The organism is Streptomyces sp. NPDC015139 (assembly GCF_043079785.1).
Classification (GTDB): domain Bacteria; phylum Actinomycetota; class Actinomycetes; order Streptomycetales; family Streptomycetaceae; genus Streptomyces; species Streptomyces albidocamelliae.
On the sequence record NZ_JBIBUW010000004.1, the window covers coordinates 114740 to 172410 of the forward strand.

The window sequence follows — 57671 nt, forward strand, 5'->3', positions numbered from 1 at the left end:
CACCACGATGCGCTCGTAGTCGGCGCGGGCCGCGTCGGAGGGGAGCTCGGCGTCGAGCTCCGCCGTGCGGTCCGTGCCGATCACGGCGAAGTCTCCGTTCTGCAGTTCGAAGATGTCCGGGCAGGTCTGCCCGGACACGCTCCCTCTTTCACGAGGTGACGCACCGATACGGCGCACGATCTTCACGCGGATCCCGGTCCTTGCTTGGGTCGGTCAGTGGCGGTCTGCGTGCCGGCCGCCGGCGACAGGGGTGGGTTCCGGGGGTGGCAACGACGTGTAGCCCGCCGGGTCGTCGGGGTACGCGCCACGGCAGGCGGGGGCCAACCTACCCGCGATGATCGTCGCTGGGGCGCGGAGCACGGTGTCCGAGTGAGTGAATCCGTCGCGCACGGCTCCCACGCGCACCGTGCGTGCCGTCCCGTGGCGTATCGCGCGCGGACGTGGTCCCCGTGGTGCGACGGCGTTCGGGGCACTGCTCGGGTCCTGTCGTCGTCCCTTCGACGGCCCGTCAGTCCCCGGGCCCTCCGTCGCCCACGACCCACCACTCGTCCGTGTCCGCATCGTCCAATTCGGCGAGCAGGTCATCCGTCATACGGCCGAGCTCCGCCTCCTCGGAGTCGTAGGGAAGACTCGCCCTGTGGTGCCGTGTGGCCTCCCAGTAGGCCCGCACGGTCGCGCTCTGGAACAGCACACGCACATGGCCGAGGAGCTCGCTGCGGTTCAGCAGGCCCACTCGGTAGCCGTGCAGCGCATGGACGTACAGGGTGTTGGCGAACAGGTACTGCTTCTGCTCCTGCGCCGGCAGGCTGCGTTCGAAGGCGTCCAGCACCGGCAGGAGATCCGGGTCGGCCACGGCGGTCAGCAGCAGATTGCGGTGATCGCGCTGGTACTCGACCCGGGCCGCGCGCCGGTCGGCTTCACGGCGCTGCTCCTCGGCGAGATCCAGTCGCCGCAGAAGTTCGGCATTGGCCCGCAGAAGCGTCTCCACGGTGCGGCGATACGCGAGGAGCGACGCCGTGGTGCCGGTGACCGACAGGACGAGAGCCGCCGTGACGGCGCTCAGCCCCCGGTTCCCCGTCCTCTGTGTGACCATGTCAACCCCCGATTCGGGCAGCCGTCCGTCGGTCGTCGGCACGCGGGTCGACGGGTGTGCGCAGTGGGTCGACAGCAGGGGACCGGCGAGCGGAGGGCGGCGCTTGCCGTCTCCCAGAGTGCCGAGCGGCTCTGATCGGCGGGAAGGCGGCCAGGAGGCGCACAGAGGGAAGCAGGGTCGCACACCTCGGTGCCCTGTCCAACGTCTGCCCCGCAAAGCGTGCTAACAATCGTTCACTTCGCCGCGTTTCTTCCCGCTCGTATCCTGGTCGCGCAGTCGATCCTCAGCCGTGCGCCGGACCGTGCGCCGGTGTGCGCGGCCGGGTGGGATCCGAGTGGAACCGTTGGAAAGAGGTCGCCCGTTGGGGAACAGTCAGGGCAACGCCCCCCGCCCGCAGCAGATTCCGGTCGTCGTACTCGCCGGCTTTCTCGGCTCCGGGAAGACCACCCTCCTCAACCATCTGCTGCACCGCAGCGGAGGCAGCCGTATCGGGGCGATCGTCAACGACTTCGGTGCCATCGAGATCGACGCCATGGCCGTCGCCGGAGCCCTCGGCGACTCCACCGTCTCACTCGGCAACGGCTGTCTGTGCTGCGCCGTCGACGCCGGTGAACTCGACGTCTACCTGGACCGGCTCGCCGCGCCCGGCGCCGGCATCGACGTCATCGTCGTCGAGGCCAGCGGGCTCGCCGAGCCGCAGGAACTGGTCCGGATGGTGCTCGCCAGCGAACACCCCGGGATCGTCTACGGCGGTCTCGTCGAGGTCGTCGACGCGGCCGAGTTCGACGGCACCCGCGCCGCACATCCCGAGATCGACCGGCACCTCGCCCTCGCCGACCTCGTCGTGGTCAACAAGCTCGACCGGGCGCCCGACGCCGACCGGATCCTCGGCCTCGTCCGCTCCCTCACCGACCGCGCCGCCGTCGTCCCCGCCACCTACGGCCGTATCGACCCCGAGTTCCTCTTCGACCGCCGGCCCGGCGAGGAGCGCATCGGGCAGCTGTCCTTCGACGACCTGCACGACCACGGCGCCGACGGCCACGAGGACCATCTGCACACGGGCTACGACAGCCTGTCCTTCGTCTCCGTCCCGCCCATGGACCCCCGCCGGCTGATGCGGTTCCTGGACAGCCGTCCGCAGGGGCTGTACCGCATCAAGGGGTACATCGACTTCGGGCCCTACGACACCCGCAACCGGTACGCCGTCCACGCCGTCGGCCGGTTCCTGCGCTTCCGTCCGGAGCCCTGGCCGTCCGCCGACGACCGCCTCACCCGGCTCGTGCTGATCGGCTCAGGCATCGACACCGGAGCCCTGGACAAGGAGCTGGAGGCGTGCGCGAACGACGCCCCGCACGCCGACGAGCAGGGCATGTGGGGCGTCCTGCGCTATGTGCCGGGCTCCGAGGAGGAGCCCGGCGACGAGCCGTACGCGGCCGGGAGGGACGAGCCGGACGAGGCCTAGAGCACCGGCCCGGCGGCCACCGCGACCGTCTTCGGCAGCGAGGTGCCCGAGCCGTCCCGGCGCGGGTCGGTCTCCGGCAGCGTGACCGGGGTGCCGTTCTTCTGCGCCGCGTGCGCCGGGGACGGGCCCGCCCAGCCGAACGACAGGCAGTCCTCGCCCTTCAGGAACCGCTGGCAGCGCACACCGCCGGTGGCCCGGCCCTTGCGCGGGTACTGGTCGAACGGCGTCAGCTTGGCCGTCGTCTGCACCGAGTCGTCCAGCGTGCCGCGCGAACCCGCCACCGTGAAGACGACCGCGTCGGCCGCCGGGTCGACCGCCGTGAACGAGATGACCTTGGCGCCCTCGGTGAGCTTGATGCCCGCCATACCGCCCGCCGGACGGCCCTGCGGGCGCACGATGGAGGCCTGGAACCGCAGCAGCTGCGCGTCGTCCGTGATGAACACCAGGTCCTCCTCGCCGGTGCGCAGCTCCACCGCGCCGACGATCCGGTCACCGTCCTTGAGCGTGATGACCTCCAACTCGTCCTTGTTGGACGGGTAGTCGGGCACCACACGCTTGACGACACCCTGCTCGGTGCCGAGCGCCAGGCCCGGGGACGACTCGTCGAGCGTGGTCAGGCAGACCACCGTCTCGTCGTCCTCCAGGGAGACGAACTCCGCCAGCGGCGCGCCTCCGGAGAGGTTGGGCGCGGCCCCCTGCTCGGGCAGCTGCGGGAGGTCGACCACGTTGATCCGCAGCAGACGGCCGGTCGAGGTCACCGCGCCGATCTCGCCCCGCGCGGTGGCCGGGACCGCCGAGACGATCACGTCGTGCTTGACGCGCTTCGCGCCGGCCGTCGCCGGGAACGGCTCGTCGGTCGCCGTACGGGCCAGCAGACCCGTCGAGGACAGCAGTACCCGGCACGGGTCGTCGGCGACCTGCAGCGGCACGGTCGCCGCCGGGGCGCCTCCGGCCTCCAGCAGGACCGTACGCCGGTCGGTGCCGAACTTCTTCGCCACCGCGGCCAGTTCGGCCGAGACCAGCTTGCGCAGTTCCGCGTCGGACTCCAGGATCCGGGTCAGCTCCTCGATCTCCGAGATGAGCCTGTCCTTCTCCGTCTCCAGCTCGATGCGGTCGAACTTGGTGAGCCGGCGCAGCGGCGTGTCGAGGATGTACTGCGTCTGGATCTCGCTCAGCGAGAAGCGCCGCATCAGGCGCTCCTTGGCCTGCGCGGAGTTCTCACTGGACCGGATGAGCCGGATGACCTCGTCGATGTCGACCAGCGCGGTCAGCAGGCCCTCGACCAGGTGGAGCCGGTCGCGCCGCTTGGTGCGGCGGAATTCGCTGCGGCGCCGGACCACGTCGAAGCGGTGGTCGAGGTAGACCTCCAGCAGCTCCTTCAGACCGAGGGTGAGCGGCTGGCCGTCGACCAGGGCGACGTTGTTGATGCCGAAGGACTCCTCCATCGGCGTCAGCTTGTAGAGCTGCTCCAGGATCGCCTCGGGCACGAAGCCGTTCTTGATCTCGATGACCAGGCGCAGGCCGTGCGCGCGGTCGGTGAGGTCCTTGACGTCGGCGATGCCCTGGACCTTCTTCGAGTTGACCAGGTCCTTGATCTTCGCGATGACCTTCTCGGGACCGACCGTGAACGGCAGCTCGGTGACGATCAGGCCCTTGCGGCGGGCGGTGACGGTCTCGATCGCCACCGTCGCGCGCATCTTGAAGGTGCCGCGGCCGGTCGCGTACGCGTCCCGGATGCCGTCCAGGCCCACGATCCGGCCGCCGGTGGGCAGGTCGGGGCCCGGGACGTGCTTCATCAGCGCGTCCAGGTCCGCGTTCGGGAACCGGATCAGATGGCGGGCGGCGGCGATGACCTCGCGCAGGTTGTGCGGCGCCATGTTCGTCGCCATGCCGACCGCGATGCCCGACGAGCCGTTGACCAGCAGGTTCGGGAAGGCGGCCGGCAGCGCCACCGGCTCCTGCTCCTGGCCGTCGTAGTTGGGCGCGAAGTCGACCGTGTCCTCGTCGATCGACTCGGTCATCAGGCTCGTCGCCTCGGCCTGGCGGCACTCGGTGTACCGCATGGCGGCCGGCGGGTCGTCGTTGCCCAGCGAGCCGAAGTTGCCGTGGCCGTCGACCAGCGGCACGCGCATGGAGAAGGGCTGCGCCATGCGGACCAGGGCGTCGTAGATCGACGCGTCGCCGTGCGGGTGCAGCTTGCCCATGACCTCGCCGACGACACGCGCGCACTTCACGTACGAGCGGTCGGGGCGCAGGCCCATCTCGTTCATCTGGTAGACGATCCGGCGGTGCACCGGCTTGAGTCCGTCACGGGCGTCCGGCAGGGCGCGCGAGTAGATGACCGAGTACGCGTACTCGAGGTAGGAGCCACGCATCTCGTCCACGACGTCGATGTCGAGGATCCTCTCCTCGAACGAATCGTCGGGCGGCGGGGTCTTCGTGCTGCGGCGGGCCATCGCTGCCGGCTCCTCCTGATCTGGTCGCTCACCGAAGGGGCGCGCACCCTCCGGCTCGCTCTTGCTGAAGCGATTGACGGATCTGTCGCGGACCATTGTGGACCGCGGTACTGACAACCCGGGCCGCGACCCGGTCTCCGCGGACCCGCCCCGCGCCGGAAGACGCCTGGAGGGGGCCGGACGCAGGCTACGCGATCCGCTGTGGGCGTACGTCCCGCGGGAACTTCGCCGGGGCCCCGCACGCTTTGCATACAGTGGCAGGAACGGCAGGAAAACCGCGGTTTCGACGACCGCCTCCGCTCGCGAAGGGACGTACATGCCCATGGGTCACACGACCACGGCCGAGGCAGGCTCCGGGGGCCTGACAGCGACCGAGCACCGGCTGGCCAACGGTCTGCGCGTGGTGCTCTCCGAGGACCACCTGACCCCGGTGGCGGCGGTCTGCCTCTGGTACGACGTCGGGTCCCGCCACGAGGTCAAGGGGCGTACCGGCCTGGCTCACCTCTTCGAGCACCTGATGTTCCAGGGCTCGGCGCAGGTCAAGGGCAACGGCCACTTCGAGCTGGTGCAGGGCGCCGGCGGCTCGCTCAACGGCACCACCAGCTTCGAGCGCACCAACTACTTCGAGACCATGCCCGCCCACCAGCTGGAGCTCGCCCTCTGGCTGGAGGCCGACCGCATGGGCTCGCTGCTCGCCGCGCTGGACGACGACTCGATGGAGAACCAGCGGGACGTCGTGAAGAACGAGCGCCGCCAGCGCTACGACAACGTTCCCTACGGCACCGCCTTCGAGAAGCTGACCGCGCTGTCGTACCCCGAGGGCCACCCGTACCACCACACGCCCATCGGCTCGATGGCGGACCTGGACGCGGCCACGCTGGAGGACGCGCGCCAGTTCTTCCGCACCTACTACGCGCCGAACAACGCGGTGCTCTCGGTGGTCGGCGACATCGACCCGCAGCAGACCCTCGCCTGGATCGAGCGGTACTTCGGCTCCATCGCCTCCCACGACGGCAAGCCCGAGCCCCGCGACGGCTCGCTGCCGGAGACCATCGGCGGGCAGAAGCGCGAGGTCCTCGTGGAGGAGGTCCCGGCGCGCGCGCTGATGGCCGCCTACCGGCTGCCCCACGACGGCACGCGTGCGTGCGACGCGGCCGACCTCGCCCTGACCGTCCTCGGCGGAGGCGAGTCCTCCCGCCTGTACAACCGGCTGGTGCGCCGCGACCGTACGGCCGTCGCGGCCGGCTTCGGCCTGCTGCGGCTGTCCGGGGCGCCCTCCATGGGCTGGCTGGACGTGAAGACCTCCGGTGACGTCGAGGTGCCGGTCATCGAGGCCGCCATCGACGAGGAGCTGGCCCGGTTCGCCGCGGAGGGCCCGACGCCCGAGGAGATGGAGCGCGCCCAGGCCCAGTTGGAGCGCGAATGGCTGGACCGGCTCGGCACGGTAGCCGGCCGTGCCGACGAACTGTGCCGGTACGCCGTCCTGTTCGGCGACCCGCAGCTCGCGCTCACCGCCGTCAAGCGCGTCCTGGAGGTCACCCCCGAGGAGGTCCAGGAGGTCGCCAAGGCCCGGCTGCGGCCCGACAACCGCGCGGTGCTCGTCTACGAGCCGAAGTCCCCGGAGGCCGTCGAGGACGCCAAGGTCCCCGAGGACCCGGAAAAGGAAGCGACCGTAGAGGCCGGCAACGAGAACGAGGAGACGGCCAAGTGACCGAGCTCGCCACCATGGAGTTCCACCCCCGGCCGCAGCCGGGCGACGCCAAGCCGTGGGCGTTCCCGGCCCCCGAGCGCGGCACGCTGGACAACGGCCTGACCGTGCTGCGCTGCCACCGCCCCGGCCAGCAGGTCGTCGCCGTCGAGGTGATGCTGGACGCGCCCCTGGACGCCGAGCCCGCCGGCCTGGACGGTGTCGCCACGATCATGGCGCGGGCCTTCTCCGAGGGCACCGACAAGCACTCGGCCGAGGACTACGCCGCCGAGCTGGAGCGCGCGGGCGCCACGCTCGACGCGCACGCCGACCACCCCGGGGTCCGGCTCAGCCTGGAGGTCCCGGCCTCCCGCCTGGCCAAGGGCCTCGGCCTGCTCGCCGACGCCCTGCGCGCCCCCGCCTTCGCGGAGAGCGAGGTCGAGCGGCTGGTCCGCAATCGCCTGGACGAGATCCCGCACGAGCTGGCCAACCCCTCCCGCCGGGCCGCCAAGGAGCTCTCCAAGGAGCTGTTCCCGGTGACCTCGCGCATGTCCCGGCCGCGCCAGGGCACCGAGGAGACGGTCGAGAAGATCGACGCGGCGTCCGTACGCGCCTTCTACGACCGGCACGTCCGCCCCGCCACGGCCACCGTGGTCGTCGTCGGCGACCTCACCGGCACCGACCTGGGGGAGCTGCTCGGCGACACCCTCGGCGCGTGGACCGGCACGCCGGGCGAGCCGCGGCCGGTGCCGCCGGTGACCGCCGACGACACCGGCCGCGTGGTCGTCGTGGACCGGCCGGGCGCCGTGCAGACGCAGCTGCTCATCGGGCGTGTCGGCCCGGACCGGCACGACCGGGTCTGGCCCGCCCAGGTCCTCGGCACCTACTGCCTCGGCGGCACGCTCACCTCCCGCCTGGACCGCGTGCTGCGCGAGGAGAAGGGCTACACCTACGGGGTACGGGCGTTCGGGCAGGTCATGCGGTCGGCCCCGGACGGCACCGGTGCCTCGATGCTCGCCATCAGCGGCTCCGTGGACACGCCGAACACCGGTCCCGCGCTGGACGACCTGTGGAAGGTGCTGCGCACCCTCGCGGCGGAGGGCCTGACCGACGCCGAGCGGGACGTCGCCGTGCAGAACCTCGTCGGGGTGGCGCCGCTGAAGTACGAGACCGCGGCGGCCGTCGCGAGCACCCTGGCCGACCAGGTCGAGCAGCACCTGCCCGACGACTTCCAGGCGACGCTGTACCGGCAGCTGGCCGCGACGGGCACGGTCGAGGCGACCGCGGCCGTCGTCAACGCCTTCCCGGTGGACCGGCTGGTGACCGTCCTCGTCGGCGACGCCTCCCAGATCAAGGCGCCGGTCGAGGCGCTCGGCATCGGCGAAGTCACCGTCGTCACGGCCGAATAGCGGCCGCTGCCGCGGAGCACGGCACGCGTGCGTGGGGCCCTGCCGACCTACGGGTCGTCAGGGCCCCCGCCGTTCCACTCGCTTCACCAGATGCCCGATTTGGGGCGGAGGTTGCCTGTCTGCCCTGTGGGATGCGCTACAAAAACCCGGATCCGTTTGAGGATTGAAAGCGGGCTTCCGTAGGTTCGTCCAGGCTGTTCGTCACGCACCACGCCGCGCCCGCGGCACCGGACAGTCATCGCCGAGTCCCCGTACGGCGCGAGCCAGGGGAGCCGGGGACCCATCGTCCCTGGGGTGAATCGGGCGCCCGCGCGTGAGCGAGGGGGCCCGTAGGAGACCTTCCTGCTCCGAACCCGTCAGCTAACCCGGTAGGCGAGAAGGAAGGAAAGGACCAGCCACTTCATGGCGTTCATGTGCGCCACCGGGAAGCATCGCAAGCCCGGCCGGGTCAAGCGCACCACCGCGCAGGCGGCCGGTGTCGCCGCCCTCACCACCACGGGTGTCGTCGGCACCCTCGCCGCGTCGCCGGCGCTCGCCGCCGAGAACGCCGCCGAGCAGACCGGCCTCACGCCCGTCGTGACCGTCAGCGACGACGTCGCGGAGCAGATCAGCGCGCAGGCGGACGCCCAGAAGCAGGCCGCCGAGCAGCAGGCCGCCGAGGAGGCCGCCGCCAAGGCCGCCGCCGCCAAGGTCAAGGAGGAGCGCGAGGCCAGGGCCCGCGCCGCCCGCGAGGCCGAGCGCAAGCGCCTCAACGCGTTCGTCGCCCCGATCGTGCACTCCTACGTGTCCACCGCCTACAAGGCCAGCAGCTCGCTGTGGTCCTCCGGCTCCCACACCGGTATCGACTTCCACGCGGCCAGCGGCACGTCCGTCCACGCGGTCGGCTCCGGCACCGTCGTCTCCACCGGCTGGGGCGGCGCGTACGGCAACCAGATCGTGATCCGGATGGCCGACGGCATGTACACCCAGTACGGCCACCTGTCGTCCATCGGTGTCACGGTCGGCCAGAAGGTCGTCCCCGGCCAGCAGATCGGTCTGTCCGGCGCGACCGGCAACGTCACCGGCCCGCACCTCCACTTCGAGGCCCGTACGAGCCCCGACTACGGCTCGGACGTCGACCCCATCAGCTATCTCCGCAACCACGGCGTGAACGTCTGACGCCACCGCGCGGACATGCGAAAGCCCCGGCTCACCGAGCCGGGGCTTTCGCCGTTTCCGCCTGATCCCCACCGGACCGCTGTCCAAAAAATATCCATGGATTCCGGCCTGCCGTCGGAAATTCGGCCTCTTTGGAATAGAGTCACGGAAAGGGCGTCCCCTGCGGGCGTTTCACGGGGATTAAGGCGGAGGTCGGTCATGCGTGTTCCGGCGCATTCGGTGTGCACGGCGATCCGGGACGACATCGTCGCCGGTGTCCACGAGCGCGGCGGCCGGCTCACCGAGGAAGTGCTGGCCCGCCGCTACGGCGTCTCGCGCGTCCCCGTCCGTGAGGCCCTGCGCACCCTGGAGGCGGAGGGGTTCGTGGTGACCCGCCGGCACGCGGGCGCGTGCGTGGCCGAACCGACCGCGCAGGAGGCCGCCGACCTGCTGGAGATGCGCCTGCTCCTGGAGCCGCTCGGCGCGGCACGGGCGGCACAGCGGCGTACGGAGGCCCATCTCAAGGTGCTGCGCGGCCTGGTGCGGCTGGGCCAGGAGCGGGCCAGGAGGGGCGGCAGCGAGGAGTTGCGCGCACTGGGCGGCTGGTTCCACGAGACGCTGGCGCAGGCCTCCGGCAGCCCCTCGCTGGCCTCGATGCTCACCCAGCTGCGCCACAAGATCGCCTGGATGTACGCGGTGGAGGCCCCGCAGAGCCCGCCGGACTCCTGGGCCGAGCACGGCGCGATCGTGGACGCGGTGGCACGCGGCGACGGCGAGCGCGCGCGGGCGGTCACGGCGCTGCACGCCGAGCGCGCGACGGGCGCGCACCGTCTGCGCTTTTCCGGCGGCGCCGAGCGTGTGAGGACTTCGCAACATGCCGTCAACACGACGGGCCGCCGGTATTAACACGGGTGTCGTATACAAAGAGAGGGAATTCGGTGGGGGTTGTTTTCCGCTGCCCGAATTCCTCCGTGCGGTGATTTGCGCGCGGTGATTTCGCCAGGCGATCGAAGCCGCTCGAAATGCCGAAGCCGCGCCGCCCGGAAAGGCGACGCGGCTGCGGCGTTCGGACGCGAGGTGCTCAGACCGTCTCGGGCAGCTCTTCCAGGCCCTCGGCGACCAGCTTGGCCAGGCGGTCCAGGGCGGCGTCCGCGCCCTCGGCCTCCGAGGCGAGGACGATCTCCTCGCCGCCCTGGGCGCCCAGACCCAGGACGGCCAGCATGGAGGCCGCGTTGACGGGGTTGCCCCCGGCCTTGGCGATCGTCACCGGGACGCCTGTGGCCGTGGCGGCTCGGACGAAGATGGAAGCGGGGCGGGCGTGGAGGCCCTCGGCCCAGCCGACGTTGACGCGGCGCTCAGCCATGTGTTGCTGCCCTTCAGTCTTCAGGGTTGTCTAGACCAGTTTCCCATACCGTGAAGCGTGCCCGGAGCGGACCTCCGTCCCCTCCGTTACGGCGCCGGACCGCGGCCTCGGTCCGGCTGTCGTCCTCCACAGACTGCCTCGCGCCGTTGTCGTACGCGAGCCGTACTCTGGGGCCCATGCAGACCTCGGCGGATCGGCAGGAGCGGCACGAGTACCCCACTCACTGGGAGGCCGACGTGGTGCTGCGCGACGGAGGCACCGCGCGCATCCGGCCCATCACCGCCGACGACGCCGACCGCCTGGTCAGCTTCTACGAGCAGGTCTCCGACGAGTCGAAGTACTACCGCTTCTTCGCGCCGTACCCACGGCTCTCCGCCAAGGACGTCCACCGCTTCACGCACCACGACTTCGTGGACCGGGTGGGACTCGCGGCCACCATCGGCGGCGAGTTCATCGCCACCGTACGCTACGACCGCATCGGCGCCGACGGGATGCCCGCCTCCGCCCCCGCCGACGAGGCCGAGGTGGCCTTCCTGGTGCAGGACGCCCACCAGGGCCGCGGTGTCGCCTCCACCCTGCTGGAGCACGTCGCGGCCGTCGCGCGCGAGCGCGGCATCCGCCGCTTCGCCGCCGAGGTGCTCCCCGCCAACACCAAGATGATCAAGGTGTTCACGGACGCCGGCTACACACAGAAGCGCAGCTTCGAGGACGGGGTCGTACGCCTGGAGTTCGACCTCGAACCCACCGACCGCTCCGTCGCCGTGCAGCGCGCCCGGGAGCAGCGCGCCGAGGCCCACTCGGTACGCCGGCTCCTCGTGCCCGGCTCCGTGGCGGTCGTCGGCGTCGGCCGCAGCCCCGGCGGCGTCGGCCGCAGCACCCTCGGCAACCTCCGGGACGCCGGCTACACCGGCCGGCTGCACGCCGTGAACAACGCCTTCCCCGAGGACCTCGACGAGGTCGACGGGGTGCCGGCGTACCGCTCGGTGCGGGACATCGAGGGGCACGTGGACCTCGCCGTCGTCGCCGTACCGGCCGAGCACGTGCCCTCGGTGGTCGCCGAGTGCGGTGAACACGGCGTCCAGGGTCTCGTCGTGCTCTCCGCCGGATACGCCGAGAGCGGCCCCGAGGGCCGCGAACGGCAGCGCGCCCTCGTCCGGGCCGCGCGCGCGTACGGGATGCGGATCATCGGCCCGAACGCCTTCGGGGTCATCAACACCGCACCGGACGTCCGGCTGAACGCCTCCCTCGCCCCCGAGATGCCCCGCCCCGGCCGCATCGGACTGTTCGCCCAGTCCGGCGCCATCGGCATCGCCCTGCTGTCCCGGCTGCACCGGCGCGGCGGTGGCGTCACCGGCGTCACCGGCGTGTCCACCTTCGTCTCCGCCGGCAACCGCGCGGACGTCTCCGGCAACGACGTCCTCCAGTACTGGTACGACGACCCCGAGACCGACGTCGTCCTCATGTACCTGGAGTCCATCGGCAACCCCCGCAAGTTCAACCGGCTCGCCCGGCGGACGGCAGCCGCGAAGCCGCTGGTCGTGGTGCAGGGGACCGGGGCCGCGCCGCAGGGCCACGCCGTGCGGGCCACACGGCTCCCGCACGCGACCGTCTCCGCGCTGCTCCGGCAGGCCGGGGTGATCCGGGTCGACACCATCACCGAGCTGGTCGACGCGGGCCTCCTCCTCGCCCGGCAGCCGCTGCCCGCCGGACCGCGGGTGGCGATCCTCGGCAACTCCGAGTCGCTGGGCGTGCTGACGTACGACCGCTGCCTCGCGGAGGGGCTGCGGCCGTCGCGTCCGCTGGACCTGACGACCGGGGCGACGGCGGAGGAGTTCCACCGGGCGCTGAGCGCCGCCCTGGCCGACGACACGAACGACGCCGTCGTGGTGACGGCGATCCCGGCCATCGGGGAGACGTCGCCGGGCGACGCAGAGCTGGCGGAGGCGCTGCGGTCCGCTGCGGCGGACGTCCCGGGCAAGCCGGTGCTGGTGGTGCACGTGGAACTCGGAGGGCTGGCGGAGGCACTGTCCGCCGCCGCGAGCACCGCACCGCAGGCCGCCGGGAAGGCATCCGGCGCCACGGATCGCGCCCACCCCGCGGTACGCCTGCTCCCCGCGGCGGAAGGCTTGCCGGCCACCGCCGCGGGACCGTCCGTGGCCATGACGCCCCCGGCGGAGGGCACCCGTCTCATCCCGGCCTACCCCGCCGCGGAGCGCGCGGTCCGCGCCCTCGCCGAGGCCGTGCGGTACGGGCAGTGGCGGCGCGAGGCGGCCGACCCCGGGAAGGTGCCCGAGTACGACGACATCGACGAGAAGGGCGCCGCCCGGCTGATCGGCGAGCTCCTCGCGCGCGGGGAGGGGCTCACCATCTCCGACGCGCAGACCTGCGAGCTGCTCGGCGAGTACGGCATCCCCGTGCGGCGCGCGCTGCCCGCCCCCACCCCCGACGCCGCCGCCGAGGCCGCCGGCAGCCTCGGCTACCCGGTGGCCCTGAAGGCGACCGCCCCGCACCTCAGGCACCGCGCCGACCTCGGCGGCGTCCGCCTGGACCTCGCGGACGAGGAGCAACTGCGGCGGGCGTACGCCGAGTTGACCGAGCTGTTCGGGAAACCGGAGGAGCTGCGGCCGGTGGTGCAGGGGATGGCACCGCGCGGGGTCGACACGGTCGTCCGCGCCGTGATCGATCCGGCGGCCGGGGCCGTGCTGTCCTTCGGGCTCGCCGGGGCCGCCTCGCAGCTGCTGGAGGACACGGCGCACCGGCTGGTTCCGGTCACCGACCGGGAGGCGACCTCGCTGGTGCGGTCCATCCGCACGGCACCGCTGCTGTTCGGCTGGCGCGGCTCCACCCCCGTCGACACCCCCGCGCTGGAGGAACTGCTGCTGCGCGTCTCCCGGCTCGTGGACGACCATCCCGAGGTGGTCGCCGTCACGCTGGAGCCGGTCGTCGTCGCCCCGCACGGCGTGAGCGTCCTCGGCGCCACGGTGCGCCTCGCACCCCCACCGGCCCGCGACGACCTCGGCCCCCGCACGATGCCGGCGTACTGAACCGGGTTCTCGCGCGGTTCCCCGCGTCCCTCGGGTCGGCCGCCCTCCCGCCGGCTCCCGGTGACCGCCTGCTCGCCCCCGGCCGTCCGGGCGGCCCCGTGCCCGTCCCGCCCGGTCCGGGTGACTGGCCCGGAGTGCCCTTGCCCACGGATTAGGATGGACGCCATGGCCAAGACCAGTACGACGACCCAGGGGCTGCGTGCGGCGATCGAGCGCAGCGGCTACTACCCGGCCCTCGTGGCCGAGGCGGTGGAGGCCGCCGTGGGCGGCGAGCCCATCCGGTCGTACCTGGTCCACCAGGAGACGACGTTCGACCAGAACGAGGTGCGCCGGCACGTGACGGTGCTGGTGCTCACCGGCAACCGCTTCATCGTCAGCCACACCGACGAGCAGGCCGCCGACACCACGTCCCCGACCCCGTACGCCACCACCTCCACCGAGTCCGTGAAGATCGGCCGGATCTCCTCCGTCGTGGTGAGCCGCGTGGTCGCCAACCCCGAGCAGTACGCGCCGGGCACGCTGCCCCGCGAGGTCGTGCTGACCATCGGCTGGGGCGCGGTCAGCCGCATCGACCTGGAGCCCGCCGCCTGCGGCGACCCCAACTGCGACGCCGACCACGGCTACACGGGCAGCTCCACCGCCGACGACCTCAGCCTGCGCGTCAGCGAGGCCGGCGACGGCCCCGAGACGGTGCGCCAGGCGCTCGCCTTCGCGCAGGCCATCTCGGAGGCGACCGCGGACGTCAGCCGCTGATGTCCCAGCTCTCCGCCTGGGACCACCCGGAACCGCTGGCCCTGGAGTCCGCGCCGCTGCCCGAGTACGGCAGCGGCTCCCTCGCCGACCTGCTGCCCACCCTGGCCGCCGGAATGGGCGTCCCCGGCCTCACCGCCACGATCGAGGAGCTGACCGCGGCCGACCGGGCCTGCGTCTTCCTGATCGACGGGCTCGGCTGGGAGCAGCTGCGGGCACACCCCGACGAGGCGCCGTTCCTCGCCTCCCTGCTCGGCAGCTCCCGCGGCGGCACGGGCCGCCCGCTCACCGCCGGCTACCCGGCGACCACCGCGACCTCCCTCGCCTCCGTCGGCACCGGCCTGCCGCCGGGCGCCCACGGCCTGCCCGGATACAGCGTGCGCAACCCGGCCACCGGCGAGCTGATGAACCAGCTCCGCTGGCAGCCGTACACGAACCCGCGCCCCTGGCAGCCGTACCCGACCGTCTTCCAGCTGGCCCACGACGCCGGGGTGCACGCCGCCCAGGTGTCCTCGCCCACCTTCGCGCAGACCCCGCTCACCAAGGTGGCGCTCAGCGGTGGCACGTTCCTCGGCCGGCTGACCGGTGAGGAGCGCATGGACCTCGCGGCCGAGCAGCTCGCCGCCGGCGACCGCTCGCTGGTGTACACGTACTACGCCGAACTGGACGGCGCCGGGCACCGCTACGGCGTCGCCTCCGACACCTGGCGCGGCCAGCTCATGTACGTCGACCGGCTCGTCCAGCGGCTCGCCGAGCAACTGCCGCCGCGCAGCGCGCTGTACGTCACCGCCGACCACGGCATGGTCGACGTCCCGTTCGACGACGAGCACCGCATCGACTTCGACGCGGACTGGGAGCTGCGCGCCGGGGTCGCCCTGCTGGGCGGCGAGGGGCGGGCCCGGCACGTGTACGCGGTACCGGGCGCCGAGAACGACGTGCTGACCTGCTGGCGCGAGGTGCTCGGCGAGCAGTTCTGGGTGGCCTCGCGGGACGAGGCGATCGCGGCCGGCTGGTTCGGGCCGCACATCGACGAGCGGGTGTACCAGCGGCTCGGCGACGTGATCGCGGCGGCGCACGACGACGTCCTGATCATCGCCTCCGAACGGGAGCCCAAGGAGTCGGCGCTGGTCGGCAACCACGGTTCGATGACCCCCGCCGAGCAGCTGGTCCCGCTGCTCGAAGTACGCTCCTGAACCTCCCACCCGTCCCGACGACTCGCCGAAAGGTGCTCAACTCCTCATGCCCGAGCTGGTGTTCTTCTCCGGAACGATGGACTGCGGGAAGTCGACGCTGGCTCTGCAGATCGAGCACAACCGGTCCGCGCGCGGCCTGGTCGGCATGATCTTCACCCGCAACGACCGCGCGGGCGAGGGCAAGCTGTCCTCCCGGCTCGGCCTGGTCACCGACGCGGTGGAGGTCGCCGAGGACCAGGACCTGTACGGCTACCTCGTGGACCACCTCTCGCGGGGCCGCCGGGCCGACTACGTGATCGCCGACGAGGCCCAGTTCCTCGCCCCCGGGCAGATCGACCAGCTCGCGCGCGTGGTGGACGACCTCGGGATCGACGTGTTCGCCTTCGGGATCACCACCGACTTCCGCTCCAAGCTCTTCCCCGGCTCGCAGCGGCTGGTGGAGCTGGCCGACCGGATCGAGGTGCTCCAGGTGGAGGCGCTGTGCTGGTGCGGCGCCCGGGCCACGCACAACGCCCGCACGATAGGCGGCGAGATGGTGGTCGAGGGCGCCCAGGTGGTCGTGGGCGACGTGAACCAGTCCGCGGGCGAGGTCGGCTACGAGGTGCTGTGCCGGCGCCACCACCGGCGCCGGATGACCGCCGCGTCGGCCCGTGCGGCGGCCCTGTCCCCGGACGTCCTGCCCGTCTCACCGGCCTGAGGGCGTTCCCTCCGGCCGGTTCGAGGACGCCCTCGGCCAGGGCTCAGTGCGGGTCCTGGAGCACGTCGAACTCGGCGCCCTCCGGGTCCGCCACCGTCGCCACCCGGCCGTGCGGGCTGTCGTGGGCCGGCCGGAGCACCCGGCCGCCGAGGCGGACGACCTGCCCCAGCGTCACGTCGACGTCGGCGACCTCGAAGTACGTCCGCCAGTACGAGCCACGGTCCCGGGGCAGCGCGTGGCCCATGCCGTGCAGGCCCGCCACCGGACGGCCGCCGAGGTGCAGCGTGACGTAGTCGAGGTCGGCGGACAGCACCGGTTCCTCCTCGTAGCCGAACACGGTCGAGTAGAACTTGGCGACGCTCTCGGTCTCGAAGGTGACCAGTTCGTTCCAGGCGGGGGTGCCGGGCACCCCGGTGATCGCCGTGCCCAGGTGCGCGGACCCCTGCCAGATCCCGAACACCGCCCCGGACGGGTCGGAGGCGATGGCCATCCGCCCGGCCTCGGCCGCGTCCAGCGGGCCCACCGCGACCGTGCCGCCGCACAGCCGTACCGTGTCGGCGGTCCGGTCGACGTCGTCGGAGGCGAGGTACGGGGTCCAGGCGACGGGCAGCCGGCGGTCCGGAAGGTGGCCCATCCCCGCCACCTCGCGCCCGTCGAGCAGCGCCCGCACGTACGGTCCGAGCTGCTGCGGGCCCGGCCGGAACTCCCAGCCGAACAGCTCACCGTAGAAGTCCTCGGTGGCGGCCAGCTCGTGCACCATCAGGCTCACCCAGCAGGGCGTGCCGGGCGCGCGCGGCGCGTGCGGACCGGCGGACTCCCGTGCCTCGGTCATCGATCACTCTCTCCCCGGCCCCTCTCGGTGGCCGTGTCGCTTCCGCTACCCGGCTGGGTGTCCACGCCGACCGCGTGTACGCCCGTGCCGGTGCCCGCATCCTCCGCCTCGCCGCCTGCCGGCCGCGCCGGAACCCGGCGGTGTCCCGGGGAGGATGCCTCTACTGCCGTCGTTCGCCGCTTCCTGACGATGGCCGGCGGATGTCCGTCGGCTGTACAGCCCGTGCTCGATCCCATACGCCTGGTGATCGAGGCTGTCCGGCCGAGCAGAGTAGCCGGACCTGGACGCCGCGGCCACCCCTGGCGTATGGATGGACGCCATGAGAGCCATCATCACCGCGACCGAACTCGCCCACGAGCTCCGCCCCGGGGTCACCCCGCCCGTGCTGCTGGACGTCCGCTGGCAGCTGAGCGTGGCCAAGGCGGCGGGTGCGCCGGCCTTCGACGGACGCGCCGAGTACGCGGCCGGGCACCTGCCCGGCGCGGTCTTCGTCGACCTGGACCGGGAGCTCGCCGCCGCGGCGGGGGCCCACGGCCGCCATCCGCTGCCCGATCTCGCGGAGTTCGGCGCCGCGATGCGCCGTGCGGGCGTGTCGGCGGACCGGCCGGTCGTCGTCTACGACGGCGGGCAGGGCTGGGCGGCCGCGCGCGCGTGGTGGATGCTGCGTTCGACGGGTCACCCGGACGTGCGGGTCCTCGACGGCGGGTTGCCGTCCTGGCAGGGCGACCTGTCCACAGGGACGCCCGCACCGGCCGAGGGCGACTTCGTGCCGGCACCCACCGCCGCGGGGCTGCTGGACGCGGACGGGGCCGCGGCCCTGGCCCGCACGGGTGTGCTGCTCGACGCCCGCGCGGGGGAGCGGTACCGCGGTGAGGTGGAGCCGATCGACCGGGTCGGCGGCCACATCCCGGGGGCGGTGTCGGCCCCGACGACGGAGAACGTGGGCCCCGACGGCCGATTCCTGCCCGCGGCGGAGCTCAGGGACCGCTTCAAGGCCCTGGGCGTCTCCGGGGACACCCGGGTCGGCGTGTACTGCGGTTCGGGCGTCTCGGGCGCCCACGAGGTGCTCGCGCTGGCCGTGGCCGGCGTTCCCGCGGACCTGTACGTCGGCTCGTGGTCCGAGTGGTCCTCCGACCCGGCAAGGCCCGTGGCGGTGGGCGCCGACCCGCAGTAGGAGGCGGCACACGCACGAGGAGGGGGCACGCGCGCGTGCCCCCTCCTCGTGTTGTCCGCGGCCGGTTACTCCTGCTTCTTGCGGCGTGTGCCGAACACGATCTCGTCCCAGCTCGGGACGGCCGCGCGGCGGCCGGGGCGTACGCCGTCGGCCTCGGCCTGACGGTCGGTCGACCCGATGAGCCGGTCGCGGTGGCCGCCGACGGAGCGCGGCATGAGCACGTCCGCGTAGGCCGAACCGGCCGAGGCGGCGGGTGCCGGGGGCTCTTCCGCCGCGGGTTCCTCGACGGGTTCGTCCTCGGTGTCGGCCGGGCGTTCCGGGACGACCAGGTCGCCGCGGAAGCTCGGCACGGCCTCCAACAGGCTGGTCAGCGAGTCGCGTTCGCCCGTGGTCTCCTCGACGGGCTCGGACGGCTGCGCGGGCAGGCTGGGCCGCTCCCGGTCGCCACGGTCGAGCGCGCGGTCCATGGTGCGCTCACGCGGCAGCCGGGCGATGCGCGGGACGAACGGGAAGCTCGGCTCGGGCACGGCGAGGTCGTCGGACTCGCCGATCAGCGAGCGCGCCTCGTCGTCCACGGCCTGCACGAGCCGCCGGGGCGGGTCGTACGTCCAGCTCGCCGAGTGCGGTTCGCCCGCGACCAGGTACACGAGGAGGACTTCCCAGGTGCCGTCGTCGCGGCGCCAGGAGTCCCACTGCACGGTGTCCTTGTCGGCACCGCGCAGCAACAGCCGCTCCTGGACGGTCTCGCCGAGCAGCGGGCCGGAGTTCTCACCGGGGCGGCGGACGGGGGTCTTACGGGCGCGCTCGGCCATGAAGGCGCGTTCGGCCAGCACGGGACCCTCGAAGCGCCGTACCCGGTCGACGGGAATGCCGGCGAGCTGGGCCACCTCTTCCGCGGTGGCACCGGCGCGTATACGCGCCTGGATGTCACGGGGCCGGAGATGGCTCTCGACCTCGATCTCGATCTGGCCGAGGCGGGGCCGGTCGCCACGGACGGCGGCACGCAGCCGCTCGTCGATCGGAAGCGTGTACTCCGTGGAGTCGGCAGCCTTCAGCACCAGTCGTGTGCCGTCATTCGAGACGGCCACGACACGCAGTTCGGGCATGGGGACCTCCCGGGTGGTGCCTGCCGACGTCACGTGCGTCGCTGCTTCCGCTAGTCGAGTGTGGCCTGCCCGGGTGCAGCCTGCCACAACCTTGCCGAGTTGCCCGGCGTGTCGGGCACGGGCCCGGGACCGCCGTTATGGCACGGTTACCTGTTCGCAACGCTAAGTGACCAACTCCATCACCCTGTGCAACCAGCCCCCCTCCCGGCGGTCCTGCAAGGCCACGGGCACCCTGGTGGGAGGCCGGACCCAGGGCTCGCAACAGTACTCCATTCGGACCACGTGCGTGGATTGGCGCGCCGCCCAACTTCTGGCAAGGGGTGCGACTTGGCCGTCCGCAACCGGTTTTGTCGATCATGAACGTGGCGAACTTCACGGAACCCCCGGAAACGGAACCAATGGTTTCGTTCCTACGTCCCTTTCTGGTGCAGTCGCCGACCGATGTCGGCAAGCACAGGGAGTGCACCGTCGTGTGCGTGCATGAGCGGTGATGTACGGGAAGGGAAGGCAAGTTCCGGGTATGCGTGAGACGCCCGACACGGGGCGGAAGCGGATGGACCTGAGCGTCCCCCAGGTCGCGGGCAGCGCCCTGGCGGCGGTCGTGGCGGCCAAACTGGCCTCGTACTTCGGGGTGTACGGCACGATCCTCGGCGCCGGGGTCGTCAGTGTCGTCGCCACCTGCGGCGGCACCGTCTTCCAGCACTTCTTCAAGCGGACCGGGGAGCAGCTGCGCGAGGCGAAGACGGCCCCCCGCCCGAGGGGACAGCTGCCGCCGGAGCCGGGCGGGTTCACCGAGGGCACCGTCTACCGCGCCCGGGTGCGCGGGTGGCGCCGGCCGGTGGTCGCCGCCGCCGTGGTGTTCGGGGTGACGATGGCGGGCATCAGCAGCTACGAACTGGTGTCGGGCAACCGTTTCGGCGGTGGCGGGGGCACGACGGTCAGCGACGCCGTCACCGGACGGAGCCCGGTCCCGAGGGGGTCCGGGCCGTCGTCCCCCGCGAAGTCCGGTGAGGCCGGGGCCCCTTCGGGTACGCCGTCCTCCGGGCGGGCGCCCTCCGCCGGCACCGGCACGGACACCGGCGGGAGTCCGGCCCCGGCGCCCAGCGCCTCGACGGCCGGGCCGTCCGGCGGGGATGCCTCCACCTCCGCGCCGTCCCCCGCGCCCAGTGGGTCCGCCGCGACGCCTACGCCCCCAGCACCCTCCGCACGTAGTCGTTCTGGAACAGCCGTTCCGGGTCCAGCCGGTTCCGCAGCTCCGTGAATTCACCGAAACGCGGGTACACCCGGGAGAAGTACTCGGCGTCCCGCGTGTGGACCTTGCCCCAGTGCGGCCGGCCCTCGTGCGCGGTGAAGATGCGCTCCGCGGCGGTGAAGTAGGCCTGGTACGGCGTGCCGCGGAACATGTGCACGGCGATGTAGGCGCTGTCCCTGCCGGAGGCGGTGGACAGGGCGATGTCGTCGGCCGGGGCGGTGCGCACCTCGACCGGGAAGCTGACGCGCAGCCCCGAGCGGTCGACCATGGTCCTCAGCTCGCGCAGGGTCTCCGTCAGGGCCTCACGCGGGACGGCGTACTCCATCTCCACGAAACGCACCCGGCGCGGCGAGGTGAACACCTTGTACGGGATGTCGGTGTACGTCCGCGCGGACAGGGCCCTGCTGGAGACGCGCGCGATGGCCGGGATGCCGGCGGGGACGGCCCGCCCCGCCCACTGGGCCACCTGGAAGACGCCGTTGGAGAGGAACTCGTCCTCGAACCAGCCGGCGATCGGGCCCACGGGTTGCTCGGGCCCGGCGCTGCGGTTGTTGCGCTTGGTGTTGGTGCTGCCGGTGTGCGGGAACCAGTAGAACTCGAAGTGCTCGTTCTCGGCCCACAGTTGATCGAACTCGGCGAGGACCCGCTCGAAGGGCATCGGTTCCTCGCGCGCGGTGAGCAGGAACAGGGGCTCGACGGCGAAGGTGATCGCGGTGACGACACCGAGCGCGCCGAGGCCTATTCGGGCGGCGGCGAACACCTCCGGGTTCTCCTTCTCGGAGCAGGTGAGCACCGAGCCGTCCGCCGTGACGAGTTCGAGCCCTTTGATCTGGGCGGCGATGGAGGCGGACTCGCGGCCCGTGCCGTGGGTGCCGGTGCTGGTGGCGCCGGAGACGGTCTGCTCCATGATGTCGCCCATGTTGGTGAGCGACAGGCCCTCGCGCGCGAGGGCCGTGTTGAGCCTCTTCAGCGGGGTGCCCGCCTCCACCGTGACCGTCATCGACGCGCGGTCGATGCCGCGGATGCCGGTCAGCAGTTGAGGGCGGATCAGCACGCCGTCGGTCGCGGCGATGGAGGTGAAGGAGTGCCCGGTGCCGACGGCCTTCACCTTCAGGCCGTCCTCGGCGGCCCGGCGCACCGCGGCGGCCAGTTCCTCCACGGAGGCCGGCGCGACCTGCCGGGCGGGCCGGGCGGAGACGTTCCCGCCCCAGTTACGCCAGGTGCCGTTCTTCCCGCTCGCTGTGCTGCTCAACGGTGCCTCCCCGACCCGCGGCCGGCCTGCGCAGCCGGCGGTACCCGAGGAAACCGACCGCGATCGCGGCGGCCCCGGACGCGACCGGAACCCCGTACCCGGCGCGCGCCCCGGCTGCGTCGATCACCCAGCCGGCCGCGGAGGAGCCGAGCGCGACGCCGACCGCGAGGCCGGTGCTCACCCAGGTCATGCCCTCGGTGAGCTTCGCGCGAGGTACGTGCTCTTCGATGAGGGACATCGTCGTGATCATCGTCGGTGCGATGGACAGCCCCGAAACGAACAGCGCCACGGCCAGAAGCGGCAGGTTTCCGACCAGTAGGAGGGGGATCATACTCACGGACATCGCCGCCACGCCCAGCAGCCAGCGACGTTCCGGCGCCCCGGCGAAGCGCAGCAGTCCGAAGACGACTCCCGCCAGGCAGGAACCGGCCGCGTACAGCGCGAGGACCAGGCTCGCGGCGCCCTGGTGGCCGCGCTCGTCGGCGAAGGCGACGGTGACCACGTCCACCGATCCGAAGATCGCGCCCGTCGCCACGAACGTGGCCACCAGGACCTGAAGTCCCGGCGCGCGCAGGGCGCTGCCGCCGCCGTGGTGCTCGCGCGGATGCGGCTCGGGTTCGGTCGCCCGCTGGGAGGTGAGCCAGAGGACGCCGGCCGCCAGGAAGCACCCGGCCAGCAGGGGGCCCGCCTCAGGGAACCACGCCGTCGACAGTCCGATGGAGATGATCGGGCCGAAGATGAAGCAGACCTCGTCGACGACCGACTCGAACGAGTACGCGGTGTGCAGCTTCGGCGTGCCCCGGTACAGCGCCGCCCAGCGCGCCCGGATCATCGCGCCCAGGCTCGGCACCGAGCCGATCCCGGCCGCGCAGACGAACAGCACCCAGTCGGGCCACCGGTAGTGCGCCGCGAGCAGCAGGCCGGCCGCCGCGGCGAGGGCCACCAGGGTCGCGGGACGCAGGACCCGGCGCTGCCCGTGCCGGTCCACCAGCCGGGAGATCTGCGGTCCGACCGCCGCCGCGGACAGCGCGATGGTGGCCGACAGCGCCCCCGCGAGGCCGTACCGACCGGTGAGCCGGGAGACCATCGTGACCACGCCGATGCCCATCATCGACAGCGGCATCCGGCCGAGGAAGCCCGCGGCGGAGAAGGCCTTGGTGCCCGGCGCGTCGAACAGGGCTCTGTAGGGGCTGGGCACGAGGTCTCCGGAACGGGTCGTAAGGCGCGAATGCGGCTGATACAGCTTACGAGTAAGGACACCCTAAGCGCACCCGAAAATACGGCAGGAAAAACCGTACTAAACCGTATGGAACTCGACTCTTCACCCTGCTGTTGCCCGCCCGTCAGCACGGGGTGGGAGGATCAAGACATGCCAGACGTGCTCGATGCCACTCCGTACGACGCCCTGCTCCTGCTCTCCTTCGGCGGTCCCGAAGGCCCGGACGACGTGGTCCCGTTCCTGGAGAACGTCACCCGCGGGCGCGGCATCCCGAAGGAACGCCTGAAGGAAGTCGGTCAGCACTACTTCCTGTTCGGCGGGGTCAGCCCCATCAACGACCAGAACCGCGCCCTGCTGGACGCCCTGCGCAAGGACTTCGCCGAGCACGGCCTGGACCTGCCGGTCTACTGGGGCAACCGCAACTGGGCGCCGTATCTGACGGACACCCTGCGCGAGATGGCGGCCGACGGCCGCCGGCGCGTTCTGGTCCTCGCCACCAGTGCCTACGCCTCCTACTCGGGCTGCCGCCAGTACCGCGAGAACCTCGCCGACGCCCTGGCCGCCCTGGAGGCCGAGGGAGTGGAGCCGCCGAGGGTCGACAAGCTCCGGCACTACTTCAACCACCCGGGCTTCGTCGAGCCGATGACCGACGGGGTGCTGCGCTCCCTCGCCGACCTCCCCGAGGACGTCCGGGCCGGCGCCCACATCGCCTTCACCACCCACTCCATCCCGACCGCCGCCGCCGACACCTCCGGCCCGGTCGAGGCGCACGGCGAGGGCGGGGCGTACGTCGAGCAGCACCTGGACGTGGCCCAGCTGATCGCCGACGCCGTCCGCGAGCGCACCGGTGCCGACCACCCCTGGCGGCTCGTCTACCAGTCCCGCTCGGGCGCCCCGCACATCCCGTGGCTGGAGCCGGACATCGTCGACCACCTGGAGGAGCTGCACGGCGCCGGCGTCCCGGCCGTCGTCATGGCCCCCATCGGCTTCGTCTCCGACCACATGGAGGTCCTCTACGACCTCGACACCGAGGCCACGGCCAGGGCCGGGGAGCTGGGCCTGCCGGTGCGCCGCTCGGCCACCGTGGGCGCCGACCCGCGGTTCGCCGCCGCGGTCCGCGAGCTCGTCGTGGAGCGCGCCACCGTGGAGCGCGGGCAGCGGGTCACCCCCTGCGCCCTCGGCCCCCTCGGCCCGAGCCACGACGTCTGCCCGGTCGGCTGCTGCCCGGCCCGCGCCCCCCGCCCGGCCGCCGCGGGCGCCGACAGCCCCTACGCGTGAGGAACCCCGTGACCGACGCCCTGCACCGGGAACTGCTCGACCTGGCCCAGGAGGCCGCCCGCCGCGCCGGCGAGCTGCTGCGGGACGGCCGCCCGGCCGACCTGGCCGTGGCGCGGACCAAGTCCAGCCCGATCGACGTGGTCACCGAGATGGACATCGCTGCCGAGAAGCTGATCACCGATCTCATCTCGGGCCACCGCCCCGACGACGGCTTCCTCGGCGAGGAGGGTGCCTCCGTCGAGGGCACGAGCGGCGTCCGCTGGGTGATCGACCCGCTCGACGGCACCGTGAACTACCTCTACGGACTGCCCACCTGGGCGGTGTCGGTGGCGGCCGAGCACGACGGCGAGACCGTGGCCGGCGTCGTCGCGGCGCCGATGCGCGGCGAGACGTACCACGCCGTACGCGGTGGCGGCGCGTGGGCCACGGGCGCGTGGGAGGGCGAGCGGGCGCTCGCCTGCCGGCCCGCGCCCCCGCTGGAGCAGGCCCTGGTCTCCACCGGCTTCAACTACGTCACCGAGGTCCGCGCCCACCAGGCCGAGGTGGCCGCCAGGCTGATCCCGCTGCTGCGGGACATCCGGCGCAGCGGCTCGGCCGCGGTCGACCTGTGCGACGTGGCCTGCGGCCGGCTGGACGGGTACTACGAGCGGGGACTCAACGCGTGGGACCACGCGGCGGGCGACCTGATCGCCCGGGAGGCGGGCGCGCTGACCGGCGGACGGCCCGGAGAGCGCCCCTCGCGGGAGCTCACCGTCGCGGGTGCGCCCGGCGTCTTCGAGCCCCTGCAGCGGCTGCTGGAGGACTTCGGGGCCTGGCACGACTGACCGGCACCGCGCACGCGAAGGGACCCCGGCGCTGGATTCGCCGGGGTCCCCTCTCGCGCTCTCGTGCCGATCAGACGCGTGTCGCGCCGACCTCCACACCGTGCTCGGCGGCGAGGCGGCGCAGGTCGTCGAGCTCTGCCTGCTCCACCTCGACGAGGAAGTCGTCGCCCTCGTCACGAGCCCGCGTCAGGTCGGTCTCGGTCGCCCTTATGCGCTGCAGAAGTCCTGCGGTGAAAGCGTCCATGCTGCGCCCCCTCGTCCAGGGTCGTGGGTAGGTGGCACGGGGGTGTGCCGTCAAGAAGGGGCGATCACGTTCCCGCAGGTGCCCGGCGCAGCCCTGCCGGGCGGCTACGGTGCCGGACACCCGCGCCCACTCTGCGCAAGCGGATCGGGGGGTACCGCATGGTGCTGCGGCACATGCAGAGCGTGATCGCGGGGTGTAAAGCCGTCCTCCCCCCGCTCCCTTCCCTGGAAACCTGAACCGGAGGAGAAAATCTCGTATTCCCGGGCCACCGCACGGATCCTCCGGCCCGGACCCCGCCTTACAGCCGACTTATGGCCGAAAAGGGCAGGATGGAGGTCACATCCCACGAACACCCCTGCCCGCACGCGCCCACATCGCGTCGCGCGGGTGGACACAGGAAGGACAAGCGACGTGCGCGTACTCGTCGTCGAGGACGAGCAGCTGCTCGCCGATGCCGTGGCCACCGGGCTGCGCCGGGAGGCCATGGCCGTCGACGTCGTGTACGACGGTGCGGCCGCCCTGGAGCGCATCGGCGTCAACGACTACGACGTGGTCGTCCTCGACCGCGACCTCCCGCTCGTGCACGGCGACGACGTCTGCCGCAAGATCGTCGAGCTGGGCATGCCCACGCGCGTGCTCATGCTCACCGCCTCCGGCGACGTCAGCGACCGCGTCGAGGGCCTGGAGATCGGCGCCGACGACTACCTGCCCAAGCCCTTCGCGTTCAGCGAGCTGATCGCGCGCGTGCGCGCCCTCGGCCGCCGTACGAGCGTCCCGCTGCCGCCCGTCCTGGAGCGGGCCGGCATCAAGCTCGACCCCAACCGCCGCGAGGTCTTCCGCGACGGCAAGGAGGTCCAGCTCGCGCCCAAGGAGTTCGCGGTCCTGGAGGTGCTGATGCGCAGCGAGGGCGCGGTCGTCTCCGCCGAGCAGCTGCTGGAGAAGGCGTGGGACGAGAACACCGACCCCTTCACCAACGTGGTGCGCGTGACGGTCATGACCCTGCGCCGCAAGCTCGGTGAGCCGCCCGTGATCGTCACGGTCCCCGGCTCCGGCTACCGGATCTGACCGGCCGTGGCCGCCACCCCCGCGCCCCCGCAGGCGCCGCCGAAGCCCACCTGGGACCCCAGGAGGCCGCAGCCTCCCTTCCCCTGGCTGCGCCCGACCATCCGCATACGGCTCACGCTGCTGTACGGCGGCATGTTCCTGATCGCCGGCATCCTGCTGCTGTCGATCATCTACCTGCTCGCCGCACAGGCGATCAACACCGGCAACCAGCCGCTGTTCAAGATCGTCAGCTTCCAGGAACTGAAGATCTCGTCCGACAGCTGCCCCGCGATCAACACCACCAAGCTGCCGCTGTCGGACTTCAAGGACGCCATCGCCCACTGCATGGACCAGCAGCGTCAGGCGGCCCTGGACGACCTGCTCAGCCGCTCGCTGCTGGCCCTTCTGGGCCTCGCGGTCATCGCCTTCGCGTTCGGTTACGCGATGGCGGGCCGGGTGCTGTCCCCGCTCGGCCGCATCACCCGCACCGCCCGCCAGGTCGCCGGCTCGGACCTGTCCCGCCGTATCGAGCTGGACGGCCCCGACGACGAGCTGAAGGAGCTGGCGGACACCTTCGACGACATGCTGGAGCGCCTCCAGCGGGCCTTCACCGCCCAGCAGCGCTTCGTCGGCAACGCCTCCCACGAGCTGCGCACCCCGCTCGCGATCAACCGCACGCTCCTCGAGGTGCACCTGTCGGACCCGAACGCGCCGATGGAGCTCCAGCAGCTCGGCAAGACGCTGCTGGCCACCAACGAGCGCAGCGAGCAGCTGGTCGAGGGCCTGCTGCTGCTCGCCCGCAGCGACAACCAGATCGTGGAGCGCAAGCCGGTCGACCTGGCCGAGGTCGCCACGCAGGCCGTCGACCAGGTGCACGGCGAGGCGGAGAGCAAGGGCGTGAAGATCCGCGGCGAGCGCAGGCCCGCCGTCGTGCAGGGCAACGGCGTGCTGCTGGAGCGGATCGCGCTGAACCTCGTGCAGAACGCGGTGCGCTACAACGTGGCGGAGGACGGCTGGGTCGAGGTCACCACCGAGGTCGAGCACGGGCAGGCGGTGCTCACCGTCTCGAACACCGGCCCGGTCGTGCCGGCGTACGAGGTCGACAACCTCTTCGAGCCCTTCCGGCGGCTCCGTACGGAGCGCACGGGCAGCGACAAGGGGGTCGGACTCGGACTGTCCATCGTCCGGTCCGTGGCCCGCGCGCACGGCGGTCACGTCGTCGCACAACCCCGGGAGGGCGGCGGCCTGGTGATGCGCGTCACCCTGCCGCTGTGATCGACGACCGACACACGCGGGGGATGTTCGCTTTGCGCGGAATTTCCTGGGGGCCGTTTGCGGTTGCCCTTGTGTGATCAATCACATGGGCGGATTTCAAGCCAGGTACTCTCCGTGATCATGACAGAAGGTGGAAAGCCGGGAAAGTCCTGGTTTTCAGGGCTCTTGATCACGGGAAGTACACGGTGAGGCGCCTTTGAGGTGCGACATTCAAACCGTGTACGGTCCTCACCGCCAACCAAGCCGATCACTCTCGGGAGGTCGGGTTGGATGTCGATTGAGTAACAGACCTTGATGTGAGGCAAAATCTCCGCCTCAGGTCGGGCACAAGTCCGGCCTCTCACGCGTTACGTGCGCTGGAGACACCGCAAACACCCAGAGGGGGAGAGCGATATGGCAACCGACTACGACACTCCACGCAAGACCGACGACGACGTCGACTCGGACAGCCTGGAAGAGCTGAAGGCCCGGCGGAACGACAAGTCCACCTCGGCCGTGGACGTCGACGAGTTCGAGGCCGCAGAGGGCCTGGAGCTGCCCGGCGCAGACCTCTCGAACGAGGAGCTGGCCGTCCGGGTGCTGCCCAAGCAGCAGGACGAGTTCACCTGCATGAGCTGCTTCCTGGTGCACCACCGCAGCCAGCTGGCCCGCGAGAAGAACGGCCAGCCGATCTGCCGCGACTGCGACTGAGGACGGGTCGGCCGTGACTGGCTCGACCCCTCCGCGGAAGCGCCGCTTCTCCTTGCGGAAAGCGGACCAAGGGCCGTCCGACGGCCCGCACGGCGCGCGTGACGACGAGCGGGGCTCATGGGATACGAGAGCCTCGCTCGAACCGGCGGCCGACCGGGAAGACCTGTCGGCGCCGGCTCGGCAGCCCGCGCCCGTCGCCCGGCGGCGGGCCGCGGCGGTGCGCGACAGAGCCCGGGACATGGCCCGGGAAGGGGCCCGTAAGGGCGGCAGCCGCGCTCGCGCGGGGCTCGGGTACCTCGCGGACCGGATCATCGAGATCGCCCCGCGGATCCCCGTACGCGACCTCGCGACCCTGCGCAGGCAGTTCCCGGGTCTCGGACCCGAGGAGATCGCCGACAGGCTGGTGGCGGGCGCCGCGGCCGGGACCTCGACGGTCGGGGCCGGGATCGGGGCCGCCGCCATGCTGCCGGTGCCGCCCGCCATGCCGACCGAACTGGCCGCGGAGATCACCGGGGTCGCCGCGATCGAGCTGAAGCTCATCGCGGAACTCCACGAGGTCTACGGCGTACGCCCGCCGGGGAACCTCAAGGTCCGCAGCACCGCGTATCTGTCCTCCTGGTCGGGGGAGCGCGGGATCGACGTGATGAAGCCGTCGACGTACGACACGGCCCTGGGCGGCCGCATGAAACGCGAACTGCGCCAGCAGATCATGAAGCGCATGGTCCGCGATCTGCCCAACCTGATGCCGTTCCTGGTCGGAGCCGCGGTGGGGGCCGTCATGAACCGGCGGGACACCCGAAGACTCGCGGGACGGATCCGCAAGGACCTGCGCAGGATCCAGGTCCCGTGGGACGAGCTGACCGAGCTGCCGCCCCTGGAGGAACCGGCGGAACCGTTCGGGATCGGCGAGCTGCCGAAGGAGCTCTAGGCGTTCGCGGTCCGGGCCGCCTCGATCGCGGCGGCCAGCCTCTCCGGCTCCCGCGTCGACAGGTACAGGTACGGCGTGGGGTCCTCCGGATCGGTGACCTCCACCTTCAGCGCCCCCGGGATGTAGGCCCGCAGCAGCAGGAAGGCGCGGGTGTCGGCCTTGTACGTCCGCCAGGCACGGGCCTCCTCCGCGTCCAGGACCTCCGAGGAACCGAGCGCCGACACCGGGATCTTCGCCTCCCCCGCGATCAGGGAGTCACCCACGACGCGGATGCGCGGGGAGCCGTAGGCGCTGGCCACCACCGCCGCGGCCGCCGTACCGCCCACCAGGCCGCCGAGCAGCGGCAGCGTGCCGAAGGGCAGCAGGATGAGCGCGAACGAGACACCCACGAGAAAGCTGATCAGCCACCACGAGCGGGGGGCGGTGAGGCGTTCTTCGTAGGGGGTGGCGGAGAGCTGCATGGAGCCAAGCTTGGCACGGGACGCGGTGCGGGCCCGAACCAGGGCGGGGCTGCCGCGCAGCCCCGCCGGGCACCGCGGTGGCGGGCGCCGGACGGACGGGTAAGGTCTGCGCCTGTGAGTGGTAGTTCCGCAGCTCTTCAGCCCCCCGCCGACGCGGTGAAACCGGTACGGCACCCCGACGCGCCCGCGCCCGGGGAACTCCTCGGCGCCCACTACGAACACTGTTTCGGTTGTGGTCCCGGGCAGCCGCACGGGCTGCACCTGGAGGCCCGCGCCGGCGACGGTGTCTCGCTGACCGCCGAGTTCGTCGTCCAGTCCGCCCACCAGGGCGCCCCCGGCCTCGCCCACGGCGGAGTGCTGGCCACGGCGCTGGACGAGACCCTCGGTTCGCTGAACTGGCTGCTGCGGACGATCGCCGTGACGGGACGGCTGGAGACCGACTTCGTGCGGCCCGTGCCGGTCGGCACCACGCTGCACCTGGAGGCCGAGGTCACCGCCGTCGCGGGGCGGAAGATCTACTCCACCGCCACCGGGCGCCTCGGGGGCCCCGACGGGCCGGTCGCGGTCCGTGCCGACGCCCTCTTCGTCGAGGTCAAGGTGGACCACTTCATCGACCACGGCCGCAAGGAGGAGATCCAGGCGGCCATGAGCGACCCGGACCAGGTCCGGCGTGCCCGGGCCTTCGAGGTGAACCCGTGAGCCGTGAGCCCCGCCGGGAACTCCCCGTGCAGATCCGGCGCGTCGATCCGGACGTACCGCTTCCGGCGTACGAGCACCCCGGGGACGCCGGCGCCGATCTGCGGACCACCGAGGCCCGCGAGCTCGCACCCGGTGAACGGGCCGTGCTGCCCACAGGTGTGTCGATCGCCCTCCCCGAGGGGTACGCGGCGTTCGTGCACCCGCGTTCCGGTCTCGCCGCCCGCTGCGGTGTCGCCCTCGTGAATGCCCCGGGGACGGTTGACGCCGGGTACCGTGGGGAGATCAAGGTGATCGTGGTGAATCTCGACCCGCGCGAGTCCGTGCGGTTCGAGCGCTTCGACCGGATCGCCCAACTGGTCGTCCAGCAGGTCGAGAGGGTCCGCTTCCAGGAGGTGGCGGAACTTCCCGGCTCCGCGCGGGCCGAAGGGGGCTTCGGGTCCACCGGTGGCCATGCCGCGGTGGGCGACGACAGCGGCACAAGCGGTCGGGCCGCCGAAGGCGGTTCGACGGGTGGGAATCGATACGCTTCGGTCGTATCCGACCGGGAAGGACAGTGACGTGTTCGGACGTCGCAACAAGAAGGGTGCCGCCGAGGACGCGGCCGGCGAGGCCGAGCAGGTCGTCGACAGCGTCGACACCGAGGCGGACGAGGAAGAGGCCGAGCGCGAGCGCGTCCGGCTGGAGCCGGAGCCCCGGCCCGACGGGCCGTGGGACAGCAGCGAGGTGCGCGACCCGAGCGAGGGCCGTGTGGACCTCGGCGGGCTGTTCATCCCGGGCGTCGACGGCATGGAACTCCGGGTGGAGGTCGCCGGGGACGCGATCGTCGCCGCGACCGTGGTCCTGCGCGACAGCGCCGTCCAGCTCCAGGCGTTCGCCGCGCCCAAGCGCGAGGGCATCTGGGGCGAGGTCCGCGAGGAGATCGGCTCCGGGATCACCCAGCAGGGCGGCATCATCGACGAGGTCGAGGGTCCGCTGGGCTGGGAGCTGCGCGCCCAGGTGCCGGTACAGCTGCCGGACGGCACGGGCGGCTTCCAGGTCGTGCGCTTCGTCGGCGTGGACGGCCCGCGCTGGTTCCTGCGCGGCGTGATCTCCGGGCAGGGCGCGGTGCAGCCGCAGGCCGCCGGGCTGCTGGAGCAGATCTTCCGGGACACGGTCGTGGTCCGCGGCGAGGGCCCGATGGCGCCCCGCGACCCGATCGTCCTGAAGCTGCCGAACGACGCCCAGATGGTTCCGGAGGGTGTCCAGCAGGAGGAGGGCTCGCGCTTCTCCGGCGGCATGGGCCAGCTGCAGCGCGGACCGGAGATCACCGAGGTCCGCTGACAGGCACGACGATCGAAGGGCCGTACCCCGAGGCGGGTGTGGCCCTTTCACCTGCGTGACCTCTCGACGGGTCAAGGCTTCACGGCACCCGGGAACCGAGACTGCCCCCTGTCCGAGCCCCCTGTCCGAACCGTTGATCCGCCGGGCGCCCGCGGCGATACTGGCGCCCGGTCCACGAGGGGCGGCGGGGGAGGCCACATGAGCCGGGTGCTCACCGAGACCATGGTGCGCGTCGAGAACGTCCACCGGTCGTACGGGCGGGGCGCCGCCGCCGTCCACGCCCTGCGCGGCGTCTCCTTCGAGGTGCCCCGCGGCGAGCTGGTCGCCGTCAAGGGCCGCTCCGGCTCCGGCAAGACCACCCTCCTCAACATCGTCGGCGGACTCGACACCCCCGACCGGGGGCGGGTCGAGGTCGACGGGCGGCAGCTGGGCGAGCTGGGCGAGCACGAGCTGCTGCGGCTGCGCCGGCACCGGATCGGGTTCGTCTTCCAGTCCTTCGGACTCATCCCGATCCTCACCGCGGCCGAGAACGTCGGCGTACCGCTGCGGCTGCGCCGGGCCGAGCCGCGCGAGCGCGAGGAGCGCGTCGAACTGCTGCTCTCCCTCGTCGGTCTCGCCGGCCACGCGACCCAGCGGCCCGGCGAGCTGTCCGGCGGCCAGCAGCAGCGGGTCGCCATCGCCCGCGCCCTCGCCAACCGCCCGGCCCTGCTGATCGCCGACGAACCGACCGGGCAGCTCGACGCCGAGACCGGGCACGCCGTGATGGAGCTGCTGCGGGCCGTCGTCCACAGCGAGCAGGTCACCGCCCTGGTCGCCACCCACGACGCGACCCTCCTGGACCTCGCCGACCGGGTGCTGGAGCTGCACGACGGCGAGATCGCCGGGCACTGAACCCCGACGGCCGCCAGGGACTCATCAGAGATGCGTCAATGTTGCCCGCGGCCCCCGCACCTGCCCTTTTTGTCGTGATTGCTGGCCGTAGGGTCGACGCTGCGCACGCAGGAGTCGGCGGAAGACAATGGGGCCATGGCACGCGGCAAGCTACGGATCTACCTCGGGGCGGCACCCGGCGTCGGCAAGACCTACGCCATGCTCTCCGAGGCGCACCGCCGTACCGAGCGGGGCACCGACTGCGTCGTCGCGTTCGTCGAGCACCACGGCCGGCCGCGCACCGAGGTGATGCTGCACGGCCTGGAGCAGGTGCCGCGCGCACAGCTGGAGTACCGGGGCGGCACCTTCGGCGAGATGGACGTCGACGCCGTACTGCGCCGGGCCCCCGCCGTGGCGCTGGTCGACGAACTCGCCCACACCAACATCCCCGGCTCCCGCAACGCCAAGCGCTGGCAGGACGTGCAGGAACTGCTCGCCGCCGGCATCGACGTCGTCTCCACCGTCAACATCCAGCACCTGGAGTCACTCGGCGACGTCGTCGAGTCCATCACCGGGGTGCGGCAGCGCGAGACCGTACCCGACGAGGTGGTGCGGCGGGCCGACCAGATCGAGCTGGTCGACATGTCCCCGCAGGCCCTGCGCCGCCGTATGGCGCACGGCAACATCTACCAGCCCGACAAGGTCGACGCGGCCCTGTCCAACTACTTCCGGCCCGGCAACCTCACCGCCCTGCGGGAGCTGGCCCTGCTGTGGGTCGCCGACCGGGTCGACGAGTACCTGAACGAGTACCGCAGCGAGCACCGGGTCTCCAGGATCTGGGGCTCCCGCGAGCGGATCGTCGTCGGGCTCACCGGCGGACCCGAGGGGCGCACGCTCATCCGCCGCGCCGCCCGGCTCGCCGAGAAGGGCGCCGGCGGCGAGGTCCTCGCCGTCTACATAGCCCGCAGCGACGGCCTCACCTCGGCCTCCCCGAAGGAGCTGGCCGTCCAGCGCACCCTCGTGGAGGACCTCGGCGGCACCTTCCACCACGTCGTCGGCGACGACATACCGGCCGCCCTGCTGGACTTCGCCCGGGGCGTCAACGCCACCCAGATCGTGCTGGGCTCCTCGCGCCGCAAGGCCTGGCAGTACGTCTTCGGGCCCGGCGTCGGCGCCACGGTCGCCCGCGAGTCCGGACCCGACCTCGACGTCCACATCGTCACCCACGAGGAGGTCGCCAAGGGCCGCGGACTGCCCGTCGCCCGGGGCGCGCGCCTCGGCCGGGCCCGCATCATCTGGGGCTGGGCGGTGGGCCTCGCCGGACCGGCCGTCCTCGCGGTGCTGCTGAACACCGTCGACCTCGGCCTCGCCAACGACATGCTGCTGTTCCTGGCCGTCACGGTCGCCGCGGCCCTCCTCGGCGGCCTGCTGCCGGCCCTCGTCTCCGCCGCGTTCGGCTCGCTGCTGCTGAACTACTTCTACACCCCGCCCCTGCACCGGCTGACCATCGCCGACCCCAAGAACATCGTCGCCATCGCGATCTTCTTCGGCGTCGGCATGTCCGTCGCCTCGGTGGTGGACCTCGCGGCCCGCCGCACCCACCAGGCCGCCCGGCTGCGCGCCGAGTCCGAGATCCTCTCCTTCCTCGCCGGCAACGTGCTGCGCGGCGAGACCAGCCTGGAGGAACTGCTGGAGCGGGTCCGGGAGACCTTCGGCATGGAGTCGGCCGCCCTGCTGGAACGGGCCGGCGACGTCGAGCCGTGGACCTGCGCCGGACGGGCCGGATTCGGCCCGGCGCTGGAGCGCCCCGAGGACGCCGACGTGGACATGCCCGTCGGCGACCACATGGCCCTCGCGCTCACCGGCCGGGTGCTGCCCGCGGAGGACCGGCGGGTGCTCGCCGCCTTCGCCGCCCAGGCCGCCGTCGCCCTCGACCGCAGGCGCCTGCAGGAGGAGGCCGACCAGGCCCGTACGCTCGCCGAGGGCAACCGCATCCGCACCGCCCTGCTGGCCGCCGTCAGCCACGACCTGCGCACGCCCCTGGCCGGCATCAAGGCCGCCGTCTCCTCCCTGCGCTCCGACGACGTGGCCTGGTCCGAGGAGGACCAGGCGGAGCTGCTGGAGGGCATCGAGGAGGGCGCCGACCGCCTCGACCACCTCGTCGGCAACCTCCTCGACATGTCCCGCCTCCAGACCGGCACCGTCACCCCGCTCATCCGCGAGATCGACGTCGACGAGGTGGTCCCGATGGCGCTCGGCGGCGTCCCCGAGGACAGCGTCGGCCTTGAGGTGCCCGAGACGCTGCCCATGGTCGCCGTCGACCCGGGGCTGCTGGAGCGGTCGGTGGCCAACCTCGTGGAGAACGCCGTCAAGTACAGCCCGCGCGGGCGCCGCGTCCTGGTGTCCGCCAGCGCCATGGCCGACCGGGTGGAGGTGCGCGTGGTCGACCGCGGCCCCGGCGTCCCGGACGAGGCCAAGGACCGCATCTTCGAACCCTTCCAGCGGTACGGTGACGCTCCGCGCGGCGCCGGGGTCGGACTCGGCCTCGCCGTGGCCCGCGGTTTCGCGGAGGCCATGGGCGGCACCCTGAACGCCGAGGACACGCCGGGCGGCGGGCTCACCATGGTGCTGAGCCTGCGCGCGGCAGGATCGCGTCCCGAGCGACTCCCCACCGGGGGGCACCTCACCGAACCGGAAAGGCAGATTCGATGACCCGGGTGCTCGTGGTCGACGACGAGCCGCAGATCGTGCGCGCCCTCGTGATCAACCTGAAGGCGCGCAAGTACGAGGTCGACGCGGCCCCCGACGGCAGGACCGCCCTCGAACTCGCCGCCTCCCGCCACCCCGACGTGGTCGTCCTCGACCTCGGACTGCCCGACATGGACGGTGTCGAGGTGATCAGGGGCCTGCGCGGCTGGACCCGCGTGCCGATCCTCGTGCTGTCCGCCCGGCACTCCTCCGACGAGAAGGTGCAGGCGCTGGACGCGGGCGCGGACGACTACGTCACCAAGCCCTTCGGCATGGACGAACTGCTGGCCCGGCTGCGGGCCGCCGTCCGACGGGCCGAGCCGGTCGGACCCGGCGAGGAGGACCTGACGGCCGTGGAGACCGCGGAGTTCACCGTCGACCTGGCTGCGAAGAAGGTCAACCGCGGCGGCAAGGACGTCCGCCTCACCCCGACCGAGTGGCACCTGCTGGAGGTGCTGGTCCGCAACACCGGCCGACTGGTCAGCCAGAAGCAGCTGCTCCAGGAGGTGTGGGGCCCCTCCTACGGGACGGAGACCAACTACCTGCGCGTCTACATGGCCCAGCTGCGACGCAAACTGGAGACGGACCCCTCCCACCCCGAGCACTTCATCACGGAACCGGGGATGGGGTACCGGTTCGAGAAGTGAGCTGGGCTACGGCGGTCTCGGTGTGCCCCGGTACGCTTCAGGTATGAGTGCTGTTCCTCGATCCGAAAAGCCGGCGGGCCGGTTCCGGCGCATGCTCGACCGGCTCTCCTCGTCGCAGGAGGACCTGGAGTCCGAGGAGCTGCGCGAGGACGCCGAGACCGCCGGCTGTACCAAGATCGGTGACTGCCGTGACCGGCAGATCGTCACGGTAACTGGTACCTTGCGCACGGTCACCCTGCGGCCACGCGCCGGAGTCCCGGCCCTGGAGGCGGAACTGTTCGACGGCTCCGCCGCGCTGGACGTGGTGTGGCTCGGCAGACGCTCCATCGTCGGTATCGAACCGGGGCGCAAGCTGATCGCATCGGGCCGGATCTCCATGAGCCGCGGCCGCCGGGTGCTCTTCAACCCGAAGTACGAACTGCGACCCCTCGGACGGGAGTAGCCGGTGACGTCCCTCGACAAGCCGACCGAAGACACCGGCCAGAGCCCGCCGGCCGATGCCCGCGCGGTGACCGAGGCCGCGCTGTTCGAGGCGTTCGGCGGGGTTCGCGGCATGGTCGAGACGGTCCTGCCGGGCCTGCTCTTCGTCGCGATCTTCACCGTCGACAAGAACCTGCACCTCGCGGCGATCGCCGCCCTGGCCGTCTCGCTGATCCTGGTCGTGGTCCGACTGGCCATGAAGGACACCGTCAAGCACGCCTTCAGCGGTGTGTTCGGCGTGGCCTTCGGCGTCGTGTTCGCGATGTTCACGGGCAACGCCAAGGACTTCTACCTCCCCGGCATGCTCTACACGCTGGGCCTGGCGCTGGCGTACATCGTCACGACCCTCGCCGGGGTGCCCCTGATCGGCCTCATCCTCGGCCCGGTCTTCAAGGAGAACCTCTCCTGGCGCACGCGCAATCCGGGTCGCAAGAAGGCCTACGCGAAGGCCAGTTGGGCCTGGGGCCTGATCCTGCTGGCCAAGTGCGCGATCCTCTTCCCGCTGTACTGGTGGTCCGACACCACCAAGCTCGGCTGGGTCCTGGTCGCCCTGAAGATCCCGCCGTTCCTGCTGGCGGTCTGGCTCACCTGGGTCTTCCTCGCCAAGGCGCCCGCGCCCATCGACGTGTTCGCGGAGATGGAGGCGGAGGAGAAGGCCGAGGAGGAGCGCAAGGCCGCGCTGGCCGCCGAGGGCGGCGAGAGCACCGCCGGACGGCACCGCCGGGACGGCTAGGCACCTCCACGACGCCGAAAGGGCGCCCCGGGTCCTCCGGGGCGCCCTTTCGGCGTCGTACCGCCGCCGCGGCGTCAGGCGCCTTCCCGGCGTACCGACAGCAGCTCCTCCAGCTGCTCCTCCCGGGCCTGCGCGGCCACGAAGAGAAGTTCGTCGCCCGGCTCCAGGGAGTCCTCCTTGGACGGGGTCAGGACGCGGGTGCCGCGGATGATCGTGACCAGGGAGGTGTCCTGCGGCCACTCGACGTCGCCGACCTGGGTGCCGGCCAGGGCCGACTCCTCGGGCAGCGTCAGCTCGACCAGGTTGGCGTCGCCGTGGCTGAAGCGCAGCAGCCGGACCAGGTCGCCGACGCTCACCGCCTCCTCGACCAGGGCGGACATCAGACGCGGGGTGGAGACGGCCACGTCGACGCCCCAGGCCTCGTTGAACAGCCACTCGTTCTTGGGGTTGTTCACGCGGGCCACGACGCGCGGGACGCCGTACTCCGTCTTCGCGAGCAGCGAGACGACCAGGTTGACCTTGTCGTCGCCGGTCGCGGCGATGACGACGTTGCAGCGCTGCAGCGCCGCCTCGTCCAGGGAGGTGATCTCGCAGGCGTCGGCCAGCAGCCACTCCGCCTGCGGCACCCGCTCCACCGAGATGGCGGTCGGGGCCTTGTCGATCAGCAGGACCTCGTGGCCGTTCTCCAGCAGCTCGCCCGCGATCGAGCGGCCGACGGCGCCGGCTCCGGCAATGGCGACCCTCATCAGTGACCGCCCTCCTCTTCCGGGCCCTCGGCGAACGCCGCCTCGACCTTCTCGACGTCGTCCGAACGCATCATCACGTGCACGAGGTCGCCCTCCTGCAGCACCGTCTGCGAGGTCGGCAGGATCGCCTCACCGAGGCGGGTCAGGAACGCCACCCGGACACCGGTCTCGTCCTGCATCTTGCTGATCTTGTGGCCGACCCACTTCGCGGAGGCGTGCACCTCGGCGAGCTGCACCCCGCCGGTGGGGTCGCGCCACAGCGGCTCGGCACCCGAGGGGAGCAGCCGGCGGAGCATCTGGTCGGCGGTCCAGCGGACCGTGGCCACGGTCGGGATGCCCAGGCGCTGGTAGACCTCGGCACGGCGCGGGTCGTAGATGCGGGCGGCGACGTTCTCCACACCGAACATCTCGCGGGCCACGCGGGCGGAGATGATGTTGGAGTTGTCACCGCTGGAGACGGCGGCGAAGGCGCCGGCCTCCTCGATGCCCGCCTCGCGCAGGGTGTCCTGGTCGAAGCCGACCCCGGTGACCCGGCGGCCCCCGAAACCGGGGCCGAGCCGGCGGAAGGCGGTGGGGTCCTGGTCGATCACTGCGACCGTGTGTCCCTGTTGCTCCAGGGTCTGGGCAAGAGCGGAACCCACTCTTCCGCAGCCCATGATGACGATGTGCACGACCGTCCTTCCGGTGTCCAAAAGTTGCTGCTCGCCATCAGGGTCTCAGACCGGCGCCCAAAGCTGTACACGGGCGGTCGGGACCGGGCGTCCCGCTGCGCGAGGATCCTCGGTCACCGGCGCCGATCACCCTCGGTGACCAGCGGCTGGGTCTTCCGGCGAGTGATGCTGCGCACGCTGCACAGGGTGAGGATTCCGAGGCCGACCAGGGCGACCGTGGCGCCGATCAGCTCAGCCGTCGCGGGCATGGAACCTCCGAAGTGCGGTGACAGGCGGGGTTTGCCATCTAGGCACGGAAGGCGGCCCGACCGCGGAATCCGCAGTTCCTGTGAGGCTTGAGTTCACTCGTGGGGCAGATACGGGACGGCGACTGGGCGGCAGCCTGTTCGAAGGCTTACGATCCTCTCTCGTGTCCAAACTGACCGACGTGCCCAAACGGATTCTGATCGGGCGCGCACTGCGCAGTGACCGGCTGGGTGAGACGCTCCTGCCGAAGCGCATCGCACTGCCCGTCTTCGCCTCCGACCCGCTGTCCTCCGTCGCCTACGCGCCGGGGGAGGTCCTGCTGGTCCTGTCCATCGCGGGCGTGTCGGCGTACCACTTCAGCCCCTGGATCGCCGTCGCGGTCGTCGTGCTGATGTTCACGGTCGTCGCCTCCTACCGGCAGAACGTCCACGCGTACCCGAGCGGCGGCGGCGACTACGAGGTCGCCACCACCAACCTGGGGCCCAGGGCCGGCCTGACCGTCGCCAGCGCCCTGCTCGTGGACTACGTCCTCACCGTCGCCGTCTCCATCGCCTCCGGCATCGAGAACCTCGGCTCCGCGATCCCGTTCGTGGTCGAGCACAAGGTGCTCTGCGCGACCGCCGTGATCGTGCTGCTGACGCTGATGAACCTGCGCGGCGTGAAGGAGTCCGGCAAACTCTTCGCGATCCCGACGTTCGTGTTCGTCGGTGGCGTCTTCATCATGATCGCGTGGGGTGCGTTCCGCGGCCTGGTCCTCGGCGACACCATGTCCGCGCCGACCGCCGACTACCACATCAAGGCCGAGCACCAGGGCCTCGCGGGCTTCGCGCTCGTCTTCCTGCTCCTGCGCGCCTTCTCCTCCGGCTGTGCCGCCCTGACGGGCGTGGAGGCCATCTCCAACGGCGTCCCGGCCTTCCGCAAGCCCAAGTCGAAGAACGCGGCGACCACGCTCGCGATGATGGGCCTGCTGGCCGTCACCATGTTCTGCGGCATCATCGCCCTCGCCATGGCGACGAACGTCCGCATGGCCGAGCACCCGGCCACCGACCTGATCCACAACGGCAGCCCGGTCGGCTCCGGCTACGTCCAGAACCCGGTGATCTCCCAGGTCGCCGAGGCGGTCTTCGGCAAGGGCAGCTTCCTGTTCGTCCTGCTGGCCGCCGCCACCGCCCTGGTGCTGTTCCTCGCGGCGAACACGGCCTACAACGGCTTCCCGCTGCTCGGCTCGATCCTCGCCCAGGACCGCTACCTGCCGCGCCAGTTGCACACCCGCGGCGACCGCCTCGCCTTCTCCAACGGCATCGTGCTGCTCGCCGGCGCGGCGGCCCTCCTCGTGGTCATCTACGGCGCGGACTCCACGCGGCTGATCCAGCTCTACATCGTCGGCGTGTTCGTGTCCTTCACGCTCAGCCAGACCGGCATGGTCCGGCACTGGAACCGCCACCTCGCGGTCGAGAAGGACCCGTCCAAGCGCAGCCACATGGTCCGCTCCCGCGCGATCAACGCCTTCGGCGCCTTCTTCACCGGCCTGGTCCTGGTCGTGGTCCTGGTCACGAAGTTCACGCACGGCGCCTGGGTCGCCCTGCTGGGCATGTGCATCTTCTACGCCACCATGACCGCGATCCGGAAGCACTACGACCGCGTCGCCGAGGAGATCGCGGCCCCCGAGGGCCCCTCCGACGACATGGTCCGCCCGTCCCGGGTCCACTCCGTCGTCCTGATCTCCAAGATCCACCGCCCGACGCTCCGCGCCCTGGCCTACGCCAAGCTGATGCGCTCGGACACCCTGGAGGCGCTGACGGTCAACGTCGACGCGGCCGAGACCAAGGCCCTGCGCGACGAGTGGGAGCGGCGCGGCATCGACGTACCGCTGAAGGTCCTCGACTCGCCGTACCGCGAGGTCACCCGCCCGGTGATCGAGTACGTCAAGGGTCTGCGCAAGGAGTCCCCGCGCGACGCCGTCTCGGTGATCATCCCCGAGTACGTGGTCGGTCACTGGTACGAGCACCTGCTGCACAACCAGAGCGCCCTGCGCCTGAAGGGCCGCCTGCTGTTCACGCCGGGCGTCATGGTGACCTCGGTGCCCTACCAGCTGCAGTCCTCCGAGGCGGCCAAGCAGCGGGCCCGCAAGCGCCAGGAATGGAACGCCCCGGGCGCGGTCCGGCGAGGCCCCGCGACCGAACGCCCGAAGGAGTCCTCCGCGGCGAAGGAGTGACACACGGCTGGTAGGCCCCGGCGGCCCCGCCGAGGGGGGCCGCCGGTCGGTGCGTGGCGGCGGCCGGGACTCGCCTGGCCGGGCTCCGGTCGGTTCTTCGCGGACGGGGCCCGCGGCCGGGGTACCGGGGCGCTGGAGGCTTCCGGTGGGGGCGGGGGAGTCGTCGGGCGGTGTTGGCGGAGCGGGCGGGGGGAGGCCGTAGACTGGTGGGCTGTGTCCGGCCCAGCTGTGTGCGGCCGTACCGTCGCTGTCCTCGCTCTCTCTTCCGTCTGGAGTCACCCCGCCATGCAGGCAGAACCTACGAAGTCTCTGGTGGGCGAGGAGTACGAGGTCGAGATCGGCCCCGTCGCCCACGGCGGCCACTGCATCGCCCGTACCTCCGAGGGCCAGGTGCTGTTCGTCCGGCACACGCTGCCCGGCGAGCGGGTGGTGGCCAGGGTGACCGAGGGCGAGGAGGGCGCGCGCTTCCTGCGCGCCGACGCGGTGGAGATCCTGGAGGCCTCCAAGGACCGCGTGGAGGCTCCCTGCCCCTTCGCCGGCCCCGGCCGCTGCGGCGGCTGCGACTGGCAGCACGCCAAGCCGGGAGCGCAGCGCCGCCTCAAGGGCGAGGTGATCGCCGAGCAGCTCAAGCGGCTCGCGGGCCTCACGCCCGAGGAGGCCGGCTGGGACGGCACGGTGGTGCCCGCCGAGGGCGACAAGCTGCCCGCCGGACAGGTCCCGCAGTGGCGCACGCGCGTGCAGTACGCGGTCGACGCCGACGGCAACGCCGGACTGCGCCGCCACCGCTCGCACGAGGTCGAGCCGATCGACCACTGCATGATCGCCGCGGCCGGCGTCAGCGAGCTCGGCATCGAGGACCGGGACTGGGCCGGAATGGCCTCCGTCGAGGCGATCGCCGCGACGGGTTCCCAGGACCGCATGGTGATCCTGGAGCCGAAGCCCGGCCCACGGCTGCCGCTCGTCGAGCTCGACAGGCCCGTCTCCGTGATGCGCGTCGACGAGAAGGACGGCGGGATCCACCGCGTCCACGGCCGCGCGTTCGTCCGCGAGCGCGCCGACGACCACACCTACCGCGTCGGCAGCGGCGGCTTCTGGCAGGTCCACCCGAAGGCGGCCGACACCCTCGTCAAGGCCGTCATGCAGGGCCTGCTGCCGCGCAAGGGCGAGATGGCCCTGGACCTCTACTGCGGCGTCGGCCTCTTCGCCGGCGCCCTCGCCGACCGTCTCGGCGAGAAGGGCGCGGTCCTCGGCATCGAGTCCGGCAAGCGGGCGGTGGAGGACGCGCGGCACAACCTGGCCGACTTCCCCCGCGTCCGCATCGAGCAGGGCAAGGTCGAGTCCGTGCTGCCGCGCACCGGCATCACGGAGGTCGACCTGATCGTCCTGGACCCGCCCCGCGCCGGCGCCGGCCGCAACACGGTCGCCCACCTCGCCTCCCTGGGCGCCCGGCGCATCGCGTACGTCGCCTGCGATCCCGCCGCGCTGGCCCGGGACCTGGGCTACTTCCGCGACGGCGGGTACCGGGTGCGGACGCTCCGGGCGTTCGACCTGTTCCCGATGACGCATCACGTGGAGTGCGTGGCGATCCTGGAGCCGGTGGGCAAGGGCGCCTGACCCGCGCGCTCCGTCCATGCGCAGGGCAACTCGGGATCTCCGAGGCATTGGGCGCTCAGACGCAGCGGCATTACGGTGACCTCTCAAGGGATGCCCCGACCGCGTTCGAGGGGGAGTCGGTCCGCTGTGCAGGGTGTCCGGGGCGAGGGGAGCCACTGTGCAGGTGTTGTACGCCGTCAGTTTCGATGTCCAGAACGCCCAGCCCGCCCAGGAATCGGGGCATGTCTTCGAGCGTCTCCGTCACCATCTCGCCGACTGGCTCGGCGACCGAGGACGTATACAGGCGCCGTCCGTAGCCGAGCTGGACAGTGCCGGGAAGGCTGTGCTCGCCGGAAAGTTCCCCGGCCACGGCGAGCGGGACGTGGGCTGGTCGGTGGCGGGTGACGAGCGCACTCGTGCGCTTCGGATGACCATCCGCCAGCCGCTGTCCGGCAGCCCGGCCCGGTTCGTCACCCGGGCCACCGTCTCCCGGTCGGAGGAAGGCAGCGGTGGCCTCCGGGTCGTCATGGGCAGGGAGATTCCCGACGGCTGGATCGCGCCTGTGCAGGACCCGCGTCTCCGGCGCCCCCACCTCCTGCGGGCCGTGCTCGCCGACGAAACCCTTGATGTACGGGTACTGGGCCAGCGCGCCACCGGGCGGTACGAAAGGATCCGGGAGGAGCGGCATACCGACGTACTTCTCGAATCCCTGGCGCTGAGCACGCGTCTGCCCATCCTCCTGGTGCATCCCCGGGATCCGGCGGGGTGGAACGCGGCGGCCGAGGCTTCCGGACAACTGGCTGGACTGGCCCAGGTGGTGACCCTGAACCATGTGACCGCACAGGCCGTCCGCCGGGTCCACGAGCAGGTGGCCGTGCCCAGCGGCGGCGCCCGGCTGGTCTGGCCCAACCTCGACCTGGAGCATCCCGCCTACTCGCGTGAGGAGGTGTCCCAGCGGCCCTTCGTGGAAAGGCGGCTGATGCCGTCGCTCGCCCATCTCTCCGTCATCGCACGGGGCAGTGACACGGCGTGGGAGAGGGCTCGGCAGGCCTCCTACCGGGTTGGGGCGCGCAGGGCGGCGGAGCAGTTATCGCGTGCGCAGGCCGCCGGGAACAGGACCGCCGAACTCCACATGCTGAAGGAACGTGCACAGCAGCTCGAAGAGGACGCCAAGTCGTGGGAGGACATGGCGCAGAGTTGCATGGAGGAACGGGACAAGGCGCAGTCCGAAGCCGCCGCCGCGGAGGCGTTGCGTCAGGACCGGGACTACTGGAAGAAGCTGTACCTGGATCTGTCGAGAGGCGGGACCGGGCAGGCGGCGGAGTCCGACGCCTGGAGCGAGATCCCGGTTCTGGGAATGGACGCCCAGCCGACCTTCGAGGCTCTCGTCGAAGCGTCCGAGATGCACATCGTGTTCACCGCGAAAGCGGCACGCGCCTGGAAGGCTTCCCAGTATCCGTATCCCGAGGAGATGACCGACCAACTGGTCGCCCTCGCACAGGCGGCGATGGACCTGTACGCCAAGACGGGCAAGATGCCGCGACTGGACCAGTGGTTCTACGACAATCACGGGCTGAGGTTCGCAGGCAGTGACGAGAAGCTCAGCAAGAACAAGGAGAAGCGCTATTTCGAGTTCGACGGGAAGCGCAGGGACGGTCTGCCGCACATCAAGGTCCGGGACGCCGTGTCGCCCAACGAGGCCGGGCGGATCTACTTCGCGCTCGACGCCGATGGAAGACGCTTCATCGTGAATCACGTCGGGCTCCACCTGTAGCGGACTGCTGCACCCCGCTCGCCCCGGCACAAGCGGGGCCGGACCGCCCGCTTCGGCAGTCCGGCCCCGCTCGTCGTCCGGTGTTGATCAGTGGTCGGCGTTCATGGTCTCCAGCATCGTCCTGGCCGCCGTCACGACGGCCGGCCACCTGGGCGAGTCGAGGTAGACCTCGTCGCCCACGTCGCCGAGTTCGTCGATGAGCGGACCCAGCACCGCGGCCAGATCCCGCGCGGCACGTACCTCCCGCTCCGACGCGAGCACCTCCCCGACCGGCGGCTCCGGGTCCTCCAGGACCCGTGTGTCGTCGAAGAGCGTGTGCACGGCCAGGTCGAAGTCGTTCACCGGGTCGTCCGCCCTCGGGGTGCGGTCCCGCCAGACCCTCTGCTGGTGGTCGGGGTCCGCCAGGGACTCCAGCGCCGCCAGCACGTTCATCCGTGCGTCCGGGAACTCCACGTCGCCCGTCATCCGGTGGGGGTGTTCCATTTCTCCCACTTCAGCCAGTCCTCGAGAGGGATGTGTGCCATATAGCTGTTGTGCTCGTTCAAATCGATGGCTCCCTTGACGGGTTTGCCGTCGCGGCCGATGATCCGTCCGCCCGAGTTGATGACGACATGGTCGACCTGCTGGAATTCCTGGGAGTTGTTCAGGTTTCCCTTGTCGATTCTGATGCCGTCCTGTTTCGGGCCCGGGAACCGGTACCCTACCCCCTTCTTCGTGGGTTTCATCGGCCCGAAGCCGTCGGGGATCTTGTCGAGGACCGTCTCCGGCATCCAGCCGTCGATCATCTTGACCTCGGGCACCTTGGGCTTCGGGATGTTCTTCTTGGCCGCCTTCTTGAAGAGGTTCTTCATGAAGGCCCGGGCCCAGCCGCCGATGTTGAACATGGACGCGGCCTCCGTGAAGTCCTTGCCCGCGTCGTAGTTCTTGGTGTTGTCGTCCACCCCGTGCTTCTCGGTGAACTTCTTGTAGTCGTCGTTCACACCGCAGTTGGAGTTACCGCCCCAGCACCACGGCTCGGTGGCGTATTCGAGGGCGTCCATGCCCTCGGTCAGGGCATCGCCGATGCCACCGAGAATGTCCTTGAAACTGCCCTGCTCCCGCGCGTCCTCCGGTTCCTTGCTGTCACAGATGCCGTAGTTGCGCTTGATCAGGGGGCAGGAGTCCGCCTTCGCCGACGCGTAGTTGGCGCTGCCCATGGTGGACATGCCACCGGAGTTCGCGGACTGGCTGCTGCGCCAGTGCACGTAGTTGAGCACGGCGATGATCATCCGGACGACGGCGACGATCAGGGCGATGAGCGCCCCGAAGAACTTGCCGTCCGGGTCGGCGAACGTCACCGGGTTGTTGTTGCCGTACGAGTAGCCGTTGATCTGCTGGGCGTCGGCGTAGTCGGCGATCGGGTCGACGCTGACGAAGCGTCCTGTGGTCGGGTCGTAGTCCCTGGCGCCCAGGTGGACCAGGCCCGTCGGGTCCTTGGTGCCACCGACGAAGCCCTTCTCGCCGACCCAGGCCGTGGCGGCCTTGCCCCGGTCCTCACCGAACGGCGTCATGTGCCGCCGGGTGACGGCCTGCGTGGTGGCGTCGACCTGGATGTTCGCCGTGCCGTTGTGGTCGCTCGCGATCCAGGTCAGTCCGGCCTCGGTGCGTACGGCGACGGCCTGGCCGCCGTGCACGTAGTAGCGGGTGGCCGTGACCTTGCCGCTCGCCTTGTCCAGCCGCAGCTCCGTCTCGCCGAGGTACAGCGTGGTGCCGGTGCTGTCACGCCGGATGAGACGGTCCCCGTCGGCGTCTTCGAGGAACCTGGTGGTGCTGCCGTCGGCCTCCGTGGCCTTCTCGACATCTCCTTCGAGCCCGAAGTCGAGGTCCTGCGTGTGGCCGTCGACGGTGCGGGTGTCGGTGTTGCCGGCGCGGTCGTAGGTGTAGGACGTGCGGCCGGTGACCGTGCCGTCCGCCTTCTTCGTCTCGGTGGACGCCAGGGCGTGCGGGCGCAGCTGATCTGCCGTCTTGTAGACGTACGACGCGGTGGTCCCGGCCAGGTGGTCGGTGGCCGTCTCGCGGTTGCCGGCGCTGTCGTAGGTGAACGACTGCCAGTAGGGGGCGGGGCCGCCCACCGTGTCCTTGGCCGGCGTGTCGGAGCACTCCGCGGTGGCGGTCCAGGCCGACTTGAGCCTGCGGTGCCCGTCGTAGGTGAAGCACTGCTTGTCGCCGGGGCTGGTGGCCCGGTCCTCGATCTCGACGGGGTTGCCGGCGCGGTCGTAGTGGTAGGCGACGTCGGAGTCCGTCCCGGAGTGGGTCTCGGACACGACGGTCTGCCGGGCGAGCCGCTTGGTGCCGTCCTCGTAGTCCCGGTTGATCTCCGTCCAGTCAGCCGATGAGGAGACGCCCAGGGTGACGCGGATCTGTTCGCCGGCCGGCAGGTAGTCCGTGTTCCGGACGATGCCCGTCAGGCCCGTCAGGGTGTCCGGCAGCCGCTGGTCGGTGTAGCCGTAGTCGAGGACCTCCTGGGCCAGGCCGCCCATGGCGGGTATGGTCCGCTTCTTCAGGGTGCCGTCGATGTTGTAGGCGTTGGTGAGGGTGAAGACGCCGGTGGAGCCGGCCAGCCCGCCCTCGGACTTGCTCACCGTGTACTGCTCGCTCAGGACGCGGTAGACCTTGTCGTACTTGGCGTTGGTCTTCGCGTACACGTCGCCGGACTTGCCGCCGACATACCGGATGGCGGAGGTCAGCTGTCCCTTGGCGATGGTGTCGTAGCTCCAGCGCGCCAGGTACTTGTCGTCCGCGGGTGCCGGCTTGCCGTCGACGACGGGCACCTTCCCGTCCAGGCGGCCGGTGGTGCGGCCGAGCAGGTCGTAGGTGTATCCGATGGACTTCCCGCGCGCGTCGGTCGTACTCGCGAGCCGGTCGAGGTCGTCGAACTCGTACGAGGTCGTGCCCGCGTCGGGGTCCGTGGTGCTGTCCTTGCGGCCCAGGAAGTCGTAGCCGAACGACCAGCGGTTGCCGTCGTCGTCCTTGACCTCGGAGAGCCGGTCGGCGTGGTCGTAGCCGTAGCTGAGCCTGGTGAACTTCGGGCTCACGGTGTTGCCGTCGTACTCCAGCTTCTCGAGGGTACGGCCGCGGGCGTCGACCTTCTCGCGGACGGCCGAGGCACCGGCCGGCGGCTCGACGAGCGTCGTGTCACCCGTGTAGGTGTGCGTGGTGCGTGAGAACTCCTTGCCGTTGGTGAGCGTCTTCTCCACCGTCGGCCGGCCGGCGCCGTCGTAGACGGTCTCCGTGCCGGCGGGAGCGGCGGTCAGCAGGGTGGCCAGCTCCCCGGAGGCCGTCTTGGTGTCCACGTAGTCCGCCGACGTCTCCACCGCCAGGCCACGGGTGTCGTACTTGGTCTCCGTGACGATGCGGCCGGTGCCGGAGGCGGCGGGCGCCTGGGTCTGGCGTGACCGCAGCAGTCCGTCGAAGATCTCGTAGCTGGTGCGGTAGGTGGTGCCGTCGTTGTTGAGCGTGCTGCTGGCCACCCACGACGCCGCGGCGTTCTGCACCTTGTAGGCGAACCGGTAGCTCGGAGCCTGCTGGGCGGACCGGTCCCGGTCGGCGAGCCACACGTCGGTGAGCTGGCCGAGGCTGTCGTAGGCCAGCTCGGTGCGGTTGCCGTTGGCGTCGGTGGTGGCGGTCCGCACGCCCCAGTCGGGGGCGAACTCCGTCGCGGTGGACTGCTCCAGGGCGTTGAGCTGCACCGTCTTCGTCAGCGGTCCGCTCGCCGCCGGGGTGTAGTCGATGTGTCCCGTGCGGGTGCCCTTGGTGTCCCAGGTGTCGGTGACGCGGCCGAGCCCGTCGAACTTGGCGGTGGAGACGGTCTGGAGCTGAGCGGTGGTACCGCTGTAGCCGGTGACGCGTTCCACCTTGGTGGCGTCACCCTTGGTGGCAGCCTTGCCCCAGGCCTGGCCGTCGTAGGAGGTGCGTACGTCGGAGATGACGTCGGTGGTTTTCGGGTCACCGGTGCGCCTGGGCGTCTCGTCACAGCCTGTGGAGACCTTCTCCACCCGTTTCGGCAGCCCGAGGATCCACGCCGAGGTATTGGCCGCGTACTCGGTGACGGTGCAGTCCTTGTCGCCGGCCGCGTCGGTCTCCTCCTCGAAGGGCAGACCGCTGTCGGGGTCGTACGTCGTGGTCTTCGTCGCGGTGAGCGCGCCGCCTCCGCCGAGCGCGGTGCGTGTCACCGAAGTGCCGGTGCGCACCATGTAGGCGTTGACCGTGCCGTAGGAGTGCTTGGCCGTCGCCGACGTGCGGGACCAGGGGGTCTCCACGGTCGCGCTCACCTCGGCGCCGTCGACGCCGTTGTAGGTCGTCTGCTCGCGCACCTGGCCGGCGAACTGCTCGGCGTCCGTCTTCGACACGCCCTGGGAGTCGGTGATCGTCTCCTTGCGGGGTGTGCCGTCGGACTGCTTGTCGCCGTCCATGCCGCGGTAGTACAGCGCGGTGGTCTTCGAACGGGTGCCGGACGGCTCACCAGTGGTCGTGGTGACCTTCTGATAGCCGCGCCAGACCCCCCAGGTGCGGTACTTGGCCGGTGTGATGGGCGACTCGTCGTCGTAGGCCCAGGCACCGCCGCCGGAGTAGGTGTAGTCGGTCTGCTTGAGCGGGGCACCGCCGGTCGGGTCGGACTCGAGAACCTGGGTGACGACGTACTTGTGGAACCAGTCGGTCCGGGGCTGCGGGTCGGTGCCCGGCGTCGGGTTGGACGGCGGGATCCACTTCACCGGATAGCAGCGGCGGGTGTTGGCGTCGAGCTTGGCCGGAACGTCCGTCCCGGCGACGCAGTCCTCCTTGGAGTAGTTCACGGTCAGCTTGGAGCCGGTCTCCGAAGTGACCGTGCGAACACGCCACTTGATGAAGGGTGCGACGTCGTCACCGGTCTTGTCGACCCGGTTGTGCAGCTGGACGCCGCTGAACCGCACCGCGGGCAGCGAGACATCGCTGCCGGACTTGCCGGTGCGCTGAACGGACTCCAGCCACAGACCGGCGTCCGAACCGTCGCCCGGGTCGGGGAAGGACTGCCCCAGGTGCCAGGCGTTCACGGACCGGAAGTCGCTGTCGGCGGTGCCCGCGCCGTCGTACACCTGGGTGCTGACGTCCGTCAGGCGCTTGCGGCTGAAGAACGCCGGGCTGGGCTGGTCGGTGCAGGCCTTGTCGGCCGCGCAGATCAGGTCGAACGGGACGTCCGGCCAGGCATTGCGGTTGGCCGAGGTCAGTGAGGAGCAGGTCTCCTTGCCGGAGACGGGGAGGCAGCGTTCGGCGACCGCGAACTTCACGCGCGCGGAGGCCGGCTGGGTGAAGACGGTGTCGCTGCGCTGGCCGTAGTCGATCCGCTTGAGCCAGCCGCCACGTGTGTAGGCGGTGCCGTTGCCGGTGGTGCCGTTCTTGGCGTAGTGGTTGGTCTCCTTGTCGTACCAGTACGTCATCACGTTGCCGTGCGGGTCGACGACGTAGTCCAGGTTCCACCGCCAGGCCTGCGTCTTGGCGCGGCCGGAGAAGGAGCTGCCCGAGGCGTAACCGGGTTCCTTGTCGTCGTCGCCGAAGACCGGGACGGTCCAGACCGAGTTGGTCTCCTCCTTGCCTGAACTCCAGTTCGGCAGCCGGTTCCTGCCGAAGACGTACTGGGTGCCGTCGGTACTGGTGACCGTCCAGAACTCGCCCTTGTCACCGCTGTCGCCGTCGTCACCGTTGGCGGCGCCGGTCTCCCGGACGACGCGCTCACCGTCGTCGCTCTTGGGCCGCCAGGTGCCGTCCGAACCCTTCACCAGCGGGGTCGACTTGCCGTTCAGGACGAGGGAGGCGTTGTCCTCCTTCCAGCACAGGTCGTACTTCTTGTCCTGGCCGTCGTCCTCGCAACTCGCGTAGGCGCGCTCGACGTAGGAGACCGGAAGGTCGAAGCCCTCACCGATCCAGGACGACTGCGCACTGGTGGAGGAGGTCCGGCCGTCGACGCTCTGCGCCGAGTAGTTGATCGCCAGGCTCGGCGTGGGGCCGGCGGCCGCAGGCGGGGTCTGGAGAGGATAGTTCCAGGTGAAGTCGCCGTTGGAACCACCTGCCGCCCAGGTGGAGGACATGGCCAGCGGGGTGGCTTCGTAGCTGCCCTGGTCGGAGCCGGCCGCGGCGGAGAGCGCGAAGACCGCCGCGGCGGCCTTGCCCGTCTTCGGCGTCGTGACCTGTGCGGTCACGGTCTCGGACACGGTGTGGTTGGCCGAGGGAACCGGGGTGGTGCGACGGCACTCCGCCTTCCGCGGCGCTGTCAGCGCGCACTCGGGAAGCTGTACGAGCCGCAGCCTGGAGGACCAGTTGCCGCTGTAGGCGTCGGCGAAGGAGCTGTAGTCCACGGTGGTGGCGAGGTCGGCCGCCCCGCGCGCGCCGTCGGCGCGCGCGACGGTGAACACCAGCCCGTCGATGCCGAGTCGTCCGGTGGCCGCGCGGTCGAGCACGCGGACCCGGGCCTTTTCGGGCGCGCGGCCCGGCTTCCTGCGCGGCTGCGCGAGGGCCAGGGGCATTCCTGGCGCCTTGGCCCGGGTGCGCACGCCCTCCGGAAGGTCGACCGTCACCGCCGCGGCGGACGGCCAGGTCACCTTCGCGCGGGCCTTGGCGAGCGTCCGCTTCGCCGCGGCGACCGTGGGGTCGTGCACCTTCCCGGCTTTGGGGTCGAAGGGGCGGGCCTTGCCGTACTGGGCCTCCTGAAGAGCGGTGTGGTCACGCGTACGAGGCGCCGCCTGCGCGGGTGCGGTGCTCAGCAGACCGGCGACGACGGCGGTGGAGACGGGCAGCACGACGGCCGCGAGTCTGCGGCGCGTCGCCCTGCTCCATGCCCAGTTTCTGGGCAGCAGTGAGCTGTTCCTGGACAGCACGTGGGGGATCTCCCGAATTCTGAGAGGTGACGGCCTGCCGGGATCGCGTCCCGGCAGGCCGATGAACGAAAGGTCGGTGCTACTCGATCGGGACCGGCGGCTCGTCCACCGTCGCGAGCTGGGTGATCTCCGCCTCGGAGAGGACACCCGTGTACACGCGCAGGTCGTCCAGCCGGCCGGGCAGAGCGTTGCCCCATTCGCCGTTGTCGTGCCGGCGGGCGGCACCGACCATCAGTGGGCCGGCGGGCTGGAACGTCGCCTCGCTGAGCACGCCGTCCTCGTCACCCTGCCGCTGCCCGGAGACGTAGAGCTTCACCGACTGGTTCACGGAGTCGAAGACCGCGGTGACGTGCACCCAGCCGCCGGGCGGGTTGACCTCGTCGGAGACGGCCGTCGCTGCGGGGCCGTTGAGCACGTCGGTCCCGTACCGGCCGAAGTTCCAGTCACCGATCGCCTCGCCCGCCTCCTGGCGGTACCAGAGACGGAACGAGTTGCGCTCGGCCCCCGGATGCGCGAAGACGGTCGGTGAGTGCGCGGCGGTGGTGTCGTCGAGCTGCGACTGGGCGGCCAGATTGACCCATCCGGCCACGGTGTAGCTGCCCGACTCGTCCAGTGGGACGGTCGAAGTGGCTTTGCCCAGCTTGGTCTCGTCGAGTTCCAGCACGGTGCCGTGGGCGGGATCGTCGGTGGCCGCGAAGGCGGCACCGGTCTGCAGGGCCAGTGCGTTGCCCCGCCCGGTGGCGTCTGCGGCGCTGGTGCCGGAGGTTTCGTCGAACAGCCAGTTGGCGAGCAGTGTGGCCCGCGTCTGTCCGGTGGCCGGGTCCTCGGCGTTGGCGATCGGCTCCAGTTCGTTCTCGAAGACCACCCGGTTCCACACCTGGACCTGGTCGATGTCGCCCTCGAAGTAGTCGGTGTACCCACCGCCCGCCCGCATGCGGCCGACCTCGAAGGTGCCCTTGGCAGCCCATGGCGTGGTGTATTCCGTGGTGGCCTGGAGACGCCCGTTGACGTAGAAGCGCAGCTGCTTCTTGTTCTGGTCGTAGACGCCCAGCAGGTGGGTCCAGGCACCGACCACGGGCGGTCGCTGCGACAGGGTACGGGTGATGACCGGGGTGTCGCTGTCGGCCGAGTAGCGGTTGAAGACCCAGCGGTCGTAGGACTGCGAGTAGTAGATCTGGAAGCCGCCGGCCCGGCTGCCGCTCTGTGTCACCACGGTCGAGATGTGGTTCTTCGAGGTCAGCCGTGCCCATGCCGAGACGGTGAAGCTGTTGGTCGTGTCCAGTACGGACGCGGCCGTGCTGCCCGAGACGGTGGAGCCGTTCCCGCGCAGGCCCGCGCCCAGGCGTGCCTTGTCCGACCAGGACGCAGAGGTGAGCGTCAGCGGCCGGTTGTGGCCGGAGCCGTCGGCCGCGGTGGTGCCGGTGCCCTCGTCGAGGGTCCAACCCGCCACCGGATCGGCCCCCTTGGCGGCCTTGAACAGGTAGTCGTAGTGCGCGCCCGGGTTTCCCGCGCCGTCGAATGTCTGCACCCGCAGCGTGTTCGTCAGGCGTTTGTCGGGTGCGGCCTCGATCTCGTAGCTGGGCGTGTTGACGCTGAACGTCTTGCTGCCGAGCAGGACGCCGTTGAGCCACCAGTCGTAGCGGCGCACGTCGGTGGCGCCCGCGTCGACCTTGAAGGAGGCCGTCATGCCCACGCTGCCGTACTCCGGGTCGGCCACCTCACAGGTCGTGCCGGCGCACTCCTTGTACACGGTGGAGGAGACCTTCGGCGCGGGCGGGCCCTTGCTGTCGATCTTGAAGTAGCAGTAGCCCGACCATGGCCCGAACAGGGAGGCGGTATCGCCCTTCCAGGTGTACTTGTATTCCGTACGGGCGCGGAACTTGTACACCACGTCGTTGTCGAGCGTGGCCGTCGCGATCGTCCCGGCCGTACCGCTGTCGGTCCAGGTGGACGGCTTCAGCGACGTCGGTGTGGTGCTGCTGCCCCTGTTCAGTTCGAAGTTGGGGCGCAGCGAGGAGTTGGAGGCGTCGGACGAGGTCGGCGTCGCCGTCAGCCGGGGGGTGGTGTCGCGGATGAGTGCCGGCGCGGACGACGCCGAGCAGGACACCTTCGGGTCGGACATCTTCACCGACGAGGGCTTGTCCGCCGGCGGCGTGACGTAGGTGATCGCGAGACGTGGCTGGCGCGAGGACGTGGAGTCCGGGTCGAGCGGCGACATGAACTGCTTCCATGCGATCGGGTCGCCCTCGTCGGCCCGCAGGCCGAGCGTGGTCAGGGTGTCCTTCGCCTTCGCGGTGTACGCCACGGCCGAGGTCGCATCGAACTCGATGTCGCCGTCGGGACAGTCGGACGAGAAGCCCTTGGCCGCGGAGACCGTGTCGGACTTCGTGTACCACTTGGGCGGATTCCTGGTCCATGTGGTCGACGACGAGATCTGACTGGTGCGGTACAGGTCGATGTCGTGCTTCACGCAGTTCGCCGACCAGATGGCGTATGGCGTGAAGGTCGCGGCGAGGATCTTCTTGCCGGCGACCCTGCGGGTGTCGAACTGGAAGAGCGACCGGGCCTTCTTGTTGTCAACGTACGCGTCGTAGCCGACGCCGAGGGCGTGCTTCGTCTTCCAGAAGCTCGTCGTGGGCTCGCTGGACCAGATGGTCGTCCAGCCCGTGAGCGTGGCCTTCACCGCGGGCGGGTCCAGGACGACGGGGTAGACAGTGGAGCTGTCGGCGAGGAAGTCCTGGTCGGGTGTGATGGTCAGGGTTCTGTCGGTGACGCCGGTGTCCATGACCGCCGTACGCGATCCCGGGCCGGCGCCGAGTGGGGCGGTCCCGGTGCCCGCAGAGGTGGACACGTCGGCGAGGACGGCCGAACCGGAGCGCGACTTCGGGGACTTGGCCCTGGCCGAGGACCCCGTCCGGGCGGCCGCCTGCTGCGCTCCCGAGTCCCACATCAGCGCAGAACCACTGGAGATGACGGGACGTCCGGAGCCGTCCACGAACGCGGCGGTGCCGGAGTCGTCGGAGCGGGCGGTCAGGCCACGCGTTTCGAGGGGGAAACTCACCTTCCTGAGCGCGGGGTCGGCGGCTGCCTTCCGCGAGCGGAGCACCAAGTGGTAGGTGAAGCCGTCCGGGTGGACCTGCACGGCGAGGTCCACGTCCGGCAGTACGGAGCGGTAGAGGGCTGAGGAGCCCTGGATCTCGGGCTTTGGCAACGGCCATGGGGAGGAGACCGCGTACTCACGGCCACCGGTGAGCATCCGGGCCAGCGGTGCGCCCGGCCCGCCTCCGGACAGCCGGATGTCCTCGGCCGCCCGGGGCGCGAGACTTCCGTCGGCGCGCTCTTCCAGGGCGGTGTCGATGCCGGTCCATTCACCGTTCTTGCGGACCCGCTCCGGAGACACCGACGTCTCGGCCGTGAAGGTACCGTCCGGGTTGGCGAGGACGCGTCCGGTGGGGGAGGTCAGTTGGGCCACCTCCACTCGGTGGCCGGAGGCCACGGCCTCCTTCGACGCCTTCTCCTCGGCGGTGGGTTCCGGGAGTTGGTCGTCCTCCCAGAAGTCCTTGCCACGAGCGGTGGCGTCGGCCGTCCGGCCGACGCCACCCGATGCCGTGCCCGCCGCCTGCGCCGGAAGTGCCCCTGCCAGTGCCAGTGCGGCACAGGCGAAGGCCAATCCCCCACGCAGCGTTCTCCTGCGACGTCTTGGTCGCACGATCCCCCCGCTTTCTTTAATTTTTCATAAGAATCTTGAGCATCGACAGGCTACTTACTTACTCCCTCCTTACCAACGGAGATGCCGGAGACAAAGATCACAGGATCTCCACATGTCGACCGGCCACACAACACCCATGAGGGTGGGGGCACTTACGCCCTGATTCTGGTCACCACCCACCTCCCGTGGACCCGCTCGCCCACCGTCTCGTAGCCGGAGCGGAAGGAGCCCAGCCAGTTCAGGGTCAGGGTGGATTCCGCGCGCGACAGCACCGGGGTGTAGCCGGCGTGGGTGTGCCGAGCGACGTAGGGGAAGGGGTAGACCGGGCGGGCGTCGGTGGTGGTGCCGTCGGCGGCCACCGACCGGGTCGGCAGGCTCGCCGGGGCCTTGCCCTCGGTCACCCAGTCGACCAGGGCGGTCAGCGCGTCGAACGTGCTCGGGCCCTGGCCGCCGCCGCAGTGGGCGACGCCCGGCAACAGGAAGAGACGCGCGAAGTCCTCCGTCGCCGCCGTGCCGCCCATCGCCTTCGTCACCGCCTTGTAGTAGGCCATGGTGCCGACGGCCGCCGCCCGACGCCTTGAACGCCGTCAGGTCGGGGTCGGTGGCGTCGTACACGCCCTCGTTCGGCCGCATGATCTTCTCGAAGTAGGCGGAGGTGAACTTGACGTCCTTGTACGTCAGTTCCGGGCGCGGCTCGTCGAAGACCAGGTAGCGGACGGTGTCCTTGACGAAGTTGATGTCACCGGTGGTGCCGGTGGCCGTGGCCGGCACGATGACGCCGGCCCAGTTCAGCTCGGAACCGCGCAGCTGGTAGCCCGGGTACAGCAGTTCGCCGTGCTCGTCGGTGGGGCCCGCGTAGATCCGGCGCAGGGTGGTGACCTGGTCGGCGGTCAGGCAGTAGGCGTCGGTCCTGGCGGTCCGTCCCGCCTCGCACTTGATGGACGCCGGGTCCCATGTGCAGCTCAGCGGGTCGGTGATGATCCCGCCGGTGGCTCCGCAGCCCTTGAGCACGGCCCGGTGCAGCGGCTCCAGGTCGGCGGTGGTGAGGGTGGCGGGCCCGCCCCGGAGGAAGACCGACCGGGCGGTCCAGGCGTGCGAGGAGGTGTTCAGCGCGGTGAAGTTGTTGGCCGGTGCGCCGGAGACGATGCCGTCGAAGTCGTCCGGGTAGCGCTGGGCCTCGGTCAGGCCCTGGTGGCCGCCCTGGGAGCAGCCGTCGAAGTAGGAGTGTGCGGCGGCCCTGCCGTAGTAGCTCCTGACGACGGCCTTGGCCACCCGCACCAGTTGGTGGTCCGACTTGTAGCCGAAGTCGGCGCGCAGGGCTGGGTCGGTGCCGAACAGGCCGCCGCCCTGCGAGTGGCCCTCGTCGCTGGAGGCGACCGCGAAGGCGCCGTCGGTCAGCGGGACACAGCCGGCCGACGCCGCCGCGCTGTCCGTGCTCACGCTGCCGCACAGGCCGCCGCAGCCCAACTGGAGGTAGGCGCCCTGCCAGCCGTTCCGCGGCAGCCGCAGCTCGAAGTGGATCTGCGGGGCGATCACGCCCCGGACGTCGCAGGCCGCCCATGGGCCGAGCTTGTTGTCGCCGGCCGACAGCTCGGTGGCCGACGTGATCTGGAAGGGCGCGCCGGGTACGGCCGCGGCCAGGTCGAGCGTGGTGACGTCGGAGCAGGACATCGCCGTGGCGATACCGGCGGACGTACTGCCGGCCGGGACGGCGCCCGTCGGGGTCCGGTCGGCTCGGGTGCCGCCGGCGGCGGTGCCGCCGAAGGCCGTCAGCGCGCCGGTGAGGACGGTGAGGACGGCCAGGACGGCGGCGCCCTTCCAGCGGCGCCATCGGAAGAACACGGGCATGCGCGAGCTCCGTTCGGTCGTGGGTGGGGGAGTGCCGCCGGGGCGGGGACGCTCGGGCGGTGCGCCGCGCCGGACGCGGCGGCTGTCCGGCCGGACCGGTCGGTCGCAGATGGTGCCCAGGGGTACGGCCCGGGGTGCCGGGGTGCCGGGGTGTCGGGGTGTTCGGGGTGCGCCTACGTCATCCGCCGGGTGGGCGGGGCGGGTTGGTCCACTGTTGCGGCACGGCAGGAACCTAGTCCGGCGCTCCGGGCCGGGGCATGGGTTGTTGACGAGATTGTTGACGATCTGGTGTGCCGGTGAGCCATATGATCAAGGAGGAAGCGACCGCGTTCCGGGGAAACCGGTGGGAGGGGTGGGGGAGCGTGCCCGAGAGGCCGGCCGAAGAGGTACCCGGCGGTGTGGCGGTGCGGGGCGCCGGCCCGGCGCCCTGCCGTGTCGTCGTCTGCCGGGACTGTTGCTGCGGCACCGCCAAGGTGGCCGGCGTCGATCACGCGGGGCAGACCGCGCGCCTGGAAGCGGAGGTGCCCCTGCGCATCTCGGCCTGCCTCGACGTGTGCGAACAGGCCAACGTCGTCGTCGTACAGCCCTCCGCCGCGGGGCGGGCCGCCGGTGCGC

Annotated in this window: 46 protein-coding genes, 1 pseudogene and 1 riboswitch (2 of these 48 running past the window's edge); of the genes and pseudogenes, 29 read left to right on the forward strand and 18 right to left on the reverse strand. The window is 71.3% G+C overall.

The genetic code is table 11. The features are described 5' to 3' along the window. Positions 1–186, reverse strand: partial view of a hypothetical protein gene (locus ACF08B_RS12915; protein WP_093474086.1) — the 5' portion only. The gene continues 51 nt to the left of window position 1, outside the view; only the first 186 of its 237 coding nucleotides appear in the window; its start codon is at positions 184–186; its stop codon lies beyond the left edge, outside the window. A 322-nt stretch (positions 187–508) separates the two neighbouring features. After that, positions 509–1093 carry a DUF6082 family protein gene (locus ACF08B_RS12920; RefSeq protein WP_392317374.1) on the reverse strand — a complete coding sequence of 195 codons (585 nt, stop codon included), beginning with the start codon at positions 1091–1093 and terminating at the stop codon, positions 509–511. Positions 1094–1454: 361 nt separating this feature from the next. Here ACF08B_RS12920 and ACF08B_RS12925 point away from each other — a divergent pair, with 361 nt between their 5' ends. After that, a complete protein-coding gene (locus tag ACF08B_RS12925) occupies positions 1455–2555 on the forward strand; it encodes a CobW family GTP-binding protein (protein ID WP_392317375.1) in 1101 nt (366 codons plus the stop codon). Here ACF08B_RS12925 and ACF08B_RS12930 read toward each other — a convergent pair. Next, positions 2552–5011, reverse strand: coding sequence for a DNA topoisomerase (ATP-hydrolyzing) subunit A (locus ACF08B_RS12930; protein WP_392317376.1), 2460 nt, complete (start codon positions 5009–5011; stop codon positions 2552–2554). The two genes, ACF08B_RS12925 and ACF08B_RS12930, sit on opposite strands and share 4 nt — an antisense overlap. A gap of 316 nt (positions 5012–5327) precedes the next feature. Between ACF08B_RS12930 and ACF08B_RS12935 the strand changes: the two genes are divergently transcribed. From ACF08B_RS12935 to ACF08B_RS12950, 4 genes are all read left to right on the forward strand, one after another. Further along, positions 5328–6722, forward strand: a complete 1395-nt coding sequence (locus tag ACF08B_RS12935) for a M16 family metallopeptidase (RefSeq protein ID WP_392317377.1) — start codon at positions 5328–5330, stop codon at positions 6720–6722. Continuing rightward, entirely contained in the window at positions 6719–8107 is a 1389-nt protein-coding gene (locus ACF08B_RS12940) for a M16 family metallopeptidase (RefSeq protein WP_392317378.1), read from the forward strand. Before ACF08B_RS12935 ends, ACF08B_RS12940 begins: the two co-directional genes overlap by 4 nt. A 229-nt stretch (positions 8108–8336) precedes the next feature. Then, positions 8337–8496: riboswitch (cyclic di-AMP (ydaO/yuaA leader) on the forward strand. Positions 8497–8509: 13 nt separating this feature from the next. Continuing rightward, a complete protein-coding gene (locus ACF08B_RS12945) occupies positions 8510–9265 on the forward strand; it encodes a M23 family metallopeptidase (protein WP_392317379.1) in 756 nt (251 codons plus the stop codon). Positions 9266–9463: 198 nt separating this feature from the next. Then, on the forward strand, positions 9464–10150 hold the full coding sequence (locus ACF08B_RS12950; protein ID WP_392317380.1) for a GntR family transcriptional regulator: 687 nt from the start codon (positions 9464–9466) through the stop codon (positions 10148–10150). 175 nt (positions 10151–10325) lie between these two features. Here ACF08B_RS12950 and ACF08B_RS12955 read toward each other — a convergent pair whose 3' ends face one another. Beyond that, positions 10326–10607, reverse strand: coding sequence for an HPr family phosphocarrier protein (locus ACF08B_RS12955; RefSeq protein WP_020942692.1), 282 nt, complete (start codon positions 10605–10607; stop codon positions 10326–10328). A gap of 176 nt (positions 10608–10783) precedes the next feature. Here ACF08B_RS12955 and ACF08B_RS12960 point away from each other — a divergent pair, with 176 nt between their 5' ends. The 4 genes from ACF08B_RS12960 (at position 10784) to ACF08B_RS12975 (ending at position 16291) form a co-directional block, all read left to right on the forward strand. Then, complete coding sequence (locus ACF08B_RS12960) at positions 10784–13651, forward strand: GNAT family N-acetyltransferase (RefSeq protein WP_392317381.1); 2868 nt, start codon at positions 10784–10786, stop codon at positions 13649–13651. 165 nt (positions 13652–13816) lie between these two features. Beyond that, entirely contained in the window at positions 13817–14404 is a 588-nt protein-coding gene (locus tag ACF08B_RS12965; RefSeq protein WP_392317382.1) for a DUF5998 family protein, read from the forward strand. Next, on the forward strand, positions 14404–15594 hold the full coding sequence (locus ACF08B_RS12970) for an alkaline phosphatase family protein (RefSeq protein WP_392317383.1): 1191 nt from the start codon (positions 14404–14406) through the stop codon (positions 15592–15594). The genes ACF08B_RS12965 and ACF08B_RS12970 overlap by 1 nt, the downstream gene beginning before the upstream one ends. Before the next feature lie 46 nt (positions 15595–15640). Then, positions 15641–16291: a thymidine kinase gene (locus ACF08B_RS12975; RefSeq protein WP_073897644.1), complete on the forward strand. Its 651-nt coding sequence runs from the start codon at positions 15641–15643 to the stop codon at positions 16289–16291. 43 nt (positions 16292–16334) lie between these two features. Here ACF08B_RS12975 and ACF08B_RS12980 read toward each other — a convergent pair whose 3' ends face one another. Beyond that, positions 16335–17123: a VOC family protein gene (locus ACF08B_RS12980; RefSeq protein WP_093697753.1), complete on the reverse strand. Its 789-nt coding sequence runs from the start codon at positions 17121–17123 to the stop codon at positions 16335–16337. A 319-nt stretch (positions 17124–17442) separates the two neighbouring features. Here ACF08B_RS12980 and ACF08B_RS12985 point away from each other — a divergent pair, with 319 nt between their 5' ends. Then, positions 17443–18297, forward strand: a complete 855-nt coding sequence (locus tag ACF08B_RS12985; protein ID WP_392317384.1) for a sulfurtransferase — start codon at positions 17443–17445, stop codon at positions 18295–18297. 65 nt (positions 18298–18362) lie between these two features. Here the strand turns inward: ACF08B_RS12985 and sepH are convergent, their stop codons facing one another. Continuing rightward, positions 18363–19403, reverse strand: coding sequence for a septation protein SepH (gene sepH / locus ACF08B_RS12990; RefSeq protein ID WP_392317385.1), 1041 nt, complete (start codon positions 19401–19403; stop codon positions 18363–18365). A 520-nt stretch (positions 19404–19923) separates the two neighbouring features. Here sepH and ACF08B_RS12995 point away from each other — a divergent pair. Continuing rightward, positions 19924–20664 carry a hypothetical protein gene (locus ACF08B_RS12995; RefSeq protein ID WP_392317386.1) on the forward strand — a complete coding sequence of 247 codons (741 nt, stop codon included), beginning with the start codon at positions 19924–19926 and terminating at the stop codon, positions 20662–20664. Here the strand turns inward: ACF08B_RS12995 and ACF08B_RS13000 are convergent. Together ACF08B_RS13000 and ACF08B_RS13005 are read right to left on the reverse strand one after the other, a co-directional pair. Next, the gene (locus ACF08B_RS13000) at positions 20588–21907 is read right to left on the reverse strand and encodes a D-arabinono-1,4-lactone oxidase (protein ID WP_392317387.1); all 1320 of its coding nucleotides are present in this window, start codon (positions 21905–21907) and stop codon (positions 20588–20590) included. The genes ACF08B_RS12995 and ACF08B_RS13000 overlap by 77 nt on opposite strands. Further along, positions 21867–23105 (reverse strand): MFS transporter, encoded by a 1239-nt coding sequence (locus tag ACF08B_RS13005; protein ID WP_392317388.1) that lies wholly within the window; start codon positions 23103–23105, stop codon positions 21867–21869. The genes ACF08B_RS13000 and ACF08B_RS13005 overlap by 41 nt, the downstream gene beginning before the upstream one ends. Before the next feature lie 171 nt (positions 23106–23276). Here ACF08B_RS13005 and ACF08B_RS13010 point away from each other — a divergent pair, with 171 nt between their 5' ends. Both ACF08B_RS13010 and ACF08B_RS13015 read left to right on the forward strand, forming a co-directional pair. Then, entirely contained in the window at positions 23277–24404 is a 1128-nt protein-coding gene (locus tag ACF08B_RS13010) for a ferrochelatase (RefSeq protein ID WP_392317389.1), read from the forward strand. Positions 24405–24412: 8 nt separating this feature from the next. After that, a complete protein-coding gene (locus ACF08B_RS13015) occupies positions 24413–25228 on the forward strand; it encodes an inositol monophosphatase family protein (protein WP_392317390.1) in 816 nt (271 codons plus the stop codon). Between the two features lie 70 nt (positions 25229–25298). Here the strand turns inward: ACF08B_RS13015 and ACF08B_RS13020 are convergent, their stop codons facing one another. Further along, a complete protein-coding gene (locus ACF08B_RS13020) occupies positions 25299–25472 on the reverse strand; it encodes a hypothetical protein (RefSeq protein WP_176985545.1) in 174 nt (57 codons plus the stop codon). Between the two features lie 411 nt (positions 25473–25883). On the opposite strand from ACF08B_RS13020, the gene ACF08B_RS13025 reads away from it, so the two are divergent. From ACF08B_RS13025 to ACF08B_RS13040, 4 genes are all read left to right on the forward strand, one after another. Further along, a complete protein-coding gene (locus ACF08B_RS13025) occupies positions 25884–26537 on the forward strand; it encodes a response regulator transcription factor (RefSeq protein WP_003993508.1) in 654 nt (217 codons plus the stop codon). 6 nt (positions 26538–26543) lie between these two features. Next, entirely contained in the window at positions 26544–27791 is a 1248-nt protein-coding gene (locus tag ACF08B_RS13030; protein ID WP_392317391.1) for a sensor histidine kinase, read from the forward strand. A 393-nt stretch (positions 27792–28184) separates the two neighbouring features. Then, entirely contained in the window at positions 28185–28481 is a 297-nt protein-coding gene (locus ACF08B_RS13035; protein ID WP_005481602.1) for a DUF4193 domain-containing protein, read from the forward strand. A 13-nt stretch (positions 28482–28494) separates the two neighbouring features. Beyond that, positions 28495–29409 (forward strand): hypothetical protein, encoded by a 915-nt coding sequence (locus ACF08B_RS13040; RefSeq protein WP_392317392.1) that lies wholly within the window; start codon positions 28495–28497, stop codon positions 29407–29409. Here ACF08B_RS13040 and ACF08B_RS13045 read toward each other — a convergent pair. Next, complete coding sequence (locus tag ACF08B_RS13045) at positions 29406–29870, reverse strand: DUF3093 domain-containing protein (protein WP_073897633.1); 465 nt, start codon at positions 29868–29870, stop codon at positions 29406–29408. The genes ACF08B_RS13040 and ACF08B_RS13045 overlap by 4 nt on opposite strands. A gap of 114 nt (positions 29871–29984) precedes the next feature. Between ACF08B_RS13045 and ACF08B_RS13050 the strand changes: the two genes are divergently transcribed. The 8 genes from ACF08B_RS13050 to ACF08B_RS13085 all read left to right on the forward strand — a co-directional run bounded on the left by ACF08B_RS13050 (position 29985) and on the right by ACF08B_RS13085 (position 37367). Continuing rightward, positions 29985–30569: a PaaI family thioesterase gene (locus tag ACF08B_RS13050; RefSeq protein ID WP_073897632.1), complete on the forward strand. Its 585-nt coding sequence runs from the start codon at positions 29985–29987 to the stop codon at positions 30567–30569. Next, positions 30566–31126, forward strand: coding sequence for a dUTP diphosphatase (gene dut / locus ACF08B_RS13055; RefSeq protein ID WP_073897631.1), 561 nt, complete (start codon positions 30566–30568; stop codon positions 31124–31126). Before ACF08B_RS13050 ends, dut begins: the two co-directional genes overlap by 4 nt. Position 31127: 1 nt before the next feature. Beyond that, positions 31128–31889, forward strand: coding sequence for a DUF3710 domain-containing protein (locus ACF08B_RS13060; protein ID WP_093697760.1), 762 nt, complete (start codon positions 31128–31130; stop codon positions 31887–31889). A gap of 198 nt (positions 31890–32087) precedes the next feature. Then, the gene (locus tag ACF08B_RS13065; protein ID WP_392317393.1) at positions 32088–32780 is read left to right on the forward strand and encodes an ABC transporter ATP-binding protein; all 693 of its coding nucleotides are present in this window, start codon (positions 32088–32090) and stop codon (positions 32778–32780) included. A gap of 135 nt (positions 32781–32915) precedes the next feature. Next, positions 32916–35471 carry an ATP-binding protein gene (locus ACF08B_RS13070; protein ID WP_392317394.1) on the forward strand — a complete coding sequence of 852 codons (2556 nt, stop codon included), beginning with the start codon at positions 32916–32918 and terminating at the stop codon, positions 35469–35471. Beyond that, the gene (locus ACF08B_RS13075) at positions 35468–36154 is read left to right on the forward strand and encodes a response regulator (protein ID WP_073897627.1); all 687 of its coding nucleotides are present in this window, start codon (positions 35468–35470) and stop codon (positions 36152–36154) included. The genes ACF08B_RS13070 and ACF08B_RS13075 overlap by 4 nt, the downstream gene beginning before the upstream one ends. A 43-nt stretch (positions 36155–36197) precedes the next feature. After that, complete coding sequence (locus tag ACF08B_RS13080) at positions 36198–36596, forward strand: OB-fold nucleic acid binding domain-containing protein (protein WP_093474051.1); 399 nt, start codon at positions 36198–36200, stop codon at positions 36594–36596. A gap of 3 nt (positions 36597–36599) precedes the next feature. After that, positions 36600–37367, forward strand: coding sequence for a DUF3159 domain-containing protein (locus tag ACF08B_RS13085; RefSeq protein ID WP_392317395.1), 768 nt, complete (start codon positions 36600–36602; stop codon positions 37365–37367). Between the two features lie 74 nt (positions 37368–37441). On the opposite strand, the gene ACF08B_RS13090 is transcribed toward ACF08B_RS13085, so the two are convergent. The 3 genes from ACF08B_RS13090 to ACF08B_RS13100 form a co-directional block, all read right to left on the reverse strand. Next, positions 37442–38113 carry a TrkA family potassium uptake protein gene (locus tag ACF08B_RS13090; RefSeq protein WP_073897624.1) on the reverse strand — a complete coding sequence of 224 codons (672 nt, stop codon included), beginning with the start codon at positions 38111–38113 and terminating at the stop codon, positions 37442–37444. Next, positions 38113–38784, reverse strand: coding sequence for a TrkA family potassium uptake protein (locus ACF08B_RS13095; RefSeq protein WP_073897623.1), 672 nt, complete (start codon positions 38782–38784; stop codon positions 38113–38115). Before ACF08B_RS13095 ends, ACF08B_RS13090 begins: the two co-directional genes overlap by 1 nt. Before the next feature lie 113 nt (positions 38785–38897). Beyond that, positions 38898–39032 carry a hypothetical protein gene (locus tag ACF08B_RS13100; protein ID WP_392317732.1) on the reverse strand — a complete coding sequence of 45 codons (135 nt, stop codon included), beginning with the start codon at positions 39030–39032 and terminating at the stop codon, positions 38898–38900. A gap of 161 nt (positions 39033–39193) precedes the next feature. On the opposite strand from ACF08B_RS13100, the gene ACF08B_RS13105 reads away from it, so the two are divergent. The 3 genes from ACF08B_RS13105 to ACF08B_RS13115 all read left to right on the forward strand — a co-directional run bounded on the left by ACF08B_RS13105 (position 39194) and on the right by ACF08B_RS13115 (position 44612). Then, entirely contained in the window at positions 39194–41245 is a 2052-nt protein-coding gene (locus ACF08B_RS13105; RefSeq protein WP_392317396.1) for an APC family permease, read from the forward strand. A 285-nt stretch (positions 41246–41530) separates the two neighbouring features. Then, positions 41531–42859, forward strand: coding sequence for a class I SAM-dependent RNA methyltransferase (locus tag ACF08B_RS13110; protein WP_392317397.1), 1329 nt, complete (start codon positions 41531–41533; stop codon positions 42857–42859). Positions 42860–43016: 157 nt separating this feature from the next. Next, the gene (locus ACF08B_RS13115) at positions 43017–44612 is read left to right on the forward strand and encodes a hypothetical protein (protein WP_392317398.1); all 1596 of its coding nucleotides are present in this window, start codon (positions 43017–43019) and stop codon (positions 44610–44612) included. 87 nt (positions 44613–44699) lie between these two features. Here ACF08B_RS13115 and ACF08B_RS13120 read toward each other — a convergent pair whose 3' ends face one another. The 5 genes and pseudogenes from ACF08B_RS13120 to ACF08B_RS13140 all read right to left on the reverse strand — a co-directional run. After that, positions 44700–45095, reverse strand: coding sequence for a hypothetical protein (locus tag ACF08B_RS13120; RefSeq protein WP_392317399.1), 396 nt, complete (start codon positions 45093–45095; stop codon positions 44700–44702). Continuing rightward, positions 45074–51499 carry an RHS repeat-associated core domain-containing protein gene (locus ACF08B_RS13125; RefSeq protein WP_392317400.1) on the reverse strand — a complete coding sequence of 2142 codons (6426 nt, stop codon included), beginning with the start codon at positions 51497–51499 and terminating at the stop codon, positions 45074–45076. The genes ACF08B_RS13120 and ACF08B_RS13125 overlap by 22 nt, the downstream gene beginning before the upstream one ends. A 79-nt stretch (positions 51500–51578) precedes the next feature. Then, a complete protein-coding gene (locus ACF08B_RS13130) occupies positions 51579–55169 on the reverse strand; it encodes a LamG-like jellyroll fold domain-containing protein (RefSeq protein WP_392317401.1) in 3591 nt (1196 codons plus the stop codon). 191 nt (positions 55170–55360) lie between these two features. Then, a complete protein-coding gene (locus ACF08B_RS13135) occupies positions 55361–55759 on the reverse strand; it encodes a tannase/feruloyl esterase family alpha/beta hydrolase (RefSeq protein ID WP_392317719.1) in 399 nt (132 codons plus the stop codon). Positions 55760–55832: 73 nt separating this feature from the next. Further along, positions 55833–57056 (reverse strand): annotated as a pseudogene (locus ACF08B_RS13140) (tannase/feruloyl esterase family alpha/beta hydrolase); the annotation flags it as partial. 362 nt (positions 57057–57418) lie between these two features. Here ACF08B_RS13140 and ACF08B_RS13145 point away from each other — a divergent pair. Next, positions 57419–57671: the 5' portion of a (2Fe-2S) ferredoxin domain-containing protein gene (locus tag ACF08B_RS13145; protein WP_392317402.1), read on the forward strand. It continues 176 nt past the right edge of the window; the window shows 253 of its 429 coding nt (coding positions 1–253); the start codon lies at positions 57419–57421; its stop codon lies off the right edge, out of view.

Excerpts from the sequence above, each read along its gene's own strand:
- ACF08B_RS12995 (WP_392317386.1), top strand. The coding sequence starts at position 19,924 with ATGCGTGAGACGCCCGACACGGGGCGGAAGCGGATGGACCTGAGCGTC.
- ACF08B_RS13135 (WP_392317719.1), bottom strand. The coding sequence starts at position 55,759 with ATGGCCTACTACAAGGCGGTGACGAAGGCGATGGGCGGCACGGCGGCG.
- ACF08B_RS13010 (WP_392317389.1), top strand. The coding sequence starts at position 23,277 with ATGCCAGACGTGCTCGATGCCACTCCGTACGACGCCCTGCTCCTGCTC.
- ACF08B_RS12975 (WP_073897644.1), top strand. The coding sequence starts at position 15,641 with ATGCCCGAGCTGGTGTTCTTCTCCGGAACGATGGACTGCGGGAAGTCG.
- ACF08B_RS13120 (WP_392317399.1), bottom strand. The coding sequence starts at position 45,095 with ATGGAACACCCCCACCGGATGACGGGCGACGTGGAGTTCCCGGACGCA.
- ACF08B_RS12960 (WP_392317381.1), top strand. The coding sequence starts at position 10,784 with ATGCAGACCTCGGCGGATCGGCAGGAGCGGCACGAGTACCCCACTCAC.
- ACF08B_RS13045 (WP_073897633.1), bottom strand. The coding sequence starts at position 29,870 with ATGCAGCTCTCCGCCACCCCCTACGAAGAACGCCTCACCGCCCCCCGC.
- ACF08B_RS12935 (WP_392317377.1), top strand. The coding sequence starts at position 5,328 with ATGCCCATGGGTCACACGACCACGGCCGAGGCAGGCTCCGGGGGCCTG.
- ACF08B_RS12950 (WP_392317380.1), top strand. The coding sequence starts at position 9,464 with ATGCGTGTTCCGGCGCATTCGGTGTGCACGGCGATCCGGGACGACATC.
- ACF08B_RS13070 (WP_392317394.1), top strand. The coding sequence starts at position 32,916 with ATGGCACGCGGCAAGCTACGGATCTACCTCGGGGCGGCACCCGGCGTC.
- ACF08B_RS12965 (WP_392317382.1), top strand. The coding sequence starts at position 13,817 with ATGGCCAAGACCAGTACGACGACCCAGGGGCTGCGTGCGGCGATCGAG.
- ACF08B_RS13075 (WP_073897627.1), top strand. The coding sequence starts at position 35,468 with ATGACCCGGGTGCTCGTGGTCGACGACGAGCCGCAGATCGTGCGCGCC.
- ACF08B_RS13035 (WP_005481602.1), top strand. The coding sequence starts at position 28,185 with ATGGCAACCGACTACGACACTCCACGCAAGACCGACGACGACGTCGAC.
- ACF08B_RS12980 (WP_093697753.1), bottom strand. The coding sequence starts at position 17,123 with ATGACCGAGGCACGGGAGTCCGCCGGTCCGCACGCGCCGCGCGCGCCC.
- ACF08B_RS13065 (WP_392317393.1), top strand. The coding sequence starts at position 32,088 with ATGAGCCGGGTGCTCACCGAGACCATGGTGCGCGTCGAGAACGTCCAC.
- ACF08B_RS13100 (WP_392317732.1), bottom strand. The coding sequence starts at position 39,032 with ATGCCCGCGACGGCTGAGCTGATCGGCGCCACGGTCGCCCTGGTCGGC.
- ACF08B_RS12945 (WP_392317379.1), top strand. The coding sequence starts at position 8,510 with ATGGCGTTCATGTGCGCCACCGGGAAGCATCGCAAGCCCGGCCGGGTC.
- ACF08B_RS12920 (WP_392317374.1), bottom strand. The coding sequence starts at position 1,093 with ATGGTCACACAGAGGACGGGGAACCGGGGGCTGAGCGCCGTCACGGCG.
- ACF08B_RS13080 (WP_093474051.1), top strand. The coding sequence starts at position 36,198 with ATGAGTGCTGTTCCTCGATCCGAAAAGCCGGCGGGCCGGTTCCGGCGC.
- ACF08B_RS12970 (WP_392317383.1), top strand. The coding sequence starts at position 14,404 with ATGTCCCAGCTCTCCGCCTGGGACCACCCGGAACCGCTGGCCCTGGAG.
- ACF08B_RS13090 (WP_073897624.1), bottom strand. The coding sequence starts at position 38,113 with ATGAGGGTCGCCATTGCCGGAGCCGGCGCCGTCGGCCGCTCGATCGCG.
- ACF08B_RS12955 (WP_020942692.1), bottom strand. The coding sequence starts at position 10,607 with ATGGCTGAGCGCCGCGTCAACGTCGGCTGGGCCGAGGGCCTCCACGCC.
- ACF08B_RS13110 (WP_392317397.1), top strand. The coding sequence starts at position 41,531 with ATGCAGGCAGAACCTACGAAGTCTCTGGTGGGCGAGGAGTACGAGGTC.
- ACF08B_RS12930 (WP_392317376.1), bottom strand. The coding sequence starts at position 5,011 with ATGGCCCGCCGCAGCACGAAGACCCCGCCGCCCGACGATTCGTTCGAG.
- sepH (WP_392317385.1), bottom strand. The coding sequence starts at position 19,403 with ATGCCCGAACTGCGTGTCGTGGCCGTCTCGAATGACGGCACACGACTG.
- ACF08B_RS13020 (WP_176985545.1), bottom strand. The coding sequence starts at position 25,472 with ATGGACGCTTTCACCGCAGGACTTCTGCAGCGCATAAGGGCGACCGAG.
- ACF08B_RS12985 (WP_392317384.1), top strand. The coding sequence starts at position 17,443 with ATGAGAGCCATCATCACCGCGACCGAACTCGCCCACGAGCTCCGCCCC.